Genomic DNA, 54,384 nt, shown 5'->3' on the forward strand with positions numbered 1-54,384 from the left:
GCTCACGGCGCATCCGCAGCACCTGCTGCTCCACCGGGGAGGGGGCGCGGCGGGGTGAGTGGTGGGGGCGGCTGGAGCGGTCCTTCATGCCCGCTGTGCCCGCTTCCCCGTGGCGGCGGTAGCGGTCGGCCCAGCGGGTGGCGGTGGTGTGGCTGACCTGGAAGCGTTCCGCTGCCCGGCGCAGTGGCCAGCCCTCCTCCACGACACACCGGGCCAGACGCAGCCTGCCAGTCGGTGTCAGCGGGGCATTACGGTGGATCAACGAGGGCCTCCTGGTGCCGGTGGAGATGTCGCAATCCACACCGAAACCAGAGGCCCTCGCCTCGTTCAAGCACCACGCACGGCGCGTCACCCGTCACCAACGCCCCGGGACAACACACCTAGGCCGTGTCGTCCGGGCTCACGCCCCACGGACCGCGCACCCCAGATACGTCACCACCGGGCTGCCCTCGGGCACGAGCACCATGCCGACCAGCTCCGGCAGCTGCTCATCGGCCAGCGTGCCGCGCCTGCGCCCGCGCGTCGCCCGTACGAGACCGCGGGCGTCGCGCGGCTTGAACGCCGATACGCCTCGGGGGGACAGCCCCGCCCGGCCGAGGGCCCCGGCCAGCTCCGCCGGGCGGCGCAGCCGGTGTGCGGCGTAGCGCCCGCGCGGCATGATCCGGGTGCCGGGGAACGACTGGAACGCGCCGAGGTAGACGAGGCGGGACACGGGGGTGCGGTTCACCGTGTCGTAGACGAAGGCCCCGCCGGGCCGCAGCACACGCGCCGCCTCCGCGAGGACCGCGTCCGGCCGCTCGGTGATCTCCAGGGTGTCGGCGCAGTACACGAGGTCGAAGGAGGCGTCCGGCAGGCCCAGCTCCTCCCCCGGCGCCGTCAGGTACGAGACCCCGAGCCCGCCGTCCGCCTCCCGCGCGAGGGCCGTCGCGGCGGCGGACGGATCGGCGGCGACGGTCTCGAAGCCGAGCCGGGCGAGACCGCGCGCCAGCACGCCACGCCCACTGCCGACGACGAGCGCCCTGCTGCCGGAGGCCGCCGTGCCCAACTCCTCGCACACGTGCCGCAGATACTCCATGCGTACCGACTGAAAGGTCAGAGCCCTGATGTGGCGACCGTCGACGGCCGAGACCGAGTCGAGTGCGATGTGCGGACGTCCGGCCATGGCAGTCTCCCTCGACATCCCCGCTTGGGTTCCTCGAGGGAACCTAGCACTCGCGAGTTCCCCAAGGGAACCCACCACAGCTACCATCGCCCCGTGACCCGTACCCCCCTCTCCGACGTCGCGTGCTCGATCGCCCGCGCGACCGACCTGTTCGGCGACGCCTGGACCGCCCTGATCATGCGCGACGTCCTCCTCGGCATCCGCCGCTTCGACGCCCTCGCCGAGGACCTCGGCCTGTCCCGCAAGGTCCTCGCCGCGCGCCTCGCCCGGCTGGTCGAGGAGGGCGTGCTGACGCGCGAGCGCTACCAGGAGAGCCCGCCGCGCGAGGAGTACGTGGCCACGGAGAAGGGGCAGGAGCTCTATCCCGTACTGCTGGCGCTGATGGCCTGGGGCGACAAGTGGTACGCGGAGCCGGTGGGGCCGCCCGCCCGGATCCGCCACGACGCCTGCGGGCACCTCGCCACGCCGGTCGTCTCCTGCGACGCGTGCCACGGGCCGCTCACGCTGACCGACACGACACAACTGCCGGGCCCCGGCGGACGAGTGGGCCCCGGCACGCGCCGCCTCGGCCCACTGATCGCCACCCGGGGCCGGGCGGAGTCGGCCTGAGTCCGGGACGTCAGCCCAGGTCCAGCTCGGCCCAGGTCGTCTTGCCGACCACGTGCGGCTCGACGTCCCAGCGGCTCGCGAGCGCGTTGACGACGAGGAGGCCTCGGCCGAAGCACTCGTCGTCGGCGGGGCGCCGCAGCTGGGGCATGCGCTCCCCGCGCGGATCGCTCACGGCCAGCCGGAGCGCTCCGCGCGTGTGGGTGAGCCGCACCTTGAAGAGGCGGTCGCGCAAACTGCCGTGCAGCGTCGCGTTGGCCGCGAGCTCCCCGACGATGAGCGCCGCGTCCCCGGCCAGCGCGGGGTGCCCCCACTCGGCCACGAGCCGGGCCGTACGCCGCCGCGCGAGCGAGACGCTGCGCTGCTGCGGTGTGTAGTCGAGGGCGTCCTCGTGCAGGACCCCGTACTCGGGCTCCGGACCAGCGCAGTTGTCGGACGAGGTCATGGCTCCTCCTAGTGCGCGCCAACTCTCGCCCCATGGCGTTCCGTTGATACGCGCCCGGCCTATGTACTGGGTGCCAGTTATACGCGCATCCCGGATCGGGATTCCCATTTCAGGATTCCCTTTCACTCGTTGGAGTGGCCCCGCCGCACCTCGCCCCGCCCCTTCGGCGCTCGGGCAACAGTTGCTGGTGCATGCCGGGCCGAAGAGACTGAGCCCGACCCTGGAGGGGATGAGATGCCAGTGGGGCCGACCACACGCCGCCGTCAGCTCGCGGCCGAGCTCCGGCGTTTGCGCAGTCAGGCAGGGATGACGCTGGAGGAGGCCGGTACAGCCGGGGGCACCTCCCGTGCCGCGCTGGCTCGCTACGAGAGCCCGCAAGGATCAAGTGCCCCGAAGTGGCCGATCGTTGACGCCCTGTGCCGGGCCTACCAGGCCGACGACAGAGACCGGGCCGCGCTCGTCACCCTGGCGAAGGAAGCGAAGGTCCAGGGGTGGTGGCAGTCATACGCTGATGCGGTTCCTGAATGGATCAAGCCCCTCGTCACGCTGGAGGACGAGGCCACGGAAGAGCTGCACTGGGCCCCCACCTACGTGCCCGGCATCCTGCAGACCCACGGCTACGCGACTGCGGTCATGCGGGCAGCCGAGACACGCGCCGACGACGACGCGATCGCGCGCATGGTCGACTTCCGCCTCAAGCGGCAAGAAGTCCTGGCCCGGGCCACGCCTCCCCATCTGTGGGTGATCATGGACGAGGGGGTGCTCCACCGACGGGTCGGCGGCCCGAGTGTGATGCGCGAACAATTGGCCGACCTGCGGCAACGTGCCGCGAAGCCCCACGTCACCGTCCAAGTGCTGCCCTTCACCGCTGGCGCTCACGGTGCCGACAGCGCCGGATTCGTCATGCTCCGGGGCCCCGAACCCTCCCTCGACGTGGTGTACATCGGCATCAAAACCGCGGCGCTCTACCTGGAGAAGGACACGGAACTCACCCGTCATAGGGTGGTGTTCGAAGAGCTACGGGCCATGGCCCTGTCTCCCGATTCCTCGGTTGAACTCATCGCTGCTGTCGGGGAGCAGTACGCCAGAGCCGCTGAGGAATAGGAGCCAGGCATGTCGATGGCCGGGACACCACTCGTCGCCCCCCGCTGGGTCAAGAGCAGTTACAGCGGCGGCGCCGGAAGCGAGTGTGTCGAGGTCACAAGTGGCTTCCCCGGCGTCGTCGCGGTCCGCGACTCCAAGGCACCGGAGGGCCCACGCGTCCGGGTCACTCCCGACGCGTGGGCCGCATTCACGCGTCACGTCCGCCGGAACGGCTAGCGGCCCCTCACTCCTCCGGAGGGAAGACCGCCTCCCCCGTTTCCGCGAGCGTGATGGTGATGGCCTCGACCGGGCACCCCTCGGCGGCGTCCATCACCAGCTCGGAGGGGTCCCGTTCGGGGACGGTCGGGTGGGACTGGCGGGCCGCGTCCAGGGTGAAGTCACCCGGCGCGGTGCCCACGCACATGCCCGAGCCGATGCAGACCCCGCGGTCCACCTCGACGTGCCAGCGGTCGCCCATGGCCCTCACCTCACCCTTCGGCCGGCAGGTGGATCATCTTGTGCTCCATGTACTCGCTGTACCCCTCGGGGCCGAACTCACGGCCGATTCCGGAATTCTTGTAGCCGCCGAAGGGGCCGAGCATGTCGAGGCTGAAGGTGTTGACCGAGTAGGTGCCTGTACGGACGCGGCGGGCGACCTCGATGCCGCGTTCGACGTCGGACGTCCAGACGCTGCCCGACAGGCCGTAGTCGGAGTCGTTGGCGATACGCACCGCTTCGGCCTCGTCCTCGTACGGGATGAGGCAGATGACGGGGCCGAAGATCTCCTCGCGGGCGACCCGCATCCCGTTGTCGACGTCGCCGAAGAGCGTCGGCTCGACGTACCACCCCGTGGGCTGGGACGCCGGACGGCCGCCGCCCGCCAGGATCTTGGCCCCTTCCTGCTGGCCGAGCGCGATGTAGTCGAGGGAACGCTGCCGCTGGCGCTCGGCGACCAGCGGGCCCACCTGCGTGGCGGGGTCGAGAGGGTGGCCGACGGCGAGTTCGTTCGCGGCGGCGCTGAAGCGTTCGGCGATCTCGTCGTACCGTGAACGGGGCGCGAGGATACGGGTCTGGGCCACGCACGCCTGCCCGTTGATCATCCAGGCGAACGGGGTGATGCCCGCGACCGCCGCGTCCAGGTCGGCGTCCGGGAGCAGGACAGCCGCCGACTTGCCGCCCAGTTCCAGCGTGACGCGCGTGAGGTTGCGGGCCGCGACCTCCATGACGCGCTTTCCGGCCGCGACCGAGCCGGTGAAGGAGACCTTGTCGACGCCGGGGTGCCCGACCAGGTACTCGCTGACCTCGCGGTCCGCCGGAAGGATGGACAGCACGCCCTCCGGCAGCCCCGCCTCGCTCGCGATCTCGGCGAGGACGTACGCGTCCAGCGGCGTCTCCGGCGACACCTTCAGCACCGCCGAGCAGCCGCTGAGCAGCGCGGGCGCGAGCTTCGCCGCCGCCGTGAACTGCGGGACGTTCCACGGCACGATCCCCGCGACCACGCCCACCGGCTCGCGCCGGACCAGCAACGGCCCGAGCACTCCGGCCCGCCGCTCCTCGTACGGGAAGTCCTGGGCGACCTTGAGCGCGGTGTCCCACACCATCATCGCGGCGAGCGACTGCACCATGACGCCGGTCGAGTACGGGGTGCCGTTCTCGGCGCTGATGATGCGGGCGATCTCCTCGCTGCGCACCGCGAAGGCGTCCTTGATACGGGTGACGACCTCGATCCGCTCCTCCAGGCTCCGCCCGGCCCACACGCCCGAGTCGAAGGCGCGGCGCGCGGCGTCCACGGCGCGGTCCACGTCCTCGCGGGAGGCGTGCGGAACGCGCCCGATGGGCTCCTCGCTGTGCGGCGAGACGACCTCGATCGTCTCCCTGCCCGCGGGGTCGGTGAGGGTGCCGCCGATGTAGAGCTGTCCGTGCTCGACGTACGCGAAGTCGAGGTCCGTGCCCGCCTGGTCCGTCATGGCCTCTGCCCCTGCCCTGTCTCGGCTGTCCGGTCGCCACTGTGACGCTTCTGACACTGCATCAGAACTAGTACCAGTTCTAGTTCTAGGGGACAATGCCCCCACCGACGAGACTCGTTGCCGTGCGGAGCACGTACCGGGAACGGGAGTGGGGGAGCCGCCGCTCATGAGTGAGGCACCGACCGAGGCACCGACCGAGGCACCGCAGGTGACCGACCACGGCGGCGGGGTGTGGAGCATCCCGGTGCCCATCCCCGACAACCCGCTCGGCCACACGCTCGTCCATCTCCTCGACACCGAGCGAGGCCCCGTCCTCATCGATACGGGCTGGGACGACCCGGACTCCTGGCGGACCCTCGTCGCGGGCCTCGCCGCCTGCGGGACGGAGCCCGCCGCGCTGCACGGCGTCGTGATCACCCACCACCACCCGGACCACCACGGGCTCTCGGCGCGCGTACGGGAGGAGTCCGGCGCGTGGATCGCGATGCACGCGGCCGACACCGCCGTCGTACGCCGTACCCGCGAGGCCGAACCCACCGCCTGGCTGCGCTACTACACGGAGAAGCTCATCGCCTCCGGCGCGCCCGAGGCCCACACGGCGCCCCTGCTCGCCGCGCTCGACCAGGGCTGGTCCGGCGGCGACGCGCTGCCCGGCAGGCGCGCGGCCCTGCCCGACCGGGAGATCGAGCCCGGCGAACTCCTCGACCTGCCGGGGCGGCGCCTCCGCGCGATCTGGACGCCGGGCCACACGCCGGGCCACGTCTGCCTCCACCTGGAGGAGCGGCACCCGCAGGCGCGCGAAAGGGGCCACGGACGGCTCTTCTCCGGGGACCATCTGCTGCCGACGATCACCCCCCACATCGGGCTCTACGAGGACCCGGAGTCCGACACCGCCGCCGATCCCCTCGGCGACTACCTCGCCTCGCTGGAGCGGATCGGGCGGCTCCGCCCGGCGGAGGTGCTGCCCGCACACCAGTACGCGTTCTCCGACGCCGAGGCCCGGGTGAACGAGCTGACCGCGCACCACGAGGAGCGCCTCACCGACCTCCGCGCGCTGCTCACGGACCACGCCCTCACGCCCTGGGAGCTGGCCGAGTCCATGCGCTGGAACCGCCCCTGGGCCGAGATCCCCTTCGGCTCCCGCAACATCGCCGTCGCCGAGGCCGAGGCCCACCTCCGCCGCCTGGTCAAACTCGGCCACGCGGAAACGGCCCCGGACACCGACCCCGTCCGCTACCAGGCCGTCGCCGAGTGAGAAGTACGGGAAGAGCGAGGGCTACAGGGCTCCCCGGTCCCGTTCTCCCCGTTCTCCCGGCTCGGTCTCGTCCGTACGGGCGCCGCCGCTGACGTCCTGCGGCAGCAGGCGGGTCAACCGGTCGCTGATCTCGCGGAGTTCGGGGCCGCCGCCCGTCCTGACCGCGTGGCGGCCGCGGGCGATCAGCGCGTCCGCCTCGCCGCGCGAGGCCATCGCGTCGCGCGCGTCGCAGAGCAGCAGGAAGCGCGTGGTCTCCCAGTCGCCGCCCTTGCCGAGCAGCCGTACGCGCAGCTCCCGCGCCCTGTCGAGGAGTTCGGCGAGGGTGCCCGCGTGGACGTCGTCGTTGCCGCCCCGGTCGCCGCCCCAGCCCCGCAGGACGGTGTCCGCGTGGGCGCACAGGTGGTCGAGCTCCTGGCGGTCGTCCGTGTCGCCGTGGGACGCGGCCTGGTCCTCGCACTCCGCCAGCAGTTCGCGCAGTTCGCGGGCCCGCAGGGGGACGCGGAGCACGCCCTCGATCGCGTCCAGTTCGACCTGGAGGCGGAGGAGTCCGGCCGCCGCACCGGCCGCGGCGCCCGGTTCGCCGCCCGCCGCCGCGCGCACGCGGTCGCGCGCGTCCTCCGGCAGCCGCTCCGTGGCGAGCCGGGCGAGGCGGCGCGCCGCCGTCACGATCCCGGCGTCCTCCGCCTCGGCCCGCAGCCGCGCCAGCCGCGCGCCCGCCTCGCGCAGCAGGCACTCCAGCGCCGCCTGCCCCGGCGGCCGTACGGGCGCGAGCCCGCCCTCCGCCGTGAACCGGGCGCGGGCCAGCGGGACGTCGGCGCGCACGGACAGCGTGTGGTCGGCGCCGATCTCGAACGTCACGTCCACGTCGCTGCGTTCGGGCAGCCCCGCGCGCCCCTCGCGGGCCCGGATCTCGACGGAGCCCACGGTGGTGTTCCGCTCGACGCGGTCCCGTTCGCCCTCGACGACGGGGATGCGGAGGGTGTCCGCGCCGTCCCTGCGCAGCGCGACGGGGGTGCGGTACGTACGGGTGCCCGTCGCGGGCAGGACGCTGCCCTTGCGCAGCAGCGGCGCGAAGCTGCCGTCGGGCAGGCCGATGCCCAGCGAGTGCGGCAGCACGGGCGCGTCGGCGGAACGCAGGGCGCGTGGTCCGGCATGCCCCTCGGCGTACTCCCTGGTGTACTCCCCGGCGTATTCCCTGGCGTACTCCTCCGCGAGGAGCGCGGCGCCGTGGGCGACCGCCGTCAGCGGATCCGGGCCCGGTACGGCGAGCACGCCGAGCCCCTCCGCGGGGTCGGCCAGCAGTTCGCGCAGGCCCGGGGCCTGGGTCGCGCCGCCGACGCACAGCAGGCCGTCGAGGTCGTCGGGGGCGAGCCCGCCCTCGGCGAGGGCCTCGCGGCCCGCGCGGACCGCACGCGCGTAGAACGGCGCGGCGACGTCGTCCAGCGCGCCGCGCGTCAGGGTGTGCTCGAACGGGACGACGCCGCCCGCGCCGTCGCCGAGCTCGGCCACGAGCCGGACCGTGTCCTGGCGCGAGAGCCGCACCCTGGCCTCCTCGGCCGCGGCGCCGAGCCGGGCGAAGTTGCCGTGCCAGGCCGGGTTGTCGCGGCTGAACCCGGCGAGCCCGGCGCCCCGCGCCACGGCGGGCGCGAGCAGCGTGTCCACCACGGCCCGGTCCAGGTCCCTGCCGCCCAGGTACGGGTCGCCCGCGTGGTGCCGCACCCGGAGCACGCCGTCGCGCCGGGTGACGACGGCGGCGTCGAACGTACCGCCGCCCAGGTCGAGCACGAGCCACTGCCCCGTGCCGCCGGGCGCGTGCGGCTCGTGGGCGAGCGCTGCGGCTACCGGGTCCCGCACCAGCGCGCAGCGCGGCCCCAGGCCCGCGAGCTCCGCCGCCGCGCGGGCCGCCGCGCACTGGTTGAGGGTGAAGGAGGCGGGCACCGTGAGCACCACCGACTCCGGCGGGGCGCCCAGCCGGTGCGTGGCGTCGTCCCGCAGGGACCTGAGCACCTCGGCGCACAGCTCCACGGGCGTCAGCGCGACACCCGCGCGCGCGAAGCGCCGCTCCGCGCCCGCCGTCCCCAGGTCGGGCTTGAACCCCGCGTGGGCGTCGCCGGGATGGCTGCCCGTACGCGTACGGGCCCGCCGTCCGACGTGCACGACGCCCTCGCGCGGGATCCACACGGCGGTCGGCGTGGTGTCGCGGCCCTCATGGTTGATGACGGTGCGCGGCTCGCCGTCCGCGCCGACGACCGCGACGGCGCTCGACGCCGTCCCCAGATCGATCCCGAGCCGTATGCCACTCGTTCTGTTGTCGCCCGCGGCGCCGGATGCCCGCATGACCGTCCCCCCGTTACCGTCCGTCTCCCCCCGAAGGCGGGGTGGGGAGGGGGATCCACCCCGCCGGTACCGGGACGCCCCTCGCCGCGCGAGCACGTCGGCACGCCGACACACCGACACGCGAGGGCCGCGGGGCCGCGCCGTGCCGCTCGTACCGCCGCCCGCATCCCCCTGCCGCTGCTGTCGCAGCGCGCCGGCCGCCGCTCCGTCGCTCCCCGCATCCGTACCGTTCAGCATGCGATTGGCCGTTCGGGCGAACAAGCGGCGGTAGCCACGGCTAAATTCCCCTTGTCACAGGGGAATTCGCCGTGCGCTCCCGCCCCGGCGCCACGGCTGTACGGCTGCTGTACGGAGGAGAGTCATGCTGCGGGTCGTCTTCACCTCCCAGGACCTGGCGCGGCTGCGCGTCGCGAGGGAACCGGACGCCCTGTGGGAGATCACCAACAGCGTGCAGACGCTGCAACGCCGGGACGGGCGCGCCGCGTTCGGGCCCTGGCGGCACGCCGTACGGCCCCGGCTCGGGCCCGAGAGCAGGCTCCTCGCCTCCCTCCTCCCGCCCTGCGGCTACTCCCCCGACTTCCTCACCCCTGGCCCCGGCACCGAGGAGTCCCCGACCCTCGACGCCGCCGTCGACACCATGCTGAGCACTCCGCGCCGTACGCTCGCCGCCGACCTGGAGCGGTTCGCCGCCGACCACGGGCGCGTGCCGCGCTGGGCCGACGCGCTGGCCGACCCCACGGCGCGGAGCGCCAGCGCCACCGAGCCGCTGCGGCGGCTGGGCGGCGCGGTGCGCGCGTACTACGAGACGGCCGTCGCGCCCTACTGGTCCCGCGTCCACGCCCACGTCGACGCCGACCGCAACCTGCGGCTGCACGCGCTGCTCGACGGCGGTACCGAGGGGATGCTCGCCTCGCTCGGTCCGCACTTCCGCTGGCAGCCGCCGGTGCTGGAGGTCGCCTACCCGGTGGATCAGGAGCTCCGCCTGGAGGGGCGCGGCCTGCTCCTCCAGCCCTCCTACTTCTGCTGGCCCGCGCCGGTCTCCCTCGCCGACCCCTCCCGGCCGCCGGTCCTCGTCTACCCCGTCTCGCACGAGCGCGGGGAGGCGGCGTCGCAGGCGGGCGACGGGCTGGGAGAGCTGCTGGGCCGCACGCGGGCCGCGCTGCTCCGGGCGACGGGATGCGGCTCGTCCACGACAGAGCTGGCCCGCCTCCTCGATGTGACCGGGCCTGCAGTGAGCCAGCACACCGCTGTGCTGCGCGAGAACGGCCTTCTGGTGACGGTACGCAAAGGTGGCCGCTCCTTCCACAGCGTCACCGCCCAGGGCCGAGCCCTACTCCAAGCCGCCCAACACGGCAGCCTCCAGTAAGAGCCGCACCCGAGGTGCCCCGGGCTGTGCTTCGCGGACTGCGAGTGCATCGTGGCTAGTCGCGCAGTTCCCCGCGCCCCTAACGGGGCACTCCTGCTTCTCCCTCCACCCCTCTGAGCTTGGGAAGTCTGCGCAAGGCGCAGGGTTGGCAAGCGCAGCCCCCCACGCCGGGTGCCCCGCGTACAAGAGCCGCGCCCGGGGAGCCCCGGGCTGTGCTTCGCGGGCCGCGCCCGCATCGTGGCTGGGCGCGCAGTTCCCCGCGCCCCTAAAGGGGCAAGCCCAAAAGTCTTGGACCGGTCGCGCCCACGCGGCGGAGCCGCAAAACAAACACAGCCCCGGGCCCCTGATCGGGCAAGCCCCGAGGTGTCGTGACCGGCGCGCCCACGCGGCGGAGCCGCGAAGCAGACACAGACCCGTGCCCCTGGAGGGGCAAGCTCTGTTGCGTGGTGGAGCCGGGAAGTAGACGCAGGGGCGTGGCTCTGGGCGGGCGAGGTCTGGTCTGTTGGTGAGCTGAGGGGTCGTGGCGAGGGCACCTGGGGGCGGTCTTTCACGGTCGTACGGCTAAAGTGGCGGGGCAGACAGCAGCGTCTCCGTTCGGGGGAAGCCGGTGGGAATCCGGCGCTGACCCGCAACCGTGAGCGGCGAGCACCACACGGCGCCGCGAGCCGGATCGCCCGCCCGGAGGCACAGGCTCCTGCGGTGCCCCGCCAGCGGGGCACCGCACGGCACCGTCGGGGTATACGGAGCCGAGCCCGGTGTGCCGCCGCGCGACCACGCGTGACGGGACGGCCGTGCACGGCTACGGCCCACCCGTCACGTCACCGTCAGCGAAAGGCACCCGCATGTTCCCGCGCCCGCGCCAGCGCCACCGCTTCTCCGTGGCCGTCGCCGCCTCCCTCGCGCTCTGCGCGGTCACAGCGGCAGTCGCCCCCGTCGCCGTGGCCGACGAGAAGCTGCCGCCGGAGCTGTACGGGAAGGGCGACCCGAAGTTCGACGGGGTGTGGCGGCAGTCCGTCGCGCTGCTGGCGCTGGACGCCGCGGGCGCGAAGCCGTCGCCGAAGGCGGTGAGCTGGCTGTCGACGCAGCAGTGCGAGGACGGCTCGTTCCCGGCGTACCGCGCCGACCCGAAGGCGAAGTGCGACGCGAAGAAGACCCCGGCGGACGTGAACGCCACGGCCATCGCCGTACAGGCCCTGTCCGCCTCGATCGGCGGGCCGAACGCCGGGACCGACAAGGCCCTCGACTGGCTGAAGTCCGTCCAGAACAAGGACGGCGGCTGGGGCTACAACCCCGGCAGCCCCTCCGACGCGAACTCGGTCTCCGTCGTCGTCGGCGCCCTCGTCGCCGCGGGCAAGGACCCGGCCGCGTGGAAGAAGGACGGCAAGACGGCGTTCGACGCGCTGCTCTCCTTCCAGATCGACAAGGACACCAAGGACGCGAAGAAGGACGCGTACGGCGCCTTCGCGTACCAGCCCGGCAAGGGCGACAAGCTCGACCCGAACGACGACGCCACCGCGGCGGCCGTGCTCGCCGGGATGCGCCAGGGGCTCGCGCTCTCCGGCGACAAGGAGGGGCACGGCGCGTCCCCGAAGAAGGAGGCGGAGAAGGGTGCCGACTACCTCACCGCCACGCTGAAGAAGAACGACGGCCATCTCGTGGCCGTCACCCCGGGCGCCAAGGACAAGGGCAAGGGCAAGGGCCAGCCGGACTACGCGAACACCGCCGACGCCGTGATCGCCCTCTCGGCCGCGGGCCGCAAGGACGAGGCCAAGAAGTCCCTCGACTGGCTCGGCGACAACCTCGGCAAGTGGGACAAGGCCAAGGACGACCCGGCGGCGCTCGGCATCCTGATCCTCGCCAACCGCGCCACGACCAATGGCGACCCGGCGCAGCTCGGCGGCACCGACCTGCTGAAGCGCCTCACGGCGACGGGCCCGAAGCCCGCCGCGATGCCGTCCCACGAGAAGAAGGGCGAGGAGGACAAGAAGGAGGACAAGAAGGACGACGACGGCGGGTCCCTGCCCACCTGGTCGTTCATCGTCGTGGGCGTCGCGGCCGGGGCGGGCATCGGCATCTGGCTGAGCGGACGCCGGAAGAAGCAGTCGCTGTGAGGCGTCTGCTGACCGTGCTGGGCATGCTGGGCGTGCTGCTCCTTGCCCTGCCGCTGGGCATGGCGGGTACGGCGCAGGCCGCCAGGGACGGCTACCGCTACTGGTCGTTCTGGGAGCGGAAGGGCGACGGCGGCTGGGCGTACGCGACGAAGGGCCCGGCCGTGCTGCGCCCCGGCGACGGCGACGTGCTCGGCTTCCGCTTCGCGCTCAGCGAGGACTCCAAGGACGCCACCCGGCCGCGCGGCGGCATCGCCTTCGACGCGGCGTGCGCCCGTACGGAGAAGAAGTCCGGGACGAAGCGGGTCGCGCTGCGCCTCGACTTCGGCACGCGCGGCGACGCGCCCGGCGGGGAGAAGCCGCCCGGGGCGCGTACGGCGTGCGCGCGGATCGACGAGGACGGTTCGGCGGCCGACGCGCTCGCGGCCGTCGCCGAGCCGCTCCGCTACAACTCCGACTCCCTCCTCTGCGCCATCGACGGCTACCCCCGCAAGGGCTGCGGCGAGGTGGCCTCCAAGGAGGAGAGCGACAGCGACAGCTCCTCGGGGAAGAAGAAGGACGACGACGGGGGCATGTCCACGGGGCTCGGCATCGGCGCGGGCGTCGCCGCCGTGGCCGTCCTCGGCGCGGCGGCGCTCTGGCAGGCGCGCCGCAGGAGGTGAAGGCCACCCGTATGGCCAGGCCGCCCCGCGCGGGGGCGCTGCGCGCGCCCCTGGCGACCCGCTCCACCTCGCTCCACCCCGGGGCGTGGTGGCTGTGGGCGCTCGGTCTCGCGACGGCGGCCTCGCGTACGACGAACCCGCTGCTGCTCGGCCTACTGATCGTCGTCGCGGGGTACGTCGTCGCCGTACGCCGCACGAACGCGCCGTGGGCCCGCTCGTACGGCGCGTTCCTGAAGCTCGGCCTGCTGGTGCTGGGCATCCGGCTGGTCTTCGCGTTCTTCCTGGGCTCGCCGGTCCCCGGGACGCACGTCCTGGTGACGCTCCCCGAGGTGCCGCTGCCCGACTGGGCGCAGGGCGTGCGCGTCGGCGGCAGGGTGACGGCCGAGGGCATGGTCTTCGCGCTCTACGACGGGCTGAAGCTGGCGACGCTGCTGATCTGCGTCGGCGCCGCGAACGCGCTCGCCAACCCGGCCCGCCTCCTCAAGTCGCTGCCCGGCGCGCTGTACGAGGCGGGGGTCGCGGTGGTCGTCGCCATGACGTTCGCGCCGAACCTGGTGGCCGACGTGCAGCGGCTGCGCGCGGCCCGGCGGCTGCGCGGCCGGAGCGACCGGGGACTGCGCGGGGTGCTCCAGGTGGGGCTGCCGGTCCTGGAGGGCGCGTTGGAGCGCTCGGTCGCGCTCGCCGCCGCGATGGACGCGCGCGGTTACGGGCGTACGGCCAGGGTGCCGCGCGCCGTACGCCGTACGACCGCGGCGCTCACGGTCGGCGGCCTGCTGGGCGTGTGCGCGGGCACGTACGGACTGCTGGCCTCGGAGGGCGCCGCGTTCGGCCTGCCGGTGCTGCTCGGCGGGCTCGTCCTGGCGCTGGCGGGGCTGGCCCTGGGCGGCCGCCGCACGGTCCGCACCCGCTACCGGCCCGACCGCTGGGGCGTGCGCGCCTGGCTGGTCACCGCCTCGGGGGTGGCGGTGGCGGCGGCCCTGCTCGTCACCGACGCCGACCTCGACCCCCCGGCCGTCCCCCTGACAGCACCCCAGCTGCCCCTGTTCCCGGCCGCGATGATCCTCCTGGGCCTCCTCCCGGCGGTGATCGCTCCGGCGCCGTCCCCCGTACGGAAGAGCGCCCCGCGGGAGGGCGCCCCGCAGGGGCGCGGGGAATGGGGGTACCTCCCTGCTCGAAGAGCTTGGGGGAGCGAGCAACCACGACACAGCCGCAGTCTGCGGCGAAACAGCGAGGGGCAGCCCGTGACCAGCACCCCGGAAGAGCCCACGAAATGATCCACTTCGAGAACGTCAGCGTCACCTACGAGGACGCCACGGAACCGGCACTCGCCCTCGTGGACGCGGACATCCCCGAGGGCGAGCTCTGTCTCCTCGTCGGCCCCTCAGGGGTCGGCAAGTCGACATTGCTCGGCACCGTCAGCGGACTCGTCCCGCACTTCACGGGTGGCACCCTGCACGGCAGGGTCACCGTCGCGGGCCGCGACACCCGTACGCACAAGCCCCGGGAACTCGCCGACGTCGTCGGCACCGTGGGCCAGGACCCCCTGGCCCACTTCGTCACCGACACGGTCGAGGACGAGCTGGCGTACGGCATGGAGTCGCTCGGCCTCCCGCCAGGGACGATGCGGCGGCGCGTCGAGGAGACCCTCGACCTGCTCGGCCTCAACGAGCTGCGTGACCGCCCCATCGCCACCCTCTCCGGCGGCCAGCAGCAGCGCGTGGCGATCGGCTCCGTGCTCACCCCGCACCCGCGCGTGCTCGTCCTGGACGAGCCGACCTCGGCGCTCGACCCGGGCGCCGCCGAGGAGGTCCTCGCCGTCCTCCAGCGCCTCGTGCACGACCTGGGCACGACGGTGCTGATGGCCGAGCATCGGCTCGAACGGGTCGTGCAGTACGCGGACCAGGTGCTGCTCCTCCCCTCCCCCGGCGCCCCGGCCCGGCTGGGCGACCCCGCCGAGCTGATGACGGTCTCGCCGGTGCGCCCGCCCGTCGTCGAGCTGGGCGCGCTGGCGGGCTGGTCGCCGCTCCCGCTGTCCGTACGGGACGCCCGGCGCCGGGCCGCGCCCCTGCGCGCACGGCTCGAAAACCGGACCCCGCCGAGGACAACCGCGCCGCCCCGCGAGGCACCCGTGCTGGCGGAGACCTCGCGCCTCACCCTCCTCCGCGGGCGGGTCACGGCGCTGCACGAGGTGACGCTCTCCCTGCGCGCGGGCGAGACGGTCGCGCTGATGGGCCGGAACGGCGCGGGCAAGTCGACGCTGCTGGGCAGCCTCGTCGGGCTGCACGCCCCGACCTCCGGCACGGTCTCGGTCGGCGGCGGGCCCCCGCACCGTACGCGCCCCGCCGAACTGCTGCGGCACGCCGGGCTCGTACCGCAGGAGCCGCGCGACCTGCTCTACGCGGACACGGTCGCGCGCGAGTGCGCCTCGGCCGACCAGGACGCGGGCGCGGCGCCCGGCACCTGCCGCGCGCTGGTCTCGGAGCTGCTGCCGGGCATCCCCGACAGCACCCACCCGCGCGACCTGTCGGAGGGCCAGCGCCTCGCGCTCGCCCTGGCGATCGTGCTGACGGCGAGCCCGCCGCTGCTCCTGCTGGACGAGCCGACGCGCGGCCTGGACTACGCGGCCAAGTCCCGCCTGGTGACGGTCCTGCGCGAGCTCGCGGGGCGCGGCCACGGCACCGTACTGGCCACGCACGACGTCGAGCTGGCGGCGGAGGTCGCGCACCGCGTGGTGATCCTCGCCCAGGGCGAGACCGTCGCGGACGGCCCGACGGCGGAGATCGTCACCTCGTCCCCGGCCTTCGCGCCGCAGACCTCCAAGATCCTCGCGCCCGAGCCCTGGCTGACCGTGCCGCAGGTGCGGGAGGCGCTGGGCGGAGCAGAGGGGGCGACGGCGTGAACGTACGCGCGATCCGGCTCGGTCCCCGTTCCGTCACGGCGCTCGCGCTGACGAGCGCCATCGGCGTGGCCGCGTTCGGCTGGCCGCTGCTCGCGAGCGGGACGTCGGGGCTGGCCCACTCGCGGGACGCGCCCTGGCTCTTCGCGGCGCTGCTCCCCCTGCTCCTCGCCGTCGCCGTCGCGACGATCGCGGACACGGGGCTGGACGCCAAGGCCGTGGCGATGCTCGGCGTGCTCGCGGCGGCGGGCGCCGCTCTGCGCCCGCTCGGCGCGGGGACGGCGGGACTGGAGCCGATGTTCTTCCTGATGGTGCTCTCGGGCAGGGTGCTGGGCCCGGGGTTCGGGTTCGTGCTCGGGGCCGTCTCGATGTTCGCGGGGGCGCTGCTGACGGGCGGCGTGGGCCCGTGGATGCCGTTCCAGATGCTCACCATGGGCTGGGTCTCGATGGGCGCGGGCCTGCTGCCGGGGCCCGAACGGCTGCGCGGGCGGCGCGAGCTGCTGGCGCTGGCGGCGTACGGCGCGGTCGCGGCGCTGCTCTACGGCCTGGTGATGAACCTCCAGGGCTGGCCGTACATCGCGGGCCTGGGCTCCGGGATCTCGTTCGTCCCGGGCGATCCGCTGCACGAGAACCTGGCCCGCTTCCTCGCGTACGTCCTCGCCACCTCGCTCGGCTGGGACGTGCCCCGGGCGCTGCTGACCGTCGTGCTGACGCTCACGCTGGGCGGCACGGTGCTGCGGGCGCTGCGCCGGGCGACCCGCCGCGCGGCGTTCGACGCGAGCCCCGTCTTCACGGAGCCGGAAGTGCCCACTGCCCGGCAGTGACGCCGTGTCCCCGCCCTCCCCCGAATGACGAGAACACGGCGTCGCCCCCTCCTCCGCCCCTCTCCCCCGTTCCCCCCGGGGCGGTTTCCGGGCGCGGAACTTGCCTCGGAGGCAAGAGAACGCCCGTTCTCACGGAAAGGACCGTAGTCTAGAGAACGCACGTTCTCAAGCGGGGGGAGTGACGGGGATGGACGCCAGGACCAGCGGACGGCCCGAAGAACAGCCCGGCGAACAGTCCGGCGAGCAGCCCAGTGAGTGTTCACATGTGCTGGCCGTCGCCGACGCGCTGTTCTACGCGCACGGGATCCAGGCGGTCGGCATGGACCGCATCAGGGACGCGGCGGGGGTGTCCCTCAAGCGCCTCTACCGCTGCTTCCCCTCCAAGGCGGAGCTGGTCGAGGCGTATCTGCGGGGCCGGGACGAGTGGGCGCACGAGAGGCTCGCCGCGTACCTGGCGGAGATCGGGCCGCCGCGTGAGCGGATCCTGGGGATCTTCGACTGGCTCCACACCTGGGCCCAGGACCCCGACTTCAACGGCTGCGCGTTCCTCAACGCGTACGGCGAGCTGGCCTCGGGCTCGGAGGGCGTGGTCCGCGCGGTGCGCGACCACAAGTCGGCGCTGCGCGGCCAGCTGCTGCACCTCACCGAGGCCACCGGCGCCGCCGACCCCCGGGCACTGGCCGCTCAGCTCGCCCTGCTGCTCGACGGGGCGCTGAGCGGCGCCCATGTCAGCGGGTCCGCCGCGCCTGCTCTGGACGCTCGCGCCGTTGCCGCGACGCTTCTCGACGCGTCAGGCGCCGCGCACCCCGCCCCCGCGTGAGGCGCAGCGCGACGAAGACCGCGGCGGCGAGCGCGACGCCGCCGAGCACGAACTTCGAGTAGAGCCCGACCAGGTCCGTGACCTCGTGCCAGCGCGCGCCCAGCCCGTACCCGGCGAGGACGAAGAGGGCGTTCCACAGCGCGCTGCCCGCCGTGGTGAGGACCAGGAAGAGGGGCACCGGCATCCGCTCGACGCCCGCCGGGACGGAGATCATGCTGCGGAAGATGGGGATCATCCGGCCGAAGAAGACGGCCTTCGTGCCGTGCCGCGCGAACCACTGCTCGGTCTTCTCGATGTCGGAGACCTTGACCAGGGGCAGCCGCGCCGCGAGGGCCACGGTGCGCTCGCGGCCGAGCAGCGCCCCGACCGCGTAGAGCGCGAGGGCGCCGACGACGGAGCCGACCGTCGTCCACACCAGCACGGCGACGAGGCTCAGGTCCCCCTCGCTCGCGGTGAACCCGGCGAGCGGCAGGATCACTTCGCTGGGCAGGGGCGGGAACAGGTTCTCCAGCGCGATGGCGATTCCGGCGCCTATGGCGCCCAGCGACTCCATGAGCCCGGCGGCCCACCCGGCGATGCCACCGGTCTCCTCGGCGGCGATGTCGATCAGCATAAGGTAAAAGATAAGCAAAGGAAGACCATGCGCTGTACCCGGGAGGCCGTACAGCCGGGGTGCGGTTTTCCACACTCCCCCCGCACTCCCCCTACGAGGAACGGCCCCGGCCCTCTACGATCTTGTACGGGATCGGACCCGTACCCATAGCGTCACGGAGGAAGACAGGCATGGTGCTGCTGAACGTGGCGGTGGTGGGCGGCAGTATCGCGGGGTGCGCGGCGGCCCTGGCGGTCTCGCGGGGCGGCGGCGCGCGCGTCACCGTCTTCGAGCGCGCCGCGGGCGAGCTCCGCTCCCGCGGTGTCGGCGTGAGCCTCCACAACGACCGCTACGCGGAGCTGGAGGCCGCCGGGTACGTCGACGCGGCGATGCCCTGGGCCGAACTGAACCGCCGGATATGGACCGTTCGGGACGGGGAGACCCCCGAGGGCCGCGCGATAGCCACCCACCCCTTCCCGTTCCGCGCCTACGGCTGGGGCTCCCTCTGGAACGAGCTGCGCCGCCGGGTCCCCGACGGGGTCGACTACCGTACGGACGCCGAGGTCGCCGCCGTCGAGCCGGACGCCGACGGCGTCACCCTGCGGTTCGGCGAGGACGGGAGCGACGACCGTACGGAGCGCTTCGACGCGGTGATCGGGGCCGACGGCTACCGCTCGGTGGTCCGGAACACGATGTTCCCCGAGCTGAGCCCCGACTACTCCGGCTATCTCGCCTGGCGCGGCAGCTCCCCCGGCGAGGGCCCCGGCACCGACGCGCACATCGTGGTCTTCCCCGGCGGCCACTGCATGATCTACCGCATCCCGGGCCCCGACGGGGAGCACCGGGTCAACTGGGTGCTGTACACGGTGCCGCCCCCGCTCGACGGGACCCAGCCGGATCTGCGCACCCCCACCTCGCTCCCCCCGGGCCGTCTCACCGAGGACCTCACGGAGCACCTCCGGGCGCTCGTCGCCGAGCACTTCCCGCCGGTCTGGGCGGAGTGCGTGCTGAGCACCCCGGTCGAGGACACGCTCGTCCAGCCGATCTACGACATGGAGGTGCCGCACTACGCCACGGGCCGCCTCCTGCTGGTCGGCGACGCCGCCACCGTCGCCCGCCCCCACACCGGCGGCGGCAGCGTGAAGGCGCTCCAGGACGCCTGTTCCCTGGAGGCCGCCTGGCGCGCGGGCGACGGCGACCTGGAGACGGTCCTCGCCGCGTACGACGCCGACCGCACCTCCGTCGGCGCCACCATGGTCGCCCTCGGCCGCCGCCTCGGCCACGCCCAGGTCGAGAACACCCCGGACTGGGCCGCCATGCGCGAACCGGACCTGGAGGCGTGGTGGCAGCGCCAGCACCAGGGCGACGCCCGCAGCAGCGGCTTCGGCGGCCAGGCCCTGGACAGGCCTTAGGCAGGCCTTAGGCCGTGACCGCTGGGCAGGGGCTGCCCCGTGCCGCGCGTTGCAGACTGCGGCTGCGTCGTGGCGAGCAACCACAACGCACGCGCGGCCTGCGACGGACAGGCGGGGCAGCCCCTGCCCAGCCCTGATCCGCCGGACACGGCCCAGGCAGGCCGCGAGCTCAGTGCCCGATCTCCCGGGGCGTCGGGAACTCCCGTACGAGGTCGCCGCCCCGGGGCTCGTAGCACGACATGCCGACGTTCCACCCGAACCCGGTGAGCAGGGTGTGGAGTTCCTCCCACCGCTCCGGCTCGACCTGGCCCGAGAAGCGGATGAGGTCGGGCCTGGAGAGCGTGCCGAGGCTGGCCCAGTCGGTGGAGAGGGCGAGCTCGCCGCGGAACCGGTCGCTCGGTCCCGTCTCCCAGCCCGCCCCGGACAGGACGGCGGCGAACTCCTCCAGCGAGGGGCCCAGGGTGTCGTCCGGTCCGCCGAACTCCGGGTGCACGGCCCCGTAGACGTTGGGGAGTCCGTCCACCTTCTTCCGCAGCCACTCCGGGACGTTCTCCTCCGCGCGGGGGAAGTACGCGAGGTCCTTGGCATAGTTCTCGGGCGTGAAGGAGGGCGCGTCCGGCTCGTCGTCGAACTCGAAATGGACCGAGTAGCGCTCCGGGGTCAGCGTGTAGGTCAGCGTGAACCAGGTGCCGCCGCTCTCCGTGTACATCCCCAGCCGCAGCTTCCGGCACAGCTCGGTGATGCCCCGCGGGATGCCCGCCGCGGTGAGGCTGCTGCCGTCCTCCGCCACGACGGCGAGGGACGCCGACGAGCCGCCGACGGCCAGTTCGGCCCACCGGAGGGTCGCCCTCGCCCAGCCGTCGGGGAGGCCGCCGCCGAGCACTCCGCCGATCTCGGCGCAGATCTCGGCCTGTTCAGTGGGATCCAGGGCGTGGCGCGGCACGGTGTCACCTTTTCTGTCGTGGAGGTCAGGCGCGGGTCAACGCCAGCGCGTCCCGCAGCGGTTCGGGGTCGGCCCGCACGTCGGGCCCGGAGAAGTGCCCGGTCAGCCGCCCCGCGGTGAGCACGCTCACCTCGTCCGCGCACTCCGCGGCGAAGGCGGGGCTCGGCGAGACCAGCAGCACGGCCATCCCCTCTCCGGCGAGGGTGACGACGACCTCGCGCACCCGGCGTACGACGACGGGCGCCAGCCCCTCCGTCGGCTCGTCCAGCAGGAGCACGCGCGGCGCCCCCAGCAGCGCCCGCGCGAGGGCGAGCATCTGCTGCTCGCCGCCGGAGAGCTGACCGCCCCGGTGGCCGCGGCGCCCGGCGAGACTGGGCAGCAGTTCGAGGACACGGTCCGGCGTCCACTCGCCCTTCCCCCGGTACGAGAGCCGCAGATGCTCGTTCACCGTGAGCCCGGCGAAGACCCGCCGCCCCTGCGGCACGAGCCCGACACCCGCGCGCGCCACGCGGTGCGCGGCGAGGCCCGTCACGTCGGCGCCGTCCACGCGGACCGTGCCGGACGCGGGCGCGAGCAGCCCGGCGACGGCGTGCACGAGGGTGCTCTTGCCCGCGCCGTTGTGCCCGACGACCGCGTGCACGCTGCCCTCGGGCACGGACAGGCCGACGCCGTGCAGGACGGTGCCGCCGTCGTATCCGGCGGTCACTCCGCTGAGTTCGAGCACGCCTCGTCCTCCTCTTCCGTGCCGAGGTAGGCGCGGCGGACCGCGGGATGGCTCAGCGCCTCCCCCGTGGGCGCGGTGACCAGCGCCCGCCCCTCGACCAGCACCGTGACGGTGTCCGCGAGCCGGGCGACCAGTTCGGTGTTGTGCTCGACGAGCAGGACGGCGACGTCGTCGGGGAGCGCGCCGAGCAGCTCCACGAACCGTTCCGCGTCGTCGTCGGTGAGCCCCGCCGCCGGTTCGTCCAGCAGCAGCACGCGCGGCCGGGCGACGAGCGCGGCGCCCAGGTCCACCAGCCGCCGCTGCCCGTGGGAGAGCGTGGACGCGGGCGCGTCGGCCAGCGCGCGCAGCCCGACGGCCTCCAGCTGCCGTTCCGCCTCGGCCGCGCACTCCCGGTACCGGGCCGGGCTGCGCCAGGCGCCCCGCCGCCGGGGGTGGTGCCGCCAGACGGCCAGGACGAGGTTCTCCCGTACGGTCAGGTCCGCGAACACGGACGGCTGCTGGAAGCTGCGGGCGATCCCGAGCCGTCCGCGCCGCGCGGGCCCGGCGCGCGTGAGGTCGCGGCCGGCCAGGACGACCCGGCCCTGGTGCGCGCGGACCGTACCGGCGATGAGGTTCAACAGGGTCGACTTCCCCGCGCCGTTGGGCCCGATCACCGCGTGCCGGGCGCCCGGCGGGAGAGTGAGGGAGACGTCGTCGACGGCGGTGAGGCTGCCGTAGCGGCGGCTGAGCCCGGTGAGGGCGAGCCCGGAGTCGTCCGTCATACGGCCTCCTTCGCCGGTGGGACCGGGCGCGACGCGAACGGCAGCCGTACGCCCGCCAGTCCGCGCGGCAGCGCGTACACCGCGACCACGAACAGCGCGCCCAGCAGCAGCGGGCCGTGCCCCGGCCAGGCGCTGGAGAGCCAGTCCCGGGTGAAGACGATCAGCCCGGCGCCGAGCACGGCCCCGACGACGGAGGTCGTACCGCCGATGACGGCGGCGAGCAGCGCGAGCGCGGCGATCTCGAAACCGACGTCCGCCGGGGAGACGTACGCCTGGACGGTGACCATCAGCGAGCCGCCGACCCCGGCCAGGACGCCCGCGCCGATGTGCGCCATCAGCAGATAACGGGCCACGGGGTGCCCGGAGGCCCGCATCCGCGCCTCCGCGCTCCGCGTCCCGGTCAGCAGCGTGCCCGCCGGGGAACGCAGCAGCACGAGGGTCGCGGCGAGGACGACCGCCGTCGCGGCCAGTACGTAGCCGTAGACGGCGGTCTCGTCGGACAGCTCCTCAAGTCCCCACAGCGGTACGGGCGCCGGGAACCCGGCGAGGCCGTCCGTGCCGCCGGTCACGGACTTCATCTGGCCGATGGCGGTGCTGGTCAGTTCGCCGACGGCGAGGGTGATCATGAGTACGGTCGTGCCGCGGGCCCTGATCACGGCGGGTCCGGTGACCGCGGAGAAGAGTGCGGCCGCGGCCCCGGCGATCGCGAGCTGCACGACTCCTGTCGTCCACCCGGCATCGGCTGCCAGCGCGGTCGCGTAGGCGCCCACGGCGAACGGCGCGGTCTGCCCCAGCGTGGGCAGCCCCGCATACCCCGTCATGATCCCGGCACTCACCGCGACCAGTCCGAGCGCGAGGGCGTACCCGGCGAGGGTGATGCTGTACTCGTCGAGGACGTAGGGCACGACAGCGCATGCCGCCACGAGGGCGATCAGCGCCCCGGCAGATTTCCGGTACCCGGAATGGCGGCTGCGCTTGCCAGCCCTGCGCCTCAGCGCAGACCTCCCAAGCACAGAACGGAGACGTTCAGCTGCGCCCCGAAGGGGCGCGGGGAACTGCGCGCGCAACCGCGACGCGGCCGCACCCGGCGTGGCACCGGCCGGGGCATCCCCGACTCCGCGCCCCTGAAGGGATCCCTCCACTTCTCCCTGCTGTGCTTGGGAGGTCTGCGCAAGGCGTAGGGCTGGCAAGCGCAGCCGCCGATGCCGGGTACGCGCGTGGTCGGGCCCGCCGCCCGGTTCCGGGATGCCCCCGGTACGGGCGCGGACAGTCAACACCACCGCCATTGCGGCGAAGAGCAAGTACGGGGCCCAGTCAGGGGCGAGGGAGACGCCCAGGGTTTGGACCTCGCCGACGGCTACGGCGGCGAGGAGGGTGCCCCAGAGGGAGCGGAGGCCGCCCAGTACGACGACGACCAGGGAGAGCATCAGCACCGTGTCGGCCGTGCCGGGGCCGGGCCCGACGATGGGCGCGCCCAGCACTCCGGCGGCACCGGCAAGCGCGCCCGCCGCCGCCAGCACACCGGTGTGCACGGCCCGGGGCCCGATCCCGACGGCGGCCAGCATCTCCGGATCGTCGGCGGCGGCCCGCACGGCGGCCCCGGCACGCGTACGGTTCAGCACAAACGTGCCGACCGCCGCGAGCACCAACGCCATCGCCACGAACACCAGCCGGTAGGTGGGGTACCGGTGACCCAGCAGGGACGTCGAGGAGTCCAGCACCTCCGGCACCCGTACCGGAATCTCGTCGGCGCCGAAGAACTCGATCAGCAGGTTGCCGCCGATCAGCGCGAGGCCGAAGGTGAGGAGGGCCTGCGCGAGGTGGCCCCGCCTGGAGAGCGGCGCGGTCGCGACCGAGAGCAGCACCCCGGCGGCGGCAGAGCCCGCCGTGCCCACGGCGAGGCCGAGCGCGAGCCCGCCCCACGTGCCGTCGCTCAGCTCGGCGCCCGTATAGGCGCCGACGGCGTAGAGCGTGCCATGTGCCAGGTTGAGCACGCCCGCCGTGCCGAAGGCGAGGCTCAGCCCGGCGGCGACGACGAACAGCAGCAGCCCGTAGGCCACGCCGTCGACCGCCGGGACGAAGTGCGCGTCGAGTGCACCCACCGTACGGACCTCAGTCGCCGAGCGTGGCGAGATCCTCGACCATCACGTTGGCGAGCTTCTTGCCGTCGGGCTTGACCTGGCGGAGGTACCACTTCTGGACGGGCGCGTGGGTACGGTCGCCGAACTCCCAGGTGCCGCGCGGGCTCTCGATCTGGCCGAGTCCGTCGATGGCCTTGTTGATGCTCTCGGACGTGACCTCCTTGCCGCCCTTGCCCGCGGCGGCGATGGCCTTGTCGAGGATCGCGGCGGCGTCGTACGAGGACATCGCGTAGGTCGTCGGCGAGGTGTCGTGCTCGGCGGTCCAGTCGGCGACGAACTTGCGGTTGGCCTCGTTGTCGAGGTCGGCGGCGTAGTTGAGCGAGGAGTAGATGTCCTTGGCGGCCTTGCCCTGCGCGGGCAGGGTGCTGCCCTCGGTGAGGAACCCGGCCGAGTACAGCGGCAGGTCGGCGGCGTCGGACTGGGCGTACTGCTTCACGAAGTCGATCGCGGCCTTGCCCGCGTAGAAGCAGTAGACGGCCTTGGCCCCGGACTTCTTGATGTCGGAGAAGTAGGGGGTGAAGTTGGTGGTCTTGGGGAACGGCGTCCAGCGGGTCTTGCCGTCCGGGTTGGCGAGCTTGCCGCCCGCCTTCTTGAACGCCTCGGTGAAGCCGCGGAGTTCGTCGTGGCCGCCCTGGTAGTCGGGGCCTATCGCGTAGACGGGGCCGTCGACCTTCTTCTTGACGTGCTTGGCGATGGCCTCGCCGGGCTCGTCCGAGAGGTAGCTGGTGTGCCAGACGTTGCTGACGTCCTTGACCTCGGGGCGGCCGTTCGAGCCCACCAGCGGGATCTTGTTCCGCTTGGTGAGGGGCAGCACGGCGTTGAACGAGCCGCCGCCGACGATGCCCGTGAGGACGTCCACCTGGTCCTTCTTGATGAGCTTGGTGGCCGCCGGCACGGCGGTCGGCGGCCCGTCGCCCTCGTCGCCGACGGAGAGCTCGACCTCGCGGCCGCCGAGCTTGTTGCCGTGGGTGTCGAGGTACAGCTCGAACCCGGCCCGCATGTCCGTGCCGACGGCCTTGTAGGTGCCCGACAGCGAAGCGAGCAGGCCGATCTTCACCTTCTTGTCGCCGTCCGACCCGGCGCCACCGCCGCCGCAGGCCGCGACGGCGGTCAGCGTCAGGGCGAGACCCGCGGCCCAGACGGTCCGGCGCGCGCCGCGTGCGGCACGGCTGGCTCTGCGTACGTTCACTGTCACGGGGGCTCCCATTCGATCGCGCCTACGACGAGGCGGGCTGCGTGCCGGACTCGCGCATCGCGGGGGACAGCGCGTCGCCGACCTGGTTGATCAGTTCGGACATCATGTAGCTGACCTCGCCGATGTCCGCCTCCCTGGTGGTGGTCACGAGGAGGGAGGCGCCGGTGGAGACGGCCATCGAGAAGAGATAGCCGCCCTCCATCGCGGTCAGGCTGTGCTCCACGGGGTCCGCCTCCATGAGCTGGGCGGCGCCGGAGAGCAGGTTGACGATGCCGGAGGCGATGGCGGCGAGCCGGTCGGCGTCGTCCTGCTCCAGTCCCGTGTAGGCCAGGGCGAGTCCGTCGACGGAGACGGCGATGGCCTGGGTCACCTCCGGAACGCGGTGGGCGAAGTCGGTCAGCAGCCAACTGAGGTCTCTGGCGGAATCGGTGGTCATGAAGTGCTCTGTTCTCCGTTCACCTGTCGTCTGTGTCGCGGGCGGCGTCGGCGGAGGCACCCGCCTCGCGGCCGCCCTTGTTGCGCGTGCTCCGGTTGATGCCCTGCGCGTAGGCCGCGAGGACGTCGGAGACCTGCCGGGAGTCCCGGCGGCGCGGCGGGGTGGTCCTGGTCCCGCCGCTCCTGGCTGCGCCCTTCGCGCTCTTCGTGCCCTTCGCGGCGCCGCCCGGCCTGCCGCCGCCGCGCTCGGCCCCGGGCGTGGCGGCGGCTCCGGGCATCTCCTCGGGCAGCGCGCGGCGCCGGATCGGGAGCCCGGAGGAGCTGAATCCGGCGACCCTGGGCTCGGTGGGGACCTCCGTCCGGGGACGCGGCACGCGCGGCGCCCCCGCCGAAGGGGCGGTGGCGGGCTTGGGGGGCACGGCGGGCCCGGCCGGCCCGGTGGACTCCGCCGCGGGCGGCTCGCCGGAGACGGTGCGTACGGGTCCGGCCGTCGCGGGCGGGGCCGAAGCGGGCTGGGCCGTCGCGGGCGGGGCCGACGCAGGCATGGCCGTCGCAGGCGGGGCCGTCGTGGGCGAGGCGGCCGTCGTGGGCGAGGTCTCCGCGGGCGTCCGCTTCTCCAGGGCCGTCGACTTCGGGGCGCCGTCGTCCTCGGCGGCGGCCTCGGCGGCCTCGGCCACCTTCCGGCGCACGGTCTTCTCCTGCACGGCCTTGTCCCGCAGGCCCCCTCCCCCCAGCAGGTCGGGGGTACGGGGAAGTTCGGCGAGGCACTTCTCCGGGAGGGTGACCTCCGCGATGGTGCCGGGGCCCGAGGAGGCGCGCAGTTCGACGGTGATGCCGTGCCGCCCCGCGATACGGGCGACGACGTGCAGGCCCATGGAGCGCACGGCCGCGCCGAGGTCGGCCCGGGGCTCGGCCAGGCGCGTGTTGAACGACAGGCGGCGCTCCTGGGGGATGCCCACGCCCTCGTCCACGATCTGCACCACGGCGCGGTCCCACAGCCGCCACGCCGCGACCCCGACCTTGGTGTCGGGCGGCGAGAACCGGGTGGCGTTGTCGAGGAGTTCGGCCAGCAGATGGGCGACGTCGTCGACGTAGCGGGCGGCGATGCCGAGGCCGGGCTCGACGTGGCCGAGGGTCACGCGCCCGTACCGTTCGATCTGCTGGGCGGCGGCGAAGACGACGTCCGTGCAGGGCGCGTCCGCGGTGCGGACCTTGCCGCGCCCGTGACCGCCGAGCACCAGCAGGTTGTTGGTGTTGCGGTCCATGCGGATCGCGAGGTGGTCGAGCGCGAAGAGCACGTCCATGCGCTCGGGGTCCAGCTCCTCGCGCTGCACCTGGTCGAGCTGGGAGGCCATGACGCCGGTGAGCACGGCGCCGCGCCGGGCGACGCCGACGAGCGTGTCGGCGAACTGCTCGTGCGAGGCGGCCTGCTGCGCGGCGAGCCGTACGGCCTCGTAGTGCACCGCGTTGAACGCCTGGCCCACCTCGTCGATCTCGTCCTTGCCCGTCGAGGGCAGCGGGTTCCCGGCCCGCTCGGCGATCTGCTCGGGCGTGGAGCTGCCGAGCGCGCGGGGCTGGGAGAGGTCCGTCATGACCTCGGGCAGCCGCTTGTTGGCGACGTCGTGCGCGGCGTTCCGCAGGTGCCGCAGGCGGCGGATCATGGCGCGGCCGAGCTGGTAGGCGATGCCGAGCGCGACGGCCAGGGTGAGCAGCACGGCGAGCAGTTCGCCGACGGCCCACCAGATGAGGCTGGTGCGCTTCTCGTTCGCGGTGTCGAGGACGGCGGCGTCGATACGCTTCTCGACGCCGTGCAGCATGGTGAGGCGCTCGGTGGAGTTCGCCTCCCACTTCGTCCAGGAGAGCGGGAGCGCCTGTCCGGCGGTGCTGCGGCCGACCTCGTCCTCCATCCGCTGCGCGGCCAGCGCCTTGGGCCCGGCGAGCGAACGTTCCAGCCAGGAGCGCCACTCGGCGGGGCCGAGCGTGTACACGTCGCCGGTGGCCTCCGTGTAGCCGAGGCGCGTGGCGTCGAACGAGCGCTGGGCCGCGGGGGTGAGCCCGCCGCCGTCGAGCGCGCGGGCCACGACGACCTGCTGCTGGCCCAGGTGCTCGGCGGCCTTGGAGAGCGCGGCCGCCGCGCGGATACGGTCCGCGATGCCGGGGTCGACGCCCTCGGCCTGCGCGATGCTGTCGCGGTACGTGATCAGGTCCGCGACGACGATGCGGTAGCCGAACGCGAGCGAGGACAGGGCGCCGCTGCCGGACCTGACCTGGGCGCGCAGCGAGGGCAGCTCGGCCAGCGAGCGGTCGATCCGCTCCAGCGCGGCGCCGCTGCCCTCGGGCGTCGAGGAGACCTCGCCGCGCTTCTCCTCGTAGCGCTCGGCGCTGCGGTCGGTGGCCTTGGTGCGGCTCTGGAAGCGCGCCGTGGTCCCCTCGGAGGCCACGAGGGCGGTGGCGGCGACGCGTTCGCGCTGGAGCGCGTGGGTGAGTTCGGCCGCCGAGGCGGCGACCTCGATCATCGTCGTCAGGCGGTTGGCCTGGACGGCCTGGCTGGTCGCCGGGGTGAGCGCGCGCCCGGCGAAGGCGACGGCGACCACCAGCGGTACCGCGACCAGCAGGACGAGCCGGGGAGCGATCCTCACGGGGTGGTCCTCCCGCCTGGTCGTGACGGGAATATCTGCGACACGGCAACACCTGTCGTGCTTGTCGGTAGGGCTGGCGAGGCCCGTCCGCGAACGTCCGAGCCTGGGGGAGGAGTTACTGAAGTTTCGGATGTTCCCCCGTGATGCGAACACTGATGCTAAGCCCGACCCGGCATGATCCGCGAGGAGTTGACGCCACCGAACCGGAGAATCTCCGTCCGAGCCCACGACCAGCCACAACGCCGACGACAGCGCTTACAACTTCCCTTCACCCCCTCTCGCCCCCGTACGTTCCGTTCTGTGCCGCTCAGTTGCTCCCCTCCCCCGCTCAACTGCCCATGTGTGCCACCTCACAGAACTCGCGTCGTGCGAAGACCATCGGCGCCGCGTCCGGCCGTCCGACGAACGCGGCGGCCACCGCACCGACGACGAGCGTGTGGTCGGCGACGGCGAGCCGGCGCTCCACCCGGCAGTCGAGGACGGCGAGACTCCGGCCGAGCACCGGGTTCCCCGTCACGGGCGAGGGCTCCCACGCCGTACGCAGGAACGGGTCCTCCTCCGGGTCCGTACGCGCGAACAGCTCGGCGTGGTCCCGCTGGTCGGCGGCGAGGATGTTGACGGTGAAGGCGGAGGCGGTCCGTACGATCGCGTGCGTACGCGCCCGGCGGTGGATCGCGGCGAGCAGCGTCGGCGGGTCGAGCGAGACCGACATGACCGCGTTCGCCGTCATCCCGTGCGGGCCCTCCGGGCCGGTGGTCGTCAGGACCGTGACGCCGGTCGGGAAGTGCCGCATCGCCTCACGGAACGTCTGGGCCGAGGCCTGGCCGCCGAGTTCGGCCGCGCACTCCGCCGGTCCGGTCACCACGCGGGCTTCCCCGGTGCGGCCCCGGCGAGCGCGGGGAAGTGCGGAACGACCTCTTCCGCGAGCTGCGCGACGGCCTCGGCCGCGGGCCGCGTGCCGTGCTGCACGCCGAGCGCCACGTGGTTGATCCCCCGCTCCTGCCACTGATGCAGCAGCTCGACCAGCGCCTCCGAGCCGGTCCGCAGGACGAAGCCGCCGCGCAGCGGCGTCGGGCGGGCCTTCGGATCCTCGGTCAGGTCGATCCACTCGTTGGTGGCGACGGGCTTGAAACGGCCGCCCGGCACCAGTTCCCGCCAGGCCGCGGCCTTCCGCCCGAGCGCGTCCACACCGGCGCGGGTGTGGCTCACCCCCGGGTAGACCAGCCAGCCGTCGGCGTGCTCGGCGATCCACTCCGGCTTCTGCTGCGAGGAGCCGGTCACCAGCAGCGGCACGCGCCCGGCGTACGGCTTCGGCAGCAGGTCGACGCCGTCGAGGCTGCCCAGCGGCGAGCTGAACCGGGGGCTGCGCGCCTCGGTCAGCTCGCGGAACCAGGCGACCGTGTCCCGGTAGCGCTCACCGCGTGAGGCGTGGTCGATCCCGTACGCGGGGAACTCCGCGGCGCGGTCCCCGGAGGCCGCGCCCAGCACCAGCCGTCCCCCGCTGAGCTGGTCGATCGACGCCGCCTGCTTGGCGAGGTCGACGGGGTGGCGCAGCGGGAAGACCGCGCTGCCCGCCGCCAGCGACATCCGCCGGGTGTGCGCGGCCAGCCAGGCGAGATACGTCCAGGGGTCGAAGACCTGCCCGGCGTCGCCGAACCCCGGGTCGAAGAGCGGCACGTCGCGCACCCACACCGCCGAGAACTCCGCCTCGTCGGCCCGCCGCACCGTCTCCGTCTGCCCCTCCATGGCCGCCATGTCGCCCGCGTACTGCCACAGCGGCAGGAAGAGCCCGACGGTCAGCCGCTCGGGAGCGAACATGCGCCCGAAGCCGGGGTGCGCGTCAAGAACGGATGGATTGCCCACTTTCGCCTCCACTAGATCGATCGATCCAGTGGGAGCGTACACCACTAGATCGATCGATCTATTCGGTACGCTGGCGGCCATGGACACCGCCAGCGCCACGACCGCCAGCGCCACAGAAGAGACGGAAGCGACGGCAGAGCGCGAGCGCAGCGACACCCGCACCCGGCTCGTCGTGGCGACGGCGACGCTGCTCCAGCGGCAGGGGTACGAGGGGACGAGCATCAAGCGGATCCTCAAGGAGGCGGGCGCCACCTACGGCTCGCTGTACCACTTCTTCCCGCACGGCAAGGAGGAGCTGGCCGCCGAGGCGCTGCGGCACGGGTCCGAGGACTTCGCCCGGCTGCTGCGCGAGGGGCTCGCCTCCTCCCCCGACCCCGCCGAGGCCGTCGCGCACTGCGCGCACCTGATGGCGGGGACGCTGCGGGACTCCGACTGGACCGACGGCTGCCCCGTGGCCGCCACCGCGCTGGAGATCATCGGCCGCTCCCCCTTGATCCAGAACGCCTCGGACGAGGCCCTCAAGCAGTGGCGCGGACTGATCGAGGCGAGGCTCACCGAGGGCGGCATCCCCGGCGCCAGGGCGGCGGCGCTGGCCTGCACGATCCTCTCCGCGCTCGAAGGCGCCGAGCTGCTGTGCCGCGTCTCCGGCGACGACGAGCCCCTGCGCTTCGCCGGTGAGCAGCTCGCCGTCCTGGTGCGGGCCAACGCCTGACGGGCGGCTGACGAGCCCGCGCGCCACAGGGCGGAAGTGCGGTTTTCCGCAGTCCCGGGGCCGTACGCCGTCCGGCTAACGTGACCACTCATGCGCGCCCTCCTCCTCCGCTGGTTCAAGATCGCCCTGGGTCTGGCCCTGGGCGTCCTCACGGCGGTCGGCGGGCTCCTCTTCCTCCTCGCCGCCGCGCTCTTCCCGCCCGTACGCCGCCGGGCCCCCGCACTGGCGGCGGTGGAGCGGCGCCGCATCGCGGGCTGCTACGACACCGAGCTGGGGCCCGTGCCGCCGTCCCCGCACCGGGCGCTGGGCTTCCTGACCGCGCGGCTCGGCCCCGGACTGCTGGGCGGGCTCGTGCTGTTCGCCGGAGTGATCGGCGCCGGTTACGGCTCGCTGGTCCTCTGGGGCTGGCTCCTGCTCACGATCCATGACCCGCTGAACGTCTTCTGGTCGGCCTGCGCCGGTCTCTTCCTGCTCTTCCTGTCCGTGCAGGGGATGTACGGGGTGGCGCTGCTGGAGATCCGGACCGCCCGCCGCTTCTGCGGGCCCGACGACCGCGCCGAACTCGTGCGCCGCATCGGGGAGCTGGCCGAGAGCCGGGCCGGAGTGGTCGAGGCCGTGCACGACGAGCGGCGGCGCATCGAGCGGGACCTGCACGACGGGGTGCAGCAGCGGCTGGTGGCGCTGGGCCTGGTGCTGGGGCGGGCCCGCCGCTCCGGCGACCCGGCGAAGGCGGACGCGCTGCTGGGCCAGGCGCACGAGGAGGCACAGCGGGCGCTGGAGGAGCTGCGCGAGGTGGCCTGGCGGGTGTATCCGGCGACGCTCGACGAGGGCGGGCTCGGCGCGGCGCTGGAGACGGTCGCCGAGCGCGCGGGCATCGCGGGCGTCCCGGTGCGGCTCTCGGTCGACCTGGCGGCCGAACCCCCGGACGCCGTCCGCGCGATGGCGTACTTCGTCGCCGCCGAGGCCGTCACCAACGCGGTCAAGCACGCGGGCGCGAGCGCCGTCACGCTGACGGTGACGTCGTCCGGCACGCTGGTGACCGTACGGACCGAGGACGACGGGCGCGGCGGCGCGGATCCGGCGGGCGGCGGCCTGACCGGGCTCTCGCGCCGGGTCTCCGCGCTCGACGGCCGGTTCTCCGTCGACAGTCCCGTCGGCGGTCCCACTCTCATCACCGCGGAGCTGCCGTGCGCGTGACCCTGGCCGACGACTCGACCCTGCTGCGCGAGGGCCTCGCGCGGCTGCTGGCGGACGAGGGGCACGAGGTGGTGGCCACCGCGGGGGACGCGGCGGGGCTGCTGGAGGCGGTGGCGGCCGACCCGCCGGACGTGACGGTGGTGGACGTACGGATGCCGCCGACGCACACGGACGAGGGGCTGCGCGCGGCGCTGGAGATCCGCGAGCGCTGGCCCGGGGTCGGGGTGCTGGTGCTGTCGCAGTACGTCGAACGGCGTTACGCCACCGAACTGCTGAGCCGCCCCGAGGGCGGCGTCGGCTATCTGCTGAAGGACCGGGTGGCGCAGGTCGACGAGTTCCTGGAGGCGCTGGACCGGGTGGCCGAGGGACGTACGGCCTTCGACCCCGAGGTGGTCAGGCGGCTGCTGGCGCGCAGCACGCACACCGATCCGCTGGAGCGGCTGACGCCGCGCGAGGGCGAGGTGCTGGGCACGATGGCGCAGGGCCACACGAACGCGGCCATCGCGCAGCGGCTGCATCTGTCGCAGAGCGCGGTCGAGAAGTACATCAACTCGATCTTCGCGAAGCTCGATCTGGACAGCTCCCAGGGCTACAGCAGAAGGGTGCTCGCGGTGCTCCGCTACCTCGGTTCGTGATTGGTCTGTACCAAAGTGCGCACGCGGCCTATCCTCGCCGGGTTCCCATGACCCAGGGAGGATCCCCGTGTTGAGACGAGGCACCACGGCCGCACTGGCCGCACTCGCGGCGGTGTGCGCGCTGCTGCTCGCGGCACTTCCGGCGACGGCCGCCGACCACCGTCCCCATCCGCCCCGATTCGTCGTCAGCGAGGCCCAGTTCGAGCGGATGTTCCCGGAGCGGGACCCGTTCTTCACGTACGAGGGGCTGGTCGAGGCGACGGAGTCGTACCCCCGGTTCGCGCGGACCGGCAGCAAGAGCGTGCGCCGCCAGGAGGCCGCGGCCTTCCTCGCCAACGTCAGCCACGAGACGGGCGCGCTGCGCTACGTCGTCACCCAGGTCCCGCCGAAGGACAGCTGCGACGAGACGAAGCCGTACGGCTGCCCGGCGGGCGAGGACGCCTACTACGGGCGCGGCGCGATCATGCTCAGCTGGAACTTCAACTACAAGGCCGCGGGCGACGCGCTCGGCGTCGATCTCCTCGCCGACCCCTGGCTCGTCGAGCGCGACCCGAAGATCGCCTGGGCGACGGCGCTCTGGTACTGGAACACCCAGGACGGCCCGAACACCATGACCGCGCACGAGGCCATGGTCCACCGGCGCGGTTTCGGCCAGACCATCCGCAGCCTCAACGGCCCCGCCGAGTGCGACGGCGCGAACCCCGAGCAGATGCGCCACCGCGTCTCCCTCTACCGCGAGTTCACCCAGCTCCTGCACACCCGCCCGGGACGCGGCCTCACCTGCTGACGCCCGACGCGACGGCACCGCGAGCACGACGTCCGGGAACCGCCAGCAGCCGCACGCGGACGCGGGGACGCTGACGGCATGACGATTCAACATTCAACGGATTCGGTCACCGTCCTCACCGGCATGTACGCGGCCGAGGCCGCGTACATGGCCGCGGGCGGCCCCGGAAAGGCCGACTTCGCGGGCATGGCCCCGTTCTTCGCGCCCGAGGTGGTGCTGCACCAGGCCGAGGGGCTGCCGTACGGCGGGGTGTGGCGCGGGCACGCGGGGGTCGAGGCGTGCGTGCGGGCGATGAGCGAGACGTGGGAGGTCTTCGACTTCGTCCGCCAGGAGTTCCTCGGCACCGGCCCGACGGTCGTGGTCCGCACGGACGTCCACGCCCGCTCCCGCGCCACGGGCCGCGAGATCGACTTCCCGATCCTCCAGACGGTCGCCGTGGTGGACGGCCGGATCACGGACGTCCGCCCGTACTACTGGGACACGGCAGCCATCGCGGACGCCTGCCACCGGTGATCTATTGATTATCGAGCGAAATCCATCGACAATCGATCGATGCACCGATACCTCATCGCGGCGCTCCGCGTCGGCATAGCGCTGGCCATCCTGCTGGGCCTGTTCGGGCAGACCGTCGTGATCCCCGCGACGGCGGCGAACGAGGTGGACGTCTTCCCGCCGTACGCGCCGTACGAGGGCCCGTACGTGACGGTAGCGATCCTCGGCGTCCTCTGCGTCCAGGTCGCGCTCGTCGCCGTCTGGATGCTGCTCACCATGGTCGAGCGCGAGGCGATCTTCACCGCGCGGGCCTTCCGCTGGGTCGATCTCGTCATCGGCTCCTCACTGGTGGCGACGGCGCTGGCGCTCGGGGCCGCCGGACATCTGGCCGTGGCCGAGATCCCCTCCCCCGACGGCGGGATGCAGGTGGAGGGCGCGCTGGCGGGCGCGGTCGCGTGCGTCGGCGTGGGGGCCGCGTTCGCGATGCTCGTCCTCGTCCTGCGCGGCCTCCTGCACAAGGCCACGGAGCTCCAGACAGAGATGGCCGAGGTGGTCTGATGGCGATCGTCGTCGACCTGGACCTCCAGCTCGCCCGGCGCGGCATGTCCGTCGGCGAGTTCGCCGAGGCCGTCGGCATCACCCCCGCCAACGTCGCCGTGCTGAAGAACGGCCGCGCGAAGGCCGTCCGCTTCACCACCCTCGACGCGATCTGCCGCACGCTCGACTGCCAGCCGGGCGACGTGCTGCGCTGGGTGCCCGACGACGACGCCTAGCGGGAGAGCGACTTCCGGTCCGGGCCCGGGAGCCAGACGTCCGCGTCGGCCGGGTCGGGCGGCACCGGGAAGGGCAGCGCCTTGAGCAGGGCGCGGAGCTGGGGCGAGGTGTTGTCCCGGCGCCAGACCACCGACCACAGATGCAGCGGCGTGGGATCGACGAGGGGGACGAGGCGGAGGTCCGGGTCGAAGGGAAGGTCCGTGCCCGCCTCGCTCACGCCGATCGCGTGCCGCTCCTGCCGGATCCGCTCCCCGTAGCCCCGTGCGCCGACGGCCGGTTCGGTGAACCGCACCGGCACGCGCAGCTCCTCGGCGAGCCGGGTGAGATAGCCGCGCCACTCCTCGGAGCCGCCCGGGTCCGGCATCGCGATGCCCGCCTCGCGGATCTCGGCGATCCGCAGCATCGAACGGCCCGCGAAGTCATGGTCCGTGAAGACCGCGGCATGGATCGGCTCCAGCCGTACGGGCCGGTGCGCCAGCTCGGGGGGCCACGGCCTGCCGATGTCCCGCGCCCGGCCGAACGCGGCGTCCAGCTCGCGGCTCTCCACGGCGGGCAGCGCGAGCGCCAGCCCGTTCCGCATGCTCAGCTCGACGTGCGTGCCGGGCAGCCGCTCCAGCGTCTCGCGCAGCACGCGCAGCGGCGTGAACCGCTCGGCGTAGACGTCGATCCGCAGCGGCTCGACGGCGCCCCGCCCCGCCGCGACGGCCGCGTCGTACGCCACGAGCGCGTCCCGCGCCGGGTCCAGGAACCGGCGTCCGGCGGGCGTCAGCGCGACCGTACGCGTCGTCCGCGCGAACAGCTGGACGCCGAGGGCCTCCTCCAGCTTCCGGATCCGCTTGGAGAGCGCCTGCTGCGTGAGGAACAGCCGGGCCGCGGCACGGCCGAAGTGCAGCTCCTCGGCGGCCGTCACGAACGCGCGCATCCCCGGAAGATCGGGCTCCATGCCTCCAGGCTCGATTGACAACGGCAGGTTGTCAATGCGGCACGGGAAGTTGTTGGACGAATGCGCTGAGCTGCGGCTTCGCTGGAGGCATGACCCTCATGTACGCCGAACCGGCCTCCACCGCCCCCGCGCCCACCGCCCCCGCCGCCACCGAACAGCTCTCCCAGCGGCTGCTGCGCGAGCGCATCATCGTGCTCGGGCAGCAGGTCGACGACGAGATCGCGAACCGGATCTGCGGCGAGATGCTGCTGCTCTCCGCCGAGGACCGGAACCGTGACATCCACCTCTACATCAACTCGCCGGGCGGCTCCGTGACCGCGGGCCTGGCGATCTACGACGTCATGCAGTTCATCCCCAACGACGTCGCCACGCTCTCCATGGGCTTCACCGCCTCGATGGGCCAGTTCCTGCTGAGCGCGGGCACGCGGGGCAAGCGGTACGCGCTGCCGCACGCGAGCATCCTGATGCACCAGCCGTCCGCGGGGCTGGGCGGCAGCGCCTCCGACATCCGCATCCAGGCGGAGCAGTTCCGCGCCGTCAAGCACCTCACGCAGCGGCTGACCGCCGAGCACACCGGGAAGACCGTCGCCCAGATCGAGGCCGACGCGGACCGCGACCACTACTTCACTGCCGCCGAAGCCTTGTCGTACGGCTTCATCGACCATGTGGTCTCGTCATACGACCAGCTGCGCTGAGCTCTGCCCGGGTGCCGGGCAGGGGCTGCCCCGACCCGTGCACTGCGGACCGCGGGTGCGTCGTGGCTGGTCGCGCAGTTCCCCGCGCCCCTGACGGGGCACTTCCGCTGAGGCCTGCTGTGCTTGGGAGGTCTGCGCAAGGCGCAGGGCTGGCAAGCGCAGCCCTCTGCGCCGGGTGCGCGCACCACACCGGGTACGCCCTCTAGAGCCGTTGCAGGATCGTGGCTGTCGAGAGCGCGCCGCCCGCGCACATGGTGATGAGGGCGAACTCCTTGTCGCGGCGCTCCAGTTCATGGAGAGCCGTCGTGATCAGGCGGGCGCCGGTGGCCCCCACCGGATGACCGAGGGCGATCGCCCCGCCGTTCACGTTCACCTTCTCCAGGTCCTGCTCGAAGACCTGCGCCCAGGAGAGGACGACCGAGGCGAACGCCTCGTTGATCTCGACGAGGTCGATGTCCTTGAGGGACATCCCCGCCTTGCCCAGCACCGCACGCGTCGCGTCGATCGGCCCGTCGAGGTGGAAGTGCGGGTCGGCGCCCACCAGGGCCTGGGCGACGATCCGCGCCCGGGGCTTCAGTTTCAGGGCCCGGGCCATCCGCTTCGAGGACCACAGCACCGCGCACGCGCCGTCGGAGATCTGCGAGGAGTTCCCGGCGGTGTGCACGGCCGTCGGCATCACGGGCTTCAGGCCCGCCAGCGCCTCCATGCTGGTGTCGCGGAGGCCCTCGTCCCGGTCGACGTGGCGCCACATGCCGAGCCCGCCGGCCTGCTCGTCCTCCGTCGTGGGCACCTGCACGGCGAACGTCTCGCGCTTGAACCGCTCCTCGGACCAGGCGTTCGCGGCCCGTTCCTGGGAGAGCAGCCCCAGCGAGTCCACGCGCTCGCGCGAGAGGCCCCGGTGGCGGGCGATCCGCTCGGCAGCCTCGAACTGGTTGGGCAGGTCCACGTTCCACTCGTCCGGGAACGGCTTGCCGGGCCCGTGCTTGGAGCCGCTGCCGAGCGGGACCCGCGACATGGCCTCCACCCCGCAGCCGATGCCGATGTCGATGACTCCGGCGGCGACCATGTTGGCGACCATGTGGTTGGCCTGCTGCGAGGAGCCGCACTGGCAGTCGACGGTCGTGGCGGCCGTCTCGTAGGGAAGGCCCATGGTGAGCCAGGCGTTGCGCGCCGGGTTCATGGACTGCTCGCCCGCGTGGGTCACGGTGCCGCCGACGATCTGTTCGACGCAGTCGGCGTGGATGCCGGTGCGCCCGAGGAGTTCACGGAAGGTCTCGCCCAGCAGATAGGCCGGGTGGAGGTTGGCGAGGGCTCCTCCGCGCTTGCCGATCGGGGTGCGTACTGCTTCGACGATGACGGGTTCGGCGGCCATGAGTCGTCCTCTCGGCGCTTCGGCGCTGACAACTAGTACGCGTTCTAGTTCTTCGAACAGTCTGGGAACCAGGACCCCCGCCGCGCAAGGGTCGTGCAGTGGCGTGCATGAGTCCGGCACAGACTCCGCACGCAAGTTGTCCGGGCGTGACCCTTGCCACTTGTAGAACCCGTTACTACGTTCAGGGCGATTCTGATGGTCCGTCAGACAGGGAGTGGAGCCGCCGATGTCCTCGTGTCCCGCGCTGCCCGACGGGTTCGACTTCACCGACCCGGACGTCTACGAACAGCGCGTACCCCTCCCCGAGTTCACCCTCCTCCGCGAGACCGCGCCCGTCTGGTGGAACTCCCAGCCGCCGGGCACCGGCGGCTTCGAGGACGACGGCTACTGGGTCGTGACCCGGCACGCGGACGTCAAGGAGGTCTCCACGCACCCGGAGATCTACTCCTCGAACCTCAACACCGCCGTCATCCGCTTCGCCGACTACATGAAGCGCGAGCAGATCGAGGTCCAGCGGCTGATCATGCTCAACATGGACCCGCCGGAGCACACCCGGGTCCGCGGCATCGTCCAGCGCGGCTTCACGCCGCGCGCCATCCGCGCCCTGGAGGACGCGCTGCGCACCCGCGCGACCCGCATCGTCGAGGAGGCCAAGGAGCGCGGCACGGGCGACTTCGTCACGGACATCGCAGTCGAACTGCCGCTCCAGGCCATCGCGGAGCTCATCGGCGTCCCGCAGGAGGACCGGGCCCGGATCTTCGACTGGTCCAACAAGATGGTGGCCTACGACGATCCCGAGTACGCCATCACCGAGAAGGTCGGCACCGACTCGGCCGCCGAACTCATCGGCTACGCGATGACGATGGCCGAGGCCCGCAAGGAGTGCCCGGCCAAGGACATCGTGAGCCAGCTCGTGGCCGCCGAGGACGAGGGGAACCTCACCTCCGACGAGTTCGGCTTCTTCGTGATCCTGCTGGCCGTCGCGGGGAACGAGACCACGCGCAACGCCATCAGCCACGGCATGCACGCCTTCCTCACGCACCCCGAGCAGTGGGAGCTGTTCAAGCGCGAGCGCCCCGCGACCACCGCCGAGGAGATCGTCCGCTGGGCCACGCCCGTCGTCTCCTTCCAGCGCACCGCCACCCAGGACACCGAGCTGGGCGGCCAGAAGATCAAGGCGGGCCAGCGCGTCGGCCTCTTCTACTCCTCCGCGAACAACGACCCCGAGGTCTTCGACTCCCCCGGCGTCTTCGACATCACCCGCGACCCCAACCCCCACCTCGGCTTCGGAGGCGGCGGCCCGCACTTCTGCCTCGGCAAGAACCTCGCCGTGGTGGAGATCAACCTCATCTTCAACGCCATAGCCGACGCCCTCCCCGACATCGCCCTGGAGGGCCCCTCCCCCCGCCGCCTCCGCTCCGCGTGGATCAACGGCATCAAGGAGCTGAGGGTGAACTACCGCTAGCGCGAAGCCCCGGAACTCCGTCGGCCGACCGGTGCCGGGTCCGGATCCGCACCGCTCACCTCGTCCGCGGCGGGGTCGCGCTGGGGCAGCCTCTTCGCGAGCACGCGCTGGATGCCGAACCCGGCCGAGACGACGAGGACACCGCCGACCGCGTCCAGCAGGTAGTGGTTGGCGGTGGCCATCACCACGAAGCAGGTGAGCGCCGGATAGAGCGCGCCCAGGGCGCGCAGCCAGTACCTGCCGGTGAGCTTCCAGACGACCACGGCGCACCACAGCGACCAGCCGACGTGCAGCGAGGGCATCGCCGCGTACTGGTTGGACAGTTCGGTCAGCGCCCCGAAGTCCGGGTTGTTGGGGTCCTGGGGGCCGTGCGCCGTGTCCACGTAGCCGAGGCCGGGCATCAGGCGGGGCGGCGCGAGCGGGTAGAGCCAGAAGCCGATGAGCGCGAGCAGGGTGGCGAAGCTGAGCGCGGTGCGGGACTCGCGGTACCGGGCGGGGCGGCGGGCATAGAGGAAGCCGAGCAGCGTGATCGGCACCAGGAAGTGGAACGTCGTGTAGTAGAAGTCGGAGAAGTCCCGCAGCCATCCGGTGCGCACGGCCAGGTGGTTGAGCGCGTGCTCCATGTCGATGTGGAGGAAGCGCTCGATCGCCAGTATCTGGTCCCCGTGCCCCTCGGCCAGGTGCCGCGAGTCCGGCGCGTGGCCGCGCACCCAGGAGTACGCCCAGTAGCCGACGCGGATCAGCAGCAGCTCCAGCATCAGGTTGGGGCGGCTGAGCAGCCCGGAGCGCTCGGGACGGTCCCAGTGCTCGGACGTACGGGAGAGGAACGGCATCGCGCAGGCGGCGAGCAGCGCGGCGAGCAGCACCGCGTTGTCGCCGAGCGCCGTGAGCGCGCTGACCTTCGGCACCAGCGCGTCGCCGTCCAGCGACATCACCAGCACCACGAACACCGGCCACACCAGCCGGTCCCCGGAGCGCCGTCCGACGCGGCCGACGACGGCGAGCAGCACCCAGAGCTGCTGGTGCTGCCAGGCGGTCGGCGAGACGGCGACGGCGGCGCAGCCCGCGACGGCGGCGGCGAGCAGGAGCTGCCCGTCCCGCGCGTACCGCACGGCGCGGCGCAGCGCGAGCCAGGCGACGGCCGCCACGAGCACGGCGAGCAGCGCGATCTCGAACGGCCCGCGCAGCCCGGCCCGCAGCAGGGCTCCGTGCAGCGACTGGTTGGCGGTCGCGTCGGCGGGATCACCGAGCCCTACGCCCGCGATGTGGTGTATCCAGTACGCGTACGAGTCGTCGGGCATCGCGACCCAGGTACCCAGGGTGCACAGCGCGAACGTTCCGCCGGCGGCGAGCGCGGCCGGGCGCCGCCCCGTCAGCCACAGCAGCGGCGCGAAGAGCAGCACGGCGGGCTGGAGCGCGGCGGCCACGCCGATGAGGGCGCCGCCGAACTGCCTGCCCTCGCCCCGCATCAGCCAGCCGACGAGCACCAGCAGCACCGGCAGGACGCTGGTCTGGCCGAGGTGGAAGGTGTTGCGGACCGGCACCGAGAGGACGAGCAGGCTGAGCGCCACGGGCACGGCGAAGAGGGCCGTGCGCCGCGAGACGGGCCGCGAGACGGAGCGGGGCAGCGCGCGTGCCGCGACGACGCCCACGGCGGCGACGAGCAGCAGGGTGCCGATGGTCCACGCGACACCGAGGCCCTGCTCCGCCGCCCTCGTCAGAGGTTTCAGCACGAAACCGGCGAAGGGCGTCCCGGTGAAGGGGGTCTCTCCGTCGTAGAGCGAATCCTGCACGCGCAGGACGCCGTTGTCCCCGATCCACGTGAGGAGGTCGACGAGCCTCTCGTCCGGCGGCAGCCGCAGCACCGCCGCCGCCTGTCGCGCGGCCAGCGCGAGCGCGAGCAGCCACAGCCCCACCAGAGCCATGCCGCCGCGCGTCCCCAGCCCCAGCTGACGGGCGAACCGCCGCCCGTACGACCCCTCCTCGTCGCCGCCCGGGCCCTCCGCCCGGTCGGCCGCCGTCTCCGCCGCCACGCCCCGTGTACTCCGTCCTGTCAGCCCTGTCCCGTAACCCGGGAGGTCAGACGCAAGAAACCTACCTGCTACCTGACAACTTCCCCCGGAAAGGGACAAGAGTTTTGTAAGGGGATCTGCCGGTTTCGCCGGAGAGCCCCGGTTCTAGGATGGCGCTCATGAGCATCGTGAAGATCAATGTGCTGACCGTGTCCGAGGAGCAGCGCGAGACGCTGGAGAAGCGCTTCGCCTCGCGTGCCGGGGTGGTCGAAAGCTCGGACGGTTTCGAGTGGTTCGAGCTGCTGCGCCCGGTCGAGGGCACCGACCGCTACCTCGTCTACACGCGCTGGCGCGACGAGGCCGCGTTCGAGGCGTGGATGTCCGGTCCGGCCAAGGCCGCACACCAGGGCGGCGGGCAGAGCTCCGGGGGCGGGGAGAGCGGCGAGCAGCCGAAGAGGCCCGCGGCGTCCGGCGCCGAGGCGTGGACGTTCGAGGTCGTCCAGCAGGCGGCGCCGAAGGAGGCCCTGAAGGAGGAGTAACCGGGGTAACGGCACCGCGCTCACGCCGCCACGTGCAGGGCGATCCGGCCGTCGGGCAGCGCCTCGACGCGGAGCTGCGTGAGGTCCCGTACGTGCACGGTCGGTTCGAGCGCCGCGGCCCGCTCGCCGACGCCGACCACGCGCATCCCGGCGGCGCGGCCCGCGGCGACGCCCGCCGGGGAGTCCTCGAACACCACGCAGTCGGCCGCGTCGAAGCCCAGCTCGGCCGCGCCCTTGAGGAAGCCCTCGGGGTCCGGCTTGCTGGCGCTCACGGACTCCGACGTGATGCGGATGTCCGGCATCCGTACGCCCGCCACGCGCATCCGCACCGTCGCCAGGCCGATGTCGGCCGAGGTCACCAGGGCGTGCGGCAGCGGCGCCAGGGCCTCCATGAAGGCGGGGGCGCCGGGCACCGGGACGATGCCCTCGGTGATCTTCGTCTCCTCGGCGAGGAGTTCGGCGTTCTCCGCGTAGTTCTCCTCCATGGGCCGGTCCGGGAGGACCGTCGCCATCGTGGAGTGCCCCTGCCTGCCGTGCGCCACCCGCATCACCTCGTCGGGGTCGATCCCGTGCCGGGCGGCCCAGCCGCGCCAGATGAGCTCGACGACGGCGTCCGAGTTGACCAGCGTGCCGTCCATGTCGAGCAGGAGGCCGCGGGCGACGAGGGGCGTGGTCTGGGTGGTCGGCATGGGCGCGGGCTCCTCATCGGGACGGCTGGGGCGGCTGGGACAGCTGGGACGCCCTTCGGGCGGAAGAGCACAAGATGGCTCCGCCCGCCGGTCAGGGACGCCCCTTCCGTCAGGTGAGGGGCACGGGCGGAACCATTTTGTTCTTCCACGATACAAAGCGCGTTCCGCGCCCGCCAGCACGCCCCCCGCTCCGACCCCGCTCCGGCCCCGGGCAGGGGCTCAGGTGCGGGACTCCAGGGAGCGACGCGTGTACGGACCGTAGGCACCCGGCTCGTCCTCGTCGATGCCGTACGTGACCTGGTAGCGGTAGACGCCCTCCTGGACGGTGCTGTTGTAGACGCCGTCCTCCTCCGCGTCCTGCGACAGGTACCCGACCTGCTTGAGGCGGCGCTGGAGGTCCGCGACGCCCTGCCCCGAGTCGCCCACGTTCAGCGTGGCGCCGCCGGGCCGCTCCGGGCGCTGCGGGCGGCGCTCCTCGCGCCGCTCGGGGCGGTCCTCGGACGGCGACGAGGCCTCCTCGGTGCTCTTCCGGGAGGACGCGGACGGCGAGGGCTTGGCCTCGCGCTCGGTGTGCGCGTCGTCGTTCCGGTCGGCGCGCGGGGTGCCCGAGGCGCTGGTGCGCGAGGGCAGGGAGGTCGGCGACTTCGAGGGCTTCGCGCTCGACTCGCTCGGCGACGGGGACGCCGAGTCCGAGGCCAGCCCGTGCGTCGGAGCGCCGGTGGGCCGCTCGCCGAGCGCCCGGTCCTCGGTGCTGCTGCTGTCCTCGCCGCCCCGGTCTCCGGTCAGCGCCTGCGTGGTGAGCAGCCCGGCGCCGAGCGCCGCGGCGACCCCGGCGGCGGCCAGCACGCCGGTGGCGGGCCGACGGCGCCCGCTCCGGCCCTTCGCGCGCCGGTGCGAGCGCGCCGCGCGCCCTGCGCCCGTACTCGCGCCCGCACCCGCACCCGCGGTCGCGTTCAACTCCGTCTCCGCGTCCGTCTCCGCGGCCGTACGGGCGCTGCGCAGCGCCCTGAGACCCGCCTCGGCGGACGCTGCGGACCCGCGGGACTCCGGGGCGACGGTGGGGAGTTCGGCCGTCTCGGCCGTGCCCTGGCGCGCGAACGGCGACAGGTCCGGCATCGCCGTGGTCTCGGCGGCGGCACCCGGCGCACCCTCCGAGGCGGCGGTGCCGCCGTCCTCCGGCAGGCTCACATACGGGCGTATGTGCAGCGGATCGTCGTTCTCGCCGTCGTGCGCGGTCATGCGGACCCCTCCCCAGGGCTCGGGACCGGGCCGCGCGCGTCACGCCCGCCTCGCCCGAATCACCTGAATCTGTCCAGTGCGGGACCTTACGCGGTCCGGGGTGGTGGGGGTCAAGCGCGTCGGATCCGGATCTTCCTCACGTTTCACGCGGCGCGCGGAGGCCCGGCCTCCTCCTCGCCGTCGCGCGGGCACTCGCTCTCCCCGCCGCTCAGCTCGGCGTTCAACTCGCGGACGAGCTCCGTCAGATCGCCCGGACGGTCCGGCGTCCACCAGTCGCCGAGCAGTTCGGTGAGGGATTCCTCACGTGCGCGCGCGAGCGCGTCGGCCGTCTCCTCGCCCTCCGCCGTCGCCGAGAGCCGCAGCCCCTCCCGTACGGCCAGACCGCGCTCCTCCAACTGCCGCGCGCCCGCGGCGACGACGTGCCGGGGCACCTGGTGCCGGTCGCCCAGCAGCGCGGGCTCGAACGGGCCGTGGCGGCGCAGGCGCAGCAGCATCCAGCAGGCGGCGGGCCGCAGATCGACGTCCGCGCGCGCGGCGGTACGGGCGTACAGCTCGCGGCGTCCCTCGCGCGTGCCCAGCCGGGAGAGCGCCCGCGCGACCTCCTCGGCCGAGGTGCGGTGCACGGGCCCGGGGCCCAGCGTCTCGCTCCCGTCCGGGACCTGGACGCTGCGCCGCAGCGGCGACTCGCGCAGCAGCCACGTCAGCAGGAACGCGAGGCAGGCGAGCGGGGCGGCGTAGAGGAACACGTCGGTGATGGCCGAGGAGTAGGCGCCCAGCACGCCCTCGCGGGCCGCCGGGGGCAGCCCGCCGATCGCGTGCGGGTCGTGCCGGAGCGCGTCCGGGGTCACGCCGCGCGGCAACTCCTGGCCGCGCAGCGCGTCGGTGAGCTTGCCGCCGAGCCGGGAGGCGAAGACCGCGCCGAAGACGGCGACACCGACGGAGGCGCCGATCGAGCGGAAGAAGGTGACGCCGGAGGTCGCGACGCCCAGGTCGGCGTAGTCCACGGAGTTCTGCGCGGCGAGCACCAGCACCTGGAGCACCAGGCCGAGGCCGAGCCCGAACACCGCGAAGTACGCGCTCATCCCGGCCACCGAGCTGCCCGGATCCATCCGGTGCAGCAGGAGCAGCCCGGCCGTCGTCAGCGCGGTCCCCAGCACCGGGAAGACCTTCCAGTGCCCGGTGTGGCTGATGAGCTGCCCCGAGAGCGTCGAGCCGACGATCACCCCCAGCACCATCGGCAGCATGTGCACGCCGGACATGGTCGGCGAGACGCCGTGCACGACCTGGAGGAACGTCGGCAGGTACGTCATCGCGCCGAACATCGCGAAGCCGACGACGAAGCTGATCGCCGCGCAGAGGCTGAAGGTGTGGACACGGAACAGCGACAGCGGAAGCACGGGCTCCGCCGCGCGGCGCTCGGTCCGTACGAAGGCCGCCAGCAGGACGACGGCGAGCACGCCGAGCCCGTACACCTCGGGCGAACTCCACTCCCAGGTCGTCCCGCCGAGCGAGGTCACCAGGACGACGCAGGTCGCGCAGGCGGCGATCAGCAGCGTGCCGAGATAGTCGATGACGTGCCGTGTCGTACCGACGGGGATGTGCAGCACGGCGGCGATGACGAGGAGGGCGACGGCTCCGATCGGCAGGTTGATGTAGAAGACCCAGCGCCAGTCGAGGTGCTCGGTGAAGAAACCGCCCAGCAGCGGCCCCAGCACACTGGTCGTCCCGAACACCGCCCCGAACAGCCCCTGGTACCGCCCCCTCTCACGGGGCGGCACGAGGTCGCCCACGATCGCCATCGAGAGCGTGATCAACCCGCCGCCGCCCAGCCCCTGGACGGCCCGGAAGCCGATGAGCTGGGGCATGTTCTGGGCGACGCCGCAGAGGGCCGACCCCACGAGGAAGATCACGATGGCGGTCTGGAACAGCTTCTTCCGCCCGTACTGGTCGCCGAGCTTGCCCCACAGGGGCGTCGCGGCCGTCACGGCCAGCAGATACGCCGTGACGACCCAGGAGAGATGGTCCAGCCCGCCCAGATCGCTGACGATCGTCGGCAGCGCGGTCGCGACGATCGTCTGGTCGAGCGCGGCGAGCAGCATCCCCAGGAGGAGCGCGCCAATGGCGAGGTAGACGCCCCGCTTGGCCGTCCCGGCGGACTGAGTCGCCATGAACCCTCCTGTCCGGCTCCCGTTCCCATGTTGAGCGCACAGGACCAGTTCCGCGCGCGGAGAGCGCCCCGCCCCGCCAGGGGCGCGGGGAACTGCGCGACAAGCCACGACGCACCCGCAGCCTGCGACGAAGCCCAGGCGGCACCCCCTGCCCAGCCCCTCTACGCGCTGATCGCCTCAAAGAGGCTGAACCCCGCAAGGGCAAGCATCAGCAGCGCGGCGATCTTGGTGATGAGCTTCAGCGGGACGTACCGCATAAGGGTGCGGCCCCCCACGATGCCGAGCCCGGCAACAGCCCACAGGGCGAGCACCGCCCCAAGGCCCACCGACAGAGGATCGTCGTACCGCGCAGCGAGATTCGCCGTCATGATCTGCGTGAGGTCACCGAACTCGGCGACGAGGATCAGCATGAAGCCGCTGCCCGCGACCTTCCAGAAGGACTGGTCGGCGGGCGTACGGGCCTCGTCCTCGTCCCCGTCGTCCTTCTTCAGCAGCAGCACAGCGGCCCCCGCGAGGAAGAGGACGCCGACGATGGCCTGAAGGAGCCGCTGCGGCAGCAGGGTGAGGACGCTGCCCGCGGCGACGGCCAGCACCACATGCACGACGAAGGCGGCGGCGACCCCCGCGAAGACGTACGAGGCGCGGTAGCGGGTGCCGAGCATCAGCCCGGCCAGGGCCGTCTTGTCGGGCAGCTCGGCGAGGAAGACGACGCCGAAGACGACGCCGACGACGGTGAGGCTGATCACGGGGAGGGACCTCCGCGGTTCGGGCCACCGCTCCGACGCGGACCAGGGGGCGCACGCTTCGGCACGGCAGCGTCGGGCGGACGTACGCGCGTGCGTACGCCCCAAGGACACTGCGGCCGAAGGTCTCGCTGGCGCGGCGATCGCGAGATCGCCACGCTCCGGGCGCCGGGCCCCTCGCGGACGAGCGGGCCAGTATGTCGACGGTCCGGCGAAGAGCTACTCCCCTTCAGTCTCAGACGCCACCGACTCTACGCGATGCAGCCGCCCCCGCGCGATGAGCTCCAGCACCACCGCGACGGCCACCACCTGCACCAGCATCAGCGCGACGAGCACGAACAGCTGCACCGCACCGGCCAGCACGGGCGAGGCGCCGCCCAGCAGCATCCCGACGAAGGCGCCGGGGAGTGTGACGAGGCCCACGGTCCTGGTCTGGTCGAGCCCCGGCACGAGCGCCCCCGCGGCGGCCGGGCGGGCGATCTCCAGCCGCGCGTCCCGGTCCAGCATCCCGAGCGCCATCGCGGCCTCGACCTCGCCGTGCCGCAGCGTCAGCTCCTCCAGCGCGCGGCGTCCCGCGAGCACGGTGCCGGTGAGCGCGCCGCCGATGAGGATCCCGGCGATGGGGATGAGCGCGACCCCGCGCAGCGGGACGAGCCCGGTGAACAGGAGCGTCAGGACGACGGGCAGGACGCCGGCGGCGATGGGGAGGGCCGCCCACGCCCAGGTGCGGTTCGGGGTGATGCGGCGCCCGGCCGTCCGTACGGCGACGGCGAACATCAGCAGGACGAAGGCCAGCAGCGTCGGCACGGCCCCCGTCACCCAGCCGATCACCAGCGAGACGGCGGCGAGTTGGACGGCGGCCCGCACCCCGGCGAGCACGATCGCACGCGCGTACGGACGCCCGTCGTCCTGCGTGAGGTGCGCGTACGAGGCCAGCACGGCGGCGGCGAGGAGGAGTACGGCGAGGACGGCGCCGAGAGTGGGGGTGACGGGCAGGAGCGCGTTCGCGGCGAGCGGCACCGGATCACCCTACGGCGCGGGGGCGGCGCGTACCCGGAGCCCCAACGGCGCGCGAAGAGACGGTCAACACGACCCCAACAGTGCGAACCGCGTGGCCCATGTGGGGGAAAGAGGGGTGCCGGAACGGTGCGACGCGGGCATGCTCTTGCAGTGACGTGCACACGACGTCACGCTGTCTTGCTCAAGGTCCCCCCACACCTAGGGAGTTCGTATGCCCGGAACGCACCGTATAGGACAGAAACTCTACGCGCGTCGACGCCGCTGGGCACTCTCCACGGCCCTCGCGGCCCCCGTCGCGGGGCTGCTCCTCTTCACCACGGGCGGCGCCGCGCAGGCCGAGCCCCCGGCCCCGCCGAGCGCCTCCGAGGCCAAGACGATGCTCGGCGAGATCACCGAGAAGGCCGAGGGCTCCTCGGACGGCTACTCACGCGACAAGTTCCCGCACTGGATCGACCAGGGCGACGGCTGCAACACGCGCGAGGCCGTCCTCAAGCGCGACGGCGAGGGCGTCGAGACGGGCAGCGACTGCTACCCCACGAAGGGCAGTTGGACCAGCCCGTACGACGGCGGGAAGTGGACGGAGCCGGGCGACGTCGACATCGACCACATGGTCCCGCTGGCCGAGGCGTGGCGCTCCGGCGCCTCGGACTGGACCCAGGACAAGCGCCAGGACCTGGCCAACGATCTGAAGATCGCCCAGCTCCTCGCGGTCACGGACAACGTGAACCAGGCGAAGGGCGACAAGGACCCGGCCAAGTGGATGCCGGAGAAGACCGACTACCACTGCACGTACGCGCGCAGCTGGATCTGGGTCAAGCACACCTACGAGATGACGGCGGACCCCGAGGAGAAGGCGGCGCTGACCAAGGCGCTCGGCACCTGCTGACGCCGCCGTCCGCCGCATCCCGTCCGCCACGGCGCCGGGGCCTCACCCCCGACGCCGTGGCGGACGGCCGACGGAGCTACTCGGTGACCGTGTACTTCCCCGAACAGCCGATCTTGTCGCCGTTGTCGTAGCCGCACGCGCGGAACTTGACCTTCTGGCCCTTCTTCACATCGCCGATGCCCAGCGTCTTGGTCTCACCGCTGTAGACATGCTTCTTGTAGGTCTTGCCCTTCCAGTACACCCGCAGCTGGATGGACGTGAAGTTCGGGTGCCAGTCCCTGACCCGGAAGTTGTCCCGGTCGTCGCGCACCACTCACTCTCCGGAAGCCGTAGCTCGGAGTCACCGAGTTTCGCGCCCGCCCGAAACAGCGCCGGACCGCGGAGAACGGCTCCGCCCGTTCGGAAACTGGTCGGCTCCCTCCCTCGTTCCGTACGGTGCGACCGTGCGTGTGCGGAACGCACCCACACGCGGGGCGGGAGGAGAGAGCGACATGGCCGGGCTGCGCCTAGGACCACTGCTGCGCTACGTCGACGAGGACACGGCGACCGTATGGGTCGAGACCGAGGGCCCCTGCGAGGCCGAGGTCCACTGCGACGGCACCACCGCGGGCGGCACGGCCCGCAGCTGGGAGATCGCCGGGCACCACTACGCGCTGGTGACGGTCGTCGGCCTGGAGCCGGGCACGGCGACGCCCTACCGCGTCACGCTGGACGGTGACGAGGTCTGGCCGCTCCCCGGCTCCCCCCATCCGCGCAGCGTCATCCGCACCCTGCCCCCGCCCGAGTCCCCCGACGAGACGCTGCGCGTCGCCTTCGGCTCGTGCCGCTGGGCCGCGCGCCCCGCCGACGCGCGTCACGACCCCGTGGGCCCCGACGCGCTCGACGCCCTCGCCCAGCAGGCCATCGCGGGCGGCACCCTCCCCGACCTGCTGCTCCTCCTCGGCGACCAGGTCTACGCGGACGCGACCTCGGAGCCGGTACGCGAGAAGCTCGCCGCGCGGCGCGATCTGAGCGAGCCGCCGTGGGACCAGGTCGCGGACTACGAGGAGTACACCGAGCTGTACTACGAATCGTGGCTCGACCCCGAGGTCCGCTGGCTGCTCTCCACGGTCCCGAGCTGCATGATCTTCGACGACCACGACGTCATAGACGACTGGAACACCAGCGAGACCTGGCAGCGCGACATCCGCGCGACGGGCTGGTGGCGCGAGCGCGTGCTCGGCGGCCTCACCTCGTACTGGGTCCACCAGCACCTGGGCAACCTCTCCCCCGGCGAGCTGGCCGAGGACCCGCTCTTCACGGCCGTACGGGAGGCCCGGGAGGACGACGGCAGCGACGGGGGCGATGACGGCGGCGGGCGCGACGACGGCGGCGGGCGCGACGACGGCGGCGGGCGCGACGTCGGCGGCGCGCGGGCCACCGAACTGCTGCGCGAGTTCGCCGAGCGCGCCGACCTCGACCCCTCGGCCGCCCGCTGGAGCTACCGCCGCGACTTCGGCCGCGTCCGGCTGCTCATGGTCGACACCCGCGCGGGCCGCGTCCTGACCGAGAACAAGCGCGCGATGCTCGACGACGACGAGATGTCGTGGCTCTACGAGCAGGCCCTGGACGGCGGCCCCGGCGCCGTCGACCACCTGCTGATCGGCTCCTCCCTCCCCTGGCTGCTGCCGCCCGCCGTGCACGGCGTCGAGGTCTGGAACACCGCGCTGTGCGGCGGCGCGCGCGGAGCCCGCTGGGTCCGGTTCAGCGAGAAGCTCCGCCAGCGCGCCGACCTGGAGCACTGGGCCGCCTTCCCCCGCTCCTTCCGCGAGCTGACCGAACTGATCGAGCGCGTCGCGACGGGCCCCGAGGCCCCCGCGACGATCAGCGTCCTGTCGGGCGACGTGCATCACGCGTACGCCGCGGAGCCGGAGTTCCCCGAGGCGAAGTCCGCGAACGGGGAGGACGGGACGTCCCGCGTCGTCCAGCTCACCTGCTCGCCGATGCACAACAGCATCCCCGCCGTGCTGCGCCCCGGCTTCCGCTTCGGCTGGAGCCGCACGGGCAAGTGGCTCGGCCGCGCGCTGGCCCGGCACGGGCACGCGGGCCCGCCCCTGGTGAAGTGGCGCCGCACGGGCGGCCCCTGGTTCGGCAACCAGGTCATGACGCTCACGCTGCGCGGCCGTCGGGCCGAGTACAGCCTCGACCAGGCCGTAACGGCGGAGAGGGAGACGGCGTCGCGGGAGGGCGGCAGCTCCCCGTCGACGCTCACGCGGGTGCTGACCCGCTCGCTGACCCGGCCGGAGGGCCGCCGCCGCACCACTCACGGAGGGTGACGGCCCTCTCCCTCTCAGAACTTGTCAGGGCTCGGAGCTCAGGACGGCAGGTCGCCCGGCACGCCCGCCGGGTGGTCCGCCTTCCCCGTCTTCCCCGGCTTCCCCTCGCCCGTTCCGGACTCGAAGGGCACGGAGTAGCAGGCGAGACGGTCGCCCGCCTGCCCCGCCTTGCCCTTGTGGGCGCTGGTGCCGTGCTCGTGCAGCACCACCGAGCGGGCCTCGCCCTTGCGGAACGTCCACTTCTGCCGGGCCACCGCCGAGCCGCTGCCGTGCTTGTCGGTGGCGAAGTCGAGCCAGACCTCGTTGCGCGGATTCGCGTAACGGGCGCTGACGGAGGGCTGCCGGGGGTCCTTGCGGTTCTGGTAGTGCGGCCCGGAGGAGTCGGGCTTCGCGCCGCAGGGGCGGGTGTGGACGTGCACGCCGTACGTGTAGTGCGGTGCAGCGCCGCGCACCGCGACCTCGATCTTCATGCCCTTGCTCCGGACACGCTGGCCGACCTGGATCTCCGCGCCCTTCGGCACCCGGCGGTCGTAGGTGACGGCCCGGGGGCCGCCCTGCGCGCCGGGCGCCGCGAACCGGTCGCTGGTGCGCATCGTGTACGAGTCACCGTTCTCCGTGCCCGTAGCGCCCGTAGCGCCGGTAGCGCCCGCCGCTCCAGCCGTCGCAATCGCTGTCGCGATCGTCACAGTGACCGCCGTCACCCTCGCCGCCCGGGTGCCTCGTCCGCGTCGCGCTGCCGCCATCATGCCCGCCTCTCCGGCCTCTTGGACCGTTCGTACCCCTGTGGTCCGATTCGGTGCATTTGTATACGGGCGGACCTGTGAGAGCGGCGCCACGTGGCCCCGGCAGCCCTGTGCGGGGGACCCGGGCGTACGCTGTACGGCGGTAAACGTCAGTGAAACGAGACCGGGCAGGGGAGAAACGGGGACAGCGGTGCCGGAAATCCTGGGGTCTGTGACCGGATCCCCATGGATCTACGCGGTCGTGGCCGCGTCCGTCCTCCTCGATGTCTTCGTGCCGCTGCTGCCCAGCGGCGTCCTCGTCGTCGCCGTCGCCACCGCGGCGGCGGGCACCACGGCCGCCGACGCGGCGAACCTCCCGAGCCACGCCCGCGACGCGGCCGGCTACGCGCCGCTCCCCGAGATGCTGCTGCTCGTCCTCTGCGCCGCCTGTGCCTCCGTCGTCGGCGACCTCGCGGCGTACCGGCTGGCCTGGCGCGGCGGCGAACGCTTCGACCGCGCCATCGCCCGCTCCCGCCGCCTCGCCACGGCGCAGGAACGACTCGGCCACGCCCTCGTCCAGCGCGGCGGCGGCGCCCTCGTCGTCCTCGCCCGCTTCGCGCCCGCGGGCCGCTCCGTCGTCAGCCTCACGGCGGGCGCCTCGCACCGCAGCGCCCGCGACTTCATCCCCTGGTCGGCACTGGCGGGCCTCGCCTGGGCCGCGTACAGCGTCAGCCTCGGCTACTTCGGCAGCCAGTGGCTCGGCGCGAGCTGGCTGGGCACGGCGGTCTCGGTCTGCGCCCTCTTCGCCGCCGGAGCGCTGGCGGCCCACCTCATACGGCGCGAGCCGCACGGCCGCCCGCGGAAACCCGCACACGCGACGGCGACCACGGCGGCCACCCCGGCAGACTCCGAGCCGACGGCCCTCGTATGGGCACCGGAGAAGCCCGAACCCACGTCCGTACCAGCGGCGGCGACGACGTCGGCGAACGAGCCGACGCCCTCCGCGGCCCCCATCGCGCCCCCGCTCCCGGTCCCGGTCCCGATCCCCGTCGTGGCCGCTGTGCCCGCGATGCGGACCGGCGGGGAGGCGGCCACGACCACGTTCGTCACGCCGTCGCCGTCGCCGTCGCCGTCGGAGGCACCCTCCACATGAGTCACATGAGCACTCCCACCTGGTCCGCACGTCCCGAGCATCCCGGTGAGGCGGGGACGGTCCGCCGGATCCTGCTCGACGCATTCGACACGGCGGACGAGGCCGACCTCGTCGACGCGCTGCGCGCCGACCCCGAGGCCTGGCTGCCCCCGTTCTCGTACGTCACCGTCTCCCCGGACGGCGAACCGGTCGCGCAGGCCCTGCTGACCCGCTGCCACGTCGGGGACACCCCGGCGCTCGCGCTCGCCCCGTGCGCCGTACTGGGCGCCTGGCAGCGGCAGGGGGCGGGCGGGGCCGCGATCCGCGGCGCGCTGGCCGCGGCACGCGCGGCGGGCGAACGTACGGTCGTCGTGCTCGGGCACCCCGACTACTACCCGCGCTTCGGCTTCTCCTCCGCCGCGGGATTCGGCATCGTGCCGCCCGCCGGGCAGGAGTGGCCGGACGAGGCGTTCCTCGCGCTCGCGCTCGACGGGGGCGCGCGGGGCGCGCTTCCGCGCGGCGAGGTGCGTTACGCGGCGGCGTTCGGCCTCTGAACGTCCCGTCCGGTGATCCCCAGCAGCCGGTCGAGCAGCGGGGCGTTCTCCGGGACCTCGACGGGCGTCCCCCACAGCTCGGGGAGCGGCGCGTTCGGCACGAACTCCGCGACGTGCGCGTAGCAGGCGTGCACCGTCTCCTCCGGCAGGCCGAAGGGCTGTCCGGTGGCCCGGGCGAGGTCCCAGCCGTGGACCACGAGTTCGGTGAGGGTGATACGCCCCCACAGCGCGTTCGGCAGTTCGACGCCCGCGCCGCCCGACTCGCCCTCCCACGCCGCCGGATCGTCCCACGCCTCGCCGAGCGCCCCCAACTCCTTGGCCAGCGCCTCGCGCCACCCCTCCTCCGGCGGCGCGGAGAGCGGCCCGTCACCGGCCTCCTCCTTGCGCGCGACGGCGGCGAACCCCCGTGCCACCTGGGCGACATGGCCGATCAGCGCGCTCACGTCGTACTCCGCACAGGGCGTGGGCCCGTCCAGCTGCCCGTCCCCCACCCCCTCCACGACCTCGCTCATCCGACGGCACGCGGGCTTCAGATCGATCACGACGGACTCCTTCTCTCGACTCACCTTCATCCGCTCTCCTTACGGACCACGAGGACCCCCAAAAGTCATCGCCCGGCCGGGCCCTAGGCTCGCGGGCATGATCAGGACAACCCTGTGGATCCTCGCCTGCGCGGGCTTCGGCGTGATCCTGTGGCTGCTGACCAGCTCGCCCGACATCAGCTCGGGCTATCCCCGCTCGGAGTGCCGCTCCGTCCTCAGCACGGAATGGAGCCCGGCCACCGGCTCGCTGGAAGACGGCGTGGAGACCACGTGCGCCTCCTTCCAGACGCGGCGCGTGGGGTGGTCGGTACTGGTCGCGGTGCCGACGGTCGCCTTCGCGGCGGGGGGCATGCGCAAGTGGTCGGCCTGAGCGCGCGCCGGACGGTAGACATGCCCCATGACGAGACGCTCGCGCCGGAGGCTGGTCGTCGAGGTGACGGCACTGCTCGTGCTGGGGGCCGCCTTCGGCACCGTACGCGCCGCGCTGAAGGACGAGCTGTGGACCTGGGACCACG

At 73.2% G+C, this 54,384-nt stretch carries 55 protein-coding genes and 1 riboswitch (1 of these 56 only partly in view); of the genes, 28 read left to right on the forward strand and 27 right to left on the reverse strand.

The window, feature by feature from the left end:
• Both ACGF3A_RS29420 and ACGF3A_RS29425 read right to left on the reverse strand, forming a co-directional pair.
• Positions 1-262 (reverse strand): leucine zipper domain-containing protein (locus tag ACGF3A_RS29420; protein ID WP_393733407.1); only part of this gene is annotated, 262 nt, incomplete at its 3' end.
• A 138-nt stretch (positions 263-400) separates the two neighbouring features.
• Positions 401-1,162 carry a class I SAM-dependent methyltransferase gene (locus ACGF3A_RS29425; RefSeq protein ID WP_393733408.1) on the reverse strand — a complete coding sequence of 254 codons (762 nt, stop codon included), beginning with the start codon at positions 1,160-1,162 and terminating at the stop codon, positions 401-403.
• 93 nt (positions 1,163-1,255) lie between these two features.
• Between ACGF3A_RS29425 and ACGF3A_RS29430 the strand changes: the two genes are divergently transcribed.
• Positions 1,256-1,771 (forward strand): winged helix-turn-helix transcriptional regulator, encoded by a 516-nt coding sequence (locus ACGF3A_RS29430; protein ID WP_393733409.1) that lies wholly within the window; start codon positions 1,256-1,258, stop codon positions 1,769-1,771.
• Positions 1,772-1,781: 10 nt separating this feature from the next.
• Here ACGF3A_RS29430 and ACGF3A_RS29435 read toward each other — a convergent pair whose 3' ends face one another.
• Positions 1,782-2,213, reverse strand: coding sequence for an ATP-binding protein (locus ACGF3A_RS29435; RefSeq protein WP_393733410.1), 432 nt, complete (start codon positions 2,211-2,213; stop codon positions 1,782-1,784).
• Positions 2,214-2,447: 234 nt separating this feature from the next.
• On the opposite strand from ACGF3A_RS29435, the gene ACGF3A_RS29440 reads away from it, so the two are divergent.
• Both ACGF3A_RS29440 and ACGF3A_RS29445 read left to right on the forward strand, forming a co-directional pair.
• Positions 2,448-3,317, forward strand: a complete 870-nt coding sequence (locus ACGF3A_RS29440; protein ID WP_393733411.1) for a helix-turn-helix domain-containing protein — start codon at positions 2,448-2,450, stop codon at positions 3,315-3,317.
• A gap of 15 nt (positions 3,318-3,332) precedes the next feature.
• Complete coding sequence (locus tag ACGF3A_RS29445) at positions 3,333-3,533, forward strand: DUF397 domain-containing protein (RefSeq protein WP_393733835.1); 201 nt, start codon at positions 3,333-3,335, stop codon at positions 3,531-3,533.
• Positions 3,534-3,540: 7 nt separating this feature from the next.
• On the opposite strand, the gene ACGF3A_RS29450 is transcribed toward ACGF3A_RS29445, so the two are convergent.
• Together ACGF3A_RS29450 and ACGF3A_RS29455 are read right to left on the reverse strand one after the other, a co-directional pair.
• Positions 3,541-3,774: a ferredoxin gene (locus tag ACGF3A_RS29450; protein ID WP_393733412.1), complete on the reverse strand. Its 234-nt coding sequence runs from the start codon at positions 3,772-3,774 to the stop codon at positions 3,541-3,543.
• A 10-nt stretch (positions 3,775-3,784) separates the two neighbouring features.
• A complete protein-coding gene (locus tag ACGF3A_RS29455) occupies positions 3,785-5,263 on the reverse strand; it encodes an aldehyde dehydrogenase (protein WP_393733413.1) in 1,479 nt (492 codons plus the stop codon).
• 166 nt (positions 5,264-5,429) lie between these two features.
• On the opposite strand from ACGF3A_RS29455, the gene ACGF3A_RS29460 reads away from it, so the two are divergent.
• Positions 5,430-6,518: an MBL fold metallo-hydrolase gene (locus ACGF3A_RS29460; RefSeq protein ID WP_393733414.1), complete on the forward strand. Its 1,089-nt coding sequence runs from the start codon at positions 5,430-5,432 to the stop codon at positions 6,516-6,518.
• A gap of 21 nt (positions 6,519-6,539) precedes the next feature.
• On the opposite strand, the gene ACGF3A_RS29465 is transcribed toward ACGF3A_RS29460, so the two are convergent.
• The gene (locus tag ACGF3A_RS29465) at positions 6,540-8,855 is read right to left on the reverse strand and encodes an Hsp70 family protein (RefSeq protein ID WP_393733415.1); all 2,316 of its coding nucleotides are present in this window, start codon (positions 8,853-8,855) and stop codon (positions 6,540-6,542) included.
• 361 nt (positions 8,856-9,216) lie between these two features.
• Here ACGF3A_RS29465 and ACGF3A_RS29470 point away from each other — a divergent pair, with 361 nt between their 5' ends.
• The 7 genes from ACGF3A_RS29470 to ACGF3A_RS29500 all read left to right on the forward strand — a co-directional run bounded on the left by ACGF3A_RS29470 (position 9,217) and on the right by ACGF3A_RS29500 (position 17,531).
• The gene (locus tag ACGF3A_RS29470; RefSeq protein ID WP_393733416.1) at positions 9,217-10,221 is read left to right on the forward strand and encodes an ArsR/SmtB family transcription factor; all 1,005 of its coding nucleotides are present in this window, start codon (positions 9,217-9,219) and stop codon (positions 10,219-10,221) included.
• A gap of 555 nt (positions 10,222-10,776) precedes the next feature.
• Positions 10,777-10,918: riboswitch (cobalamin riboswitch) on the forward strand.
• 145 nt (positions 10,919-11,063) lie between these two features.
• The gene (locus tag ACGF3A_RS29475; RefSeq protein WP_393733417.1) at positions 11,064-12,332 is read left to right on the forward strand and encodes a prenyltransferase/squalene oxidase repeat-containing protein; all 1,269 of its coding nucleotides are present in this window, start codon (positions 11,064-11,066) and stop codon (positions 12,330-12,332) included.
• Positions 12,333-12,355: 23 nt separating this feature from the next.
• Positions 12,356-12,991, forward strand: a complete 636-nt coding sequence (locus ACGF3A_RS29480; protein ID WP_393733836.1) for an SCO2322 family protein — start codon at positions 12,356-12,358, stop codon at positions 12,989-12,991.
• An 11-nt stretch (positions 12,992-13,002) separates the two neighbouring features.
• Complete coding sequence (locus ACGF3A_RS29485) at positions 13,003-14,265, forward strand: energy-coupling factor transporter transmembrane component T (protein ID WP_393733418.1); 1,263 nt, start codon at positions 13,003-13,005, stop codon at positions 14,263-14,265.
• Positions 14,262-15,890, forward strand: a complete 1,629-nt coding sequence (locus ACGF3A_RS29490; protein WP_393733419.1) for an ABC transporter ATP-binding protein — start codon at positions 14,262-14,264, stop codon at positions 15,888-15,890. Before ACGF3A_RS29485 ends, ACGF3A_RS29490 begins: the two co-directional genes overlap by 4 nt.
• Positions 15,887-16,711, forward strand: coding sequence for an ECF transporter S component (locus tag ACGF3A_RS29495; RefSeq protein ID WP_393733420.1), 825 nt, complete (start codon positions 15,887-15,889; stop codon positions 16,709-16,711). The genes ACGF3A_RS29490 and ACGF3A_RS29495 overlap by 4 nt, the downstream gene beginning before the upstream one ends.
• Positions 16,712-16,898: 187 nt before the next feature.
• Complete coding sequence (locus ACGF3A_RS29500; RefSeq protein ID WP_393733421.1) at positions 16,899-17,531, forward strand: TetR/AcrR family transcriptional regulator; 633 nt, start codon at positions 16,899-16,901, stop codon at positions 17,529-17,531.
• On the opposite strand, the gene ACGF3A_RS29505 is transcribed toward ACGF3A_RS29500, so the two are convergent.
• Positions 17,440-18,084, reverse strand: a complete 645-nt coding sequence (locus tag ACGF3A_RS29505; RefSeq protein ID WP_393733837.1) for a DedA family protein — start codon at positions 18,082-18,084, stop codon at positions 17,440-17,442. The two genes, ACGF3A_RS29500 and ACGF3A_RS29505, sit on opposite strands and share 92 nt — an antisense overlap.
• 230 nt (positions 18,085-18,314) lie before the next feature.
• Here ACGF3A_RS29505 and ACGF3A_RS29510 point away from each other — a divergent pair, with 230 nt between their 5' ends.
• Positions 18,315-19,535, forward strand: coding sequence for an FAD-dependent monooxygenase (locus ACGF3A_RS29510; RefSeq protein ID WP_393733422.1), 1,221 nt, complete (start codon positions 18,315-18,317; stop codon positions 19,533-19,535).
• A 169-nt stretch (positions 19,536-19,704) separates the two neighbouring features.
• On the opposite strand, the gene ACGF3A_RS29515 is transcribed toward ACGF3A_RS29510, so the two are convergent.
• The 9 genes from ACGF3A_RS29515 to ACGF3A_RS29555 all read right to left on the reverse strand — a co-directional run bounded on the left by ACGF3A_RS29515 (position 19,705) and on the right by ACGF3A_RS29555 (position 30,236).
• On the reverse strand, positions 19,705-20,478 hold the full coding sequence (locus ACGF3A_RS29515; protein ID WP_393733423.1) for a hypothetical protein: 774 nt from the start codon (positions 20,476-20,478) through the stop codon (positions 19,705-19,707).
• Positions 20,479-20,503: 25 nt separating this feature from the next.
• The gene (locus ACGF3A_RS29520; RefSeq protein ID WP_393733424.1) at positions 20,504-21,202 is read right to left on the reverse strand and encodes an ABC transporter ATP-binding protein; all 699 of its coding nucleotides are present in this window, start codon (positions 21,200-21,202) and stop codon (positions 20,504-20,506) included.
• On the reverse strand, positions 21,181-21,963 hold the full coding sequence (locus ACGF3A_RS29525; protein WP_393733425.1) for an ABC transporter ATP-binding protein: 783 nt from the start codon (positions 21,961-21,963) through the stop codon (positions 21,181-21,183). The genes ACGF3A_RS29520 and ACGF3A_RS29525 overlap by 22 nt, the downstream gene beginning before the upstream one ends.
• Entirely contained in the window at positions 21,960-24,065 is a 2,106-nt protein-coding gene (locus tag ACGF3A_RS29530; protein ID WP_393733426.1) for a branched-chain amino acid ABC transporter permease, read from the reverse strand. The genes ACGF3A_RS29525 and ACGF3A_RS29530 overlap by 4 nt, the downstream gene beginning before the upstream one ends.
• A gap of 10 nt (positions 24,066-24,075) precedes the next feature.
• On the reverse strand, positions 24,076-25,293 hold the full coding sequence (locus ACGF3A_RS29535; RefSeq protein ID WP_393733838.1) for an ABC transporter substrate-binding protein: 1,218 nt from the start codon (positions 25,291-25,293) through the stop codon (positions 24,076-24,078).
• Between the two features lie 28 nt (positions 25,294-25,321).
• Positions 25,322-25,735 carry a roadblock/LC7 domain-containing protein gene (locus ACGF3A_RS29540; RefSeq protein WP_393733427.1) on the reverse strand — a complete coding sequence of 138 codons (414 nt, stop codon included), beginning with the start codon at positions 25,733-25,735 and terminating at the stop codon, positions 25,322-25,324.
• 19 nt (positions 25,736-25,754) lie between these two features.
• Positions 25,755-28,373 (reverse strand): nitrate- and nitrite sensing domain-containing protein, encoded by a 2,619-nt coding sequence (locus ACGF3A_RS29545; RefSeq protein WP_393733428.1) that lies wholly within the window; start codon positions 28,371-28,373, stop codon positions 25,755-25,757.
• 328 nt (positions 28,374-28,701) lie between these two features.
• Positions 28,702-29,238 (reverse strand): flavin reductase family protein, encoded by a 537-nt coding sequence (locus ACGF3A_RS29550; protein ID WP_393733429.1) that lies wholly within the window; start codon positions 29,236-29,238, stop codon positions 28,702-28,704.
• On the reverse strand, positions 29,232-30,236 hold the full coding sequence (locus ACGF3A_RS29555) for an LLM class oxidoreductase (protein ID WP_393733430.1): 1,005 nt from the start codon (positions 30,234-30,236) through the stop codon (positions 29,232-29,234). The genes ACGF3A_RS29550 and ACGF3A_RS29555 overlap by 7 nt, the downstream gene beginning before the upstream one ends.
• A 79-nt stretch (positions 30,237-30,315) precedes the next feature.
• Between ACGF3A_RS29555 and ACGF3A_RS29560 the strand changes: the two genes are divergently transcribed.
• From ACGF3A_RS29560 to ACGF3A_RS29590, 7 genes are all read left to right on the forward strand, one after another.
• Positions 30,316-30,948, forward strand: coding sequence for a TetR/AcrR family transcriptional regulator (locus ACGF3A_RS29560; RefSeq protein WP_393733431.1), 633 nt, complete (start codon positions 30,316-30,318; stop codon positions 30,946-30,948).
• A 90-nt stretch (positions 30,949-31,038) separates the two neighbouring features.
• Positions 31,039-32,145 carry a sensor histidine kinase gene (locus ACGF3A_RS29565; protein WP_393733432.1) on the forward strand — a complete coding sequence of 369 codons (1,107 nt, stop codon included), beginning with the start codon at positions 31,039-31,041 and terminating at the stop codon, positions 32,143-32,145.
• Positions 32,136-32,780, forward strand: coding sequence for a response regulator (locus tag ACGF3A_RS29570; RefSeq protein ID WP_393733433.1), 645 nt, complete (start codon positions 32,136-32,138; stop codon positions 32,778-32,780). Before ACGF3A_RS29565 ends, ACGF3A_RS29570 begins: the two co-directional genes overlap by 10 nt.
• A 67-nt stretch (positions 32,781-32,847) precedes the next feature.
• On the forward strand, positions 32,848-33,567 hold the full coding sequence (locus ACGF3A_RS29575; RefSeq protein WP_393733434.1) for a chitinase: 720 nt from the start codon (positions 32,848-32,850) through the stop codon (positions 33,565-33,567).
• Positions 33,568-33,645: 78 nt separating this feature from the next.
• Positions 33,646-34,080 carry a nuclear transport factor 2 family protein gene (locus ACGF3A_RS29580; RefSeq protein WP_393733435.1) on the forward strand — a complete coding sequence of 145 codons (435 nt, stop codon included), beginning with the start codon at positions 33,646-33,648 and terminating at the stop codon, positions 34,078-34,080.
• A 39-nt stretch (positions 34,081-34,119) separates the two neighbouring features.
• Positions 34,120-34,617, forward strand: a complete 498-nt coding sequence (locus ACGF3A_RS29585) for a DUF2975 domain-containing protein (protein WP_393733436.1) — start codon at positions 34,120-34,122, stop codon at positions 34,615-34,617.
• Positions 34,617-34,832, forward strand: coding sequence for a helix-turn-helix domain-containing protein (locus ACGF3A_RS29590; protein ID WP_393733437.1), 216 nt, complete (start codon positions 34,617-34,619; stop codon positions 34,830-34,832). The genes ACGF3A_RS29585 and ACGF3A_RS29590 overlap by 1 nt, the downstream gene beginning before the upstream one ends.
• Here the strand turns inward: ACGF3A_RS29590 and ACGF3A_RS29595 are convergent.
• A complete protein-coding gene (locus ACGF3A_RS29595; protein WP_393733438.1) occupies positions 34,829-35,776 on the reverse strand; it encodes a LysR family transcriptional regulator in 948 nt (315 codons plus the stop codon). The two genes, ACGF3A_RS29590 and ACGF3A_RS29595, sit on opposite strands and share 4 nt — an antisense overlap.
• A gap of 89 nt (positions 35,777-35,865) precedes the next feature.
• Here ACGF3A_RS29595 and ACGF3A_RS29600 point away from each other — a divergent pair, with 89 nt between their 5' ends.
• Positions 35,866-36,471, forward strand: a complete 606-nt coding sequence (locus tag ACGF3A_RS29600; RefSeq protein ID WP_393733439.1) for an ATP-dependent Clp protease proteolytic subunit — start codon at positions 35,866-35,868, stop codon at positions 36,469-36,471.
• Positions 36,472-36,673: 202 nt separating this feature from the next.
• Here ACGF3A_RS29600 and ACGF3A_RS29605 read toward each other — a convergent pair whose 3' ends face one another.
• Positions 36,674-37,843, reverse strand: a complete 1,170-nt coding sequence (locus tag ACGF3A_RS29605) for a steroid 3-ketoacyl-CoA thiolase (RefSeq protein WP_393733440.1) — start codon at positions 37,841-37,843, stop codon at positions 36,674-36,676.
• A gap of 226 nt (positions 37,844-38,069) precedes the next feature.
• On the opposite strand from ACGF3A_RS29605, the gene ACGF3A_RS29610 reads away from it, so the two are divergent.
• Complete coding sequence (locus ACGF3A_RS29610; RefSeq protein ID WP_393733441.1) at positions 38,070-39,308, forward strand: cytochrome P450; 1,239 nt, start codon at positions 38,070-38,072, stop codon at positions 39,306-39,308.
• Here the strand turns inward: ACGF3A_RS29610 and ACGF3A_RS29615 are convergent.
• The gene (locus ACGF3A_RS29615) at positions 39,305-41,341 is read right to left on the reverse strand and encodes a bifunctional glycosyltransferase 87/phosphatase PAP2 family protein (protein WP_393733442.1); all 2,037 of its coding nucleotides are present in this window, start codon (positions 41,339-41,341) and stop codon (positions 39,305-39,307) included. The genes ACGF3A_RS29610 and ACGF3A_RS29615 overlap by 4 nt on opposite strands.
• Before the next feature lie 158 nt (positions 41,342-41,499).
• Between ACGF3A_RS29615 and ACGF3A_RS29620 the strand changes: the two genes are divergently transcribed.
• Positions 41,500-41,859 (forward strand): antibiotic biosynthesis monooxygenase family protein, encoded by a 360-nt coding sequence (locus tag ACGF3A_RS29620; RefSeq protein WP_393733443.1) that lies wholly within the window; start codon positions 41,500-41,502, stop codon positions 41,857-41,859.
• 20 nt (positions 41,860-41,879) lie between these two features.
• Here ACGF3A_RS29620 and ACGF3A_RS29625 read toward each other — a convergent pair whose 3' ends face one another.
• The 5 genes from ACGF3A_RS29625 to ACGF3A_RS29645 all read right to left on the reverse strand — a co-directional run bounded on the left by ACGF3A_RS29625 (position 41,880) and on the right by ACGF3A_RS29645 (position 47,718).
• The gene (locus ACGF3A_RS29625) at positions 41,880-42,548 is read right to left on the reverse strand and encodes an HAD-IA family hydrolase (protein ID WP_393733444.1); all 669 of its coding nucleotides are present in this window, start codon (positions 42,546-42,548) and stop codon (positions 41,880-41,882) included.
• A gap of 219 nt (positions 42,549-42,767) precedes the next feature.
• Positions 42,768-43,787 (reverse strand): peptidoglycan-binding protein, encoded by a 1,020-nt coding sequence (locus ACGF3A_RS29630; RefSeq protein WP_393733445.1) that lies wholly within the window; start codon positions 43,785-43,787, stop codon positions 42,768-42,770.
• A gap of 143 nt (positions 43,788-43,930) precedes the next feature.
• A complete protein-coding gene (locus ACGF3A_RS29635) occupies positions 43,931-45,955 on the reverse strand; it encodes an MFS transporter (protein ID WP_393733446.1) in 2,025 nt (674 codons plus the stop codon).
• A gap of 161 nt (positions 45,956-46,116) precedes the next feature.
• The gene (locus tag ACGF3A_RS29640) at positions 46,117-46,701 is read right to left on the reverse strand and encodes a TMEM165/GDT1 family protein (protein WP_393733447.1); all 585 of its coding nucleotides are present in this window, start codon (positions 46,699-46,701) and stop codon (positions 46,117-46,119) included.
• Between the two features lie 216 nt (positions 46,702-46,917).
• Positions 46,918-47,718 carry an ABC transporter permease gene (locus tag ACGF3A_RS29645; RefSeq protein WP_393733448.1) on the reverse strand — a complete coding sequence of 267 codons (801 nt, stop codon included), beginning with the start codon at positions 47,716-47,718 and terminating at the stop codon, positions 46,918-46,920.
• A 211-nt stretch (positions 47,719-47,929) separates the two neighbouring features.
• Between ACGF3A_RS29645 and ACGF3A_RS29650 the strand changes: the two genes are divergently transcribed.
• Positions 47,930-48,604 carry an HNH endonuclease family protein gene (locus tag ACGF3A_RS29650; protein WP_393733449.1) on the forward strand — a complete coding sequence of 225 codons (675 nt, stop codon included), beginning with the start codon at positions 47,930-47,932 and terminating at the stop codon, positions 48,602-48,604.
• 76 nt (positions 48,605-48,680) lie between these two features.
• Here ACGF3A_RS29650 and ACGF3A_RS29655 read toward each other — a convergent pair whose 3' ends face one another.
• Positions 48,681-48,914 carry a hypothetical protein gene (locus ACGF3A_RS29655; RefSeq protein WP_393733450.1) on the reverse strand — a complete coding sequence of 78 codons (234 nt, stop codon included), beginning with the start codon at positions 48,912-48,914 and terminating at the stop codon, positions 48,681-48,683.
• Positions 48,915-49,095: 181 nt separating this feature from the next.
• Here ACGF3A_RS29655 and ACGF3A_RS29660 point away from each other — a divergent pair, with 181 nt between their 5' ends.
• Positions 49,096-50,919: an alkaline phosphatase D family protein gene (locus ACGF3A_RS29660; RefSeq protein ID WP_393733451.1), complete on the forward strand. Its 1,824-nt coding sequence runs from the start codon at positions 49,096-49,098 to the stop codon at positions 50,917-50,919.
• A gap of 38 nt (positions 50,920-50,957) precedes the next feature.
• Here the strand turns inward: ACGF3A_RS29660 and ACGF3A_RS29665 are convergent, their stop codons facing one another.
• Positions 50,958-51,512, reverse strand: a complete 555-nt coding sequence (locus ACGF3A_RS29665) for a superoxide dismutase family protein (RefSeq protein WP_393733452.1) — start codon at positions 51,510-51,512, stop codon at positions 50,958-50,960.
• Positions 51,513-51,873: 361 nt separating this feature from the next.
• Here ACGF3A_RS29665 and ACGF3A_RS29670 point away from each other — a divergent pair, with 361 nt between their 5' ends.
• Positions 51,874-52,794 carry a DedA family protein gene (locus ACGF3A_RS29670; protein ID WP_393733453.1) on the forward strand — a complete coding sequence of 307 codons (921 nt, stop codon included), beginning with the start codon at positions 51,874-51,876 and terminating at the stop codon, positions 52,792-52,794.
• A complete protein-coding gene (locus tag ACGF3A_RS29675; protein WP_393733454.1) occupies positions 52,791-53,327 on the forward strand; it encodes a GNAT family N-acetyltransferase in 537 nt (178 codons plus the stop codon). Before ACGF3A_RS29670 ends, ACGF3A_RS29675 begins: the two co-directional genes overlap by 4 nt.
• Here ACGF3A_RS29675 and ACGF3A_RS29680 read toward each other — a convergent pair.
• Entirely contained in the window at positions 53,303-53,899 is a 597-nt protein-coding gene (locus ACGF3A_RS29680; protein ID WP_393733455.1) for a TIGR03086 family metal-binding protein, read from the reverse strand. The genes ACGF3A_RS29675 and ACGF3A_RS29680 overlap by 25 nt on opposite strands.
• 67 nt (positions 53,900-53,966) lie before the next feature.
• On the opposite strand from ACGF3A_RS29680, the gene ACGF3A_RS29685 reads away from it, so the two are divergent.
• Complete coding sequence (locus ACGF3A_RS29685) at positions 53,967-54,239, forward strand: hypothetical protein (RefSeq protein ID WP_393733456.1); 273 nt, start codon at positions 53,967-53,969, stop codon at positions 54,237-54,239.
• 27 nt (positions 54,240-54,266) lie between these two features.
• Positions 54,267-54,384, forward strand: the 5' end (the start) of a protein-coding gene (locus tag ACGF3A_RS29690; protein ID WP_393733457.1) for a hypothetical protein. 143 nt of this gene lie beyond the right edge of the window; the window shows 118 of its 261 coding nt (coding positions 1-118); it begins with the start codon at positions 54,267-54,269; its stop codon lies off the right edge, out of view.

This window comes from Streptomyces sp. NPDC048172, from assembly GCF_043202595.1.
Classification (GTDB): Bacteria; Actinomycetota; Actinomycetes; order Streptomycetales; family Streptomycetaceae; genus Streptomyces.

Excerpts from the sequence above, each read along its gene's own strand:
- ACGF3A_RS29510 (WP_393733422.1), top strand. The coding sequence starts at position 18,315 with ATGGTGCTGCTGAACGTGGCGGTGGTGGGCGGCAGTATCGCGGGGTGC.
- ACGF3A_RS29610 (WP_393733441.1), top strand. The coding sequence starts at position 38,070 with ATGTCCTCGTGTCCCGCGCTGCCCGACGGGTTCGACTTCACCGACCCG.
- ACGF3A_RS29435 (WP_393733410.1), bottom strand. The coding sequence starts at position 2,213 with ATGACCTCGTCCGACAACTGCGCTGGTCCGGAGCCCGAGTACGGGGTC.
- ACGF3A_RS29490 (WP_393733419.1), top strand. The coding sequence starts at position 14,262 with ATGATCCACTTCGAGAACGTCAGCGTCACCTACGAGGACGCCACGGAA.
- ACGF3A_RS29625 (WP_393733444.1), bottom strand. The coding sequence starts at position 42,548 with ATGCCGACCACCCAGACCACGCCCCTCGTCGCCCGCGGCCTCCTGCTC.
- ACGF3A_RS29475 (WP_393733417.1), top strand. The coding sequence starts at position 11,064 with ATGTTCCCGCGCCCGCGCCAGCGCCACCGCTTCTCCGTGGCCGTCGCC.
- ACGF3A_RS29630 (WP_393733445.1), bottom strand. The coding sequence starts at position 43,787 with ATGACCGCGCACGACGGCGAGAACGACGATCCGCTGCACATACGCCCG.
- ACGF3A_RS29465 (WP_393733415.1), bottom strand. The coding sequence starts at position 8,855 with ATGCGGGCATCCGGCGCCGCGGGCGACAACAGAACGAGTGGCATACGG.
- ACGF3A_RS29595 (WP_393733438.1), bottom strand. The coding sequence starts at position 35,776 with ATGGAGCCCGATCTTCCGGGGATGCGCGCGTTCGTGACGGCCGCCGAG.
- ACGF3A_RS29605 (WP_393733440.1), bottom strand. The coding sequence starts at position 37,843 with ATGGCCGCCGAACCCGTCATCGTCGAAGCAGTACGCACCCCGATCGGC.
- ACGF3A_RS29525 (WP_393733425.1), bottom strand. The coding sequence starts at position 21,963 with ATGACGGACGACTCCGGGCTCGCCCTCACCGGGCTCAGCCGCCGCTAC.
- ACGF3A_RS29560 (WP_393733431.1), top strand. The coding sequence starts at position 30,316 with ATGGACACCGCCAGCGCCACGACCGCCAGCGCCACAGAAGAGACGGAA.
- ACGF3A_RS29445 (WP_393733835.1), top strand. The coding sequence starts at position 3,333 with ATGGCCGGGACACCACTCGTCGCCCCCCGCTGGGTCAAGAGCAGTTAC.
- ACGF3A_RS29585 (WP_393733436.1), top strand. The coding sequence starts at position 34,120 with ATGCACCGATACCTCATCGCGGCGCTCCGCGTCGGCATAGCGCTGGCC.
- ACGF3A_RS29455 (WP_393733413.1), bottom strand. The coding sequence starts at position 5,263 with ATGACGGACCAGGCGGGCACGGACCTCGACTTCGCGTACGTCGAGCAC.
- ACGF3A_RS29600 (WP_393733439.1), top strand. The coding sequence starts at position 35,866 with ATGACCCTCATGTACGCCGAACCGGCCTCCACCGCCCCCGCGCCCACC.
- ACGF3A_RS29470 (WP_393733416.1), top strand. The coding sequence starts at position 9,217 with ATGCTGCGGGTCGTCTTCACCTCCCAGGACCTGGCGCGGCTGCGCGTC.
- ACGF3A_RS29620 (WP_393733443.1), top strand. The coding sequence starts at position 41,500 with ATGAGCATCGTGAAGATCAATGTGCTGACCGTGTCCGAGGAGCAGCGC.
- ACGF3A_RS29660 (WP_393733451.1), top strand. The coding sequence starts at position 49,096 with ATGGCCGGGCTGCGCCTAGGACCACTGCTGCGCTACGTCGACGAGGAC.
- ACGF3A_RS29665 (WP_393733452.1), bottom strand. The coding sequence starts at position 51,512 with ATGCGCACCAGCGACCGGTTCGCGGCGCCCGGCGCGCAGGGCGGCCCC.
- ACGF3A_RS29505 (WP_393733837.1), bottom strand. The coding sequence starts at position 18,084 with ATGGAGTCGCTGGGCGCCATAGGCGCCGGAATCGCCATCGCGCTGGAG.
- ACGF3A_RS29650 (WP_393733449.1), top strand. The coding sequence starts at position 47,930 with ATGCCCGGAACGCACCGTATAGGACAGAAACTCTACGCGCGTCGACGC.
- ACGF3A_RS29425 (WP_393733408.1), bottom strand. The coding sequence starts at position 1,162 with ATGGCCGGACGTCCGCACATCGCACTCGACTCGGTCTCGGCCGTCGAC.
- ACGF3A_RS29590 (WP_393733437.1), top strand. The coding sequence starts at position 34,617 with ATGGCGATCGTCGTCGACCTGGACCTCCAGCTCGCCCGGCGCGGCATG.
- ACGF3A_RS29675 (WP_393733454.1), top strand. The coding sequence starts at position 52,791 with ATGAGTCACATGAGCACTCCCACCTGGTCCGCACGTCCCGAGCATCCC.
- ACGF3A_RS29485 (WP_393733418.1), top strand. The coding sequence starts at position 13,003 with ATGGCCAGGCCGCCCCGCGCGGGGGCGCTGCGCGCGCCCCTGGCGACC.
- ACGF3A_RS29460 (WP_393733414.1), top strand. The coding sequence starts at position 5,430 with ATGAGTGAGGCACCGACCGAGGCACCGACCGAGGCACCGCAGGTGACC.
- ACGF3A_RS29635 (WP_393733446.1), bottom strand. The coding sequence starts at position 45,955 with ATGGCGACTCAGTCCGCCGGGACGGCCAAGCGGGGCGTCTACCTCGCC.
- ACGF3A_RS29685 (WP_393733456.1), top strand. The coding sequence starts at position 53,967 with ATGATCAGGACAACCCTGTGGATCCTCGCCTGCGCGGGCTTCGGCGTG.
- ACGF3A_RS29500 (WP_393733421.1), top strand. The coding sequence starts at position 16,899 with ATGGACGCCAGGACCAGCGGACGGCCCGAAGAACAGCCCGGCGAACAG.
- ACGF3A_RS29565 (WP_393733432.1), top strand. The coding sequence starts at position 31,039 with ATGCGCGCCCTCCTCCTCCGCTGGTTCAAGATCGCCCTGGGTCTGGCC.
- ACGF3A_RS29580 (WP_393733435.1), top strand. The coding sequence starts at position 33,646 with ATGACGATTCAACATTCAACGGATTCGGTCACCGTCCTCACCGGCATG.
- ACGF3A_RS29440 (WP_393733411.1), top strand. The coding sequence starts at position 2,448 with ATGCCAGTGGGGCCGACCACACGCCGCCGTCAGCTCGCGGCCGAGCTC.
- ACGF3A_RS29480 (WP_393733836.1), top strand. The coding sequence starts at position 12,356 with ATGCTGGGCGTGCTGCTCCTTGCCCTGCCGCTGGGCATGGCGGGTACG.
- ACGF3A_RS29540 (WP_393733427.1), bottom strand. The coding sequence starts at position 25,735 with ATGACCACCGATTCCGCCAGAGACCTCAGTTGGCTGCTGACCGACTTC.
- ACGF3A_RS29680 (WP_393733455.1), bottom strand. The coding sequence starts at position 53,899 with ATGAAGGTGAGTCGAGAGAAGGAGTCCGTCGTGATCGATCTGAAGCCC.
- ACGF3A_RS29450 (WP_393733412.1), bottom strand. The coding sequence starts at position 3,774 with ATGGGCGACCGCTGGCACGTCGAGGTGGACCGCGGGGTCTGCATCGGC.